This window comes from Gordonia sp. UCD-TK1, assembly GCF_001691435.1.
Classification (GTDB): domain Bacteria; phylum Actinomycetota; class Actinomycetes; order Mycobacteriales; family Mycobacteriaceae; genus Gordonia; species Gordonia hongkongensis.
On record NZ_LZMP01000033.1, the window covers coordinates 1 to 40471 of the forward strand.

Consider the following 40471-nt stretch of genomic DNA (forward strand, 5'->3'; position numbering starts at 1 on the left):
CCAGCGGGGGGGTGGGCGGCTCGCCCAGCGGCTCGGTGCCGGCTCAACCAGCGGGGGGTGGGCGGCTCGCCCAGCGGCTCGGTGCCGGCTCAACCGGCGGGGGGGTGGGCGGCTCGCCCAGCGGCTCGGTGCCGGCTCAACCAGCGGGGGGTGGGCGGCTCGTTGCCGGCTCAACCAGCTGGGAGTGGGCGGCTCGCCCAGCGGCTCGTTGCCGGCTCAACCAGCTGGGGTGGCGGCTCGTTGCCGGTTCAACCAGCGGCCGGCTGCTAGTTCGACCAGCGCGGGGTCGAGGGGGTGATTGCTCGGCCCCGCGCTGGACTTGTCGGCGGCTCCGCCGAGAGGCGAGGAGCCGGCGCGACCGCCAAGTGGCTCGGTAGGGACGTTGGATACGTTGTCGTCGGTCGGCTTTCAGCTGTCAGGCTGCCGCACCGGACTCGGCGTCGCTCGAATCAGACGAGGTGTCACTATCGGTGTCTGACACGTCTGAGGTGTACTCGGCCGGAGTCGATGTGTCGGCATCGGAGCTTGTGTCAGACGGCTCCGAGTCCTCCGACTCGGGCTCTGCGGAGTGCCGTCCGCTGCCGGTGAGGCGGTGCCGCCCGCCCTCAGACGGGGTCGATTCCGGAGTTGTGTCCGAGTCTGCGTTCTCGTTCTCGGGTGCGCGATGGCGTCCTCCGGACGGGGTCACCTCGGCGGGGGCGTCAGAGCTCTCGATCTCGGCTGGCGCGGGCGACTCGGTCAGCGGTTCGCCCAGGTCCGCCGGTTCCGCGAGACGCGCGGTGACCGCGTCCTCGTCGTCGGTCGACGAAGACTCCACCGGCACCGCGGCGTTCGACTCGGTCGGCGTCACCAGCGGGTAGAAAGCGTTGTTGACCGCGTCCCACCGCTCGAGATCGGCAGCGCTCGGTTCGATGCCCACCGCGTCGTTGAGGATCATCGCGACCAACGTGAGCGGGTGGTGTTTCGGCTGATAGACGACGTACGTCGTATTGCCGTCGCGGCTTTTCATCGTCGTCGGCGCTGTGGTGTAGTCGATGAGATTGCCGTAGTTCTCTTCGCCCAGGCCCGAATGGATCGCGATGAAGCCGGCCGCGTTGACGAGCAGGGAACTCACCGGCCTGAGCGTTCGCCACTGGAAGTTGGCAACCGGATCGCCGACCACGATGACGGAAACCACGGGGAGATCGTCGCCGGTGGCGCCGGGATCGCGGGCTCCGTTGCTCTCGGCGCCGAACAGTTCGAACACTGAACCGACGACGTTGTTGTCGGCCCACGCCTTCAGGCCCCACGGGCTCCGCGGATCGGAGATGAGCAGGATCGTCGAGTTGTCGACGTCGATCCCGTTCGGCTGACCGACCGCGATCTCCGCAGCATTGCCCAGGGCTTCGGCGCCTTGCGAGTAGCCGGTGTAGACGACGTACGGCTGCCCCTCGGTCTGCTGTGCGAACGCCCGCATGACTTTGAGGTTGTTGTCGACGGCGACATCCCGAGAGGCGTCGTAACTCGGGGCGAAGAGCGGCAGAACTGCGCCGGACCGGCCCGAGACAATGGGGCCTAGTGCTTCGGGGTACTCGATGACCAAGACCTGACGACCGGCACGGAGTCCCCTGATGCGCGGGAACAGGGTGCCGTCGTCGGTTCCGGGGGTCACTACCACGATTGTGTCCCCGTTGACATGAGGGAACGTCGTCGACAGCCAGTCCGGACCGAGCCCGTCGTCGGGTTCCGCGGGTCGGAACACGCCGTCGTCGTTCAGTCCCTCGATGGTGGCCAGGGTCTCGGCCGAAATCACCGGCGCGGCCGACGCGGTTGTGGGCAGTGCAGTCGGTACGACCATGCCGAGGCACAGCGCGCAACCCACCGTGGACGCGCGCAGCGTCCGTCGAAATCCGTTCATGTCTTCCCGCCCTTGCCCCCGCCGCCGACCTGATCACCGGCCATTGGCATGTTTGATTCGGTCTCCACGATCGTGAAACCACGTCAAATGTTCGCAGCCGCAAGGAAGAAGGACAAGTTACCGGCTAGTTTTCACCCGATCAGGGGAACGCTCGTGTTTGTCAGAACGGGGGTGGGTCCAACCGGTCGAGTTCTTCGCGGGCTCGCTTGTTTCGGGCGCGTTCTTGTCGCCGGCGGGCCAGTTTGGCGTCCAGTCGGCTGTGCGTGCGCTCCGGGTTGACGGCGGTGATCACCCGTGGGGTGGGTGGGGCTTGGGCGGCTTGTTCGAACCGGATACGCCGCAGGTTGGGGAAGGTGTCTTCCAGGGTTTCGGCGTCGCCGGGCAGGGTGACCCCTTCGGGGGTCTCGTATTCGGTGACCAGGCGTCCGTCGTCGTCGCGGTATTGCACATCGACCCAGTCCCCGTGGGTTTTGAACAGGTGACCGGGACGGCATTTTGCGTTGAGGTTCTCACTCGACGTCGCCCCACCCCGGGCGGGGTCGGTGTGGTCGTACTCGGTGACGTGATCGAGATCGCACGCGAACGCTGAACGGGTGCAGCCGGGTTCGGTGCAATATCCGTCCCGCACCCGCACGAAATCAGCACACGACGCGGTGGGCCGATACCCGTTGCCGGGGTGCGTAGCCGGATACACCACCGCGACACTCGCGGTGGTCTCGACGGGTCGATCGGGTTCGGCTGCGTCCGTTTTATTTCCGCCGCGGGTGCCGGTCGTGGCGGCGTCTGCTCGGGTGTCCTCGGCTGGTGCCGGGCGCTGGGCGGTCCGCCGCTGGTCGGCGTCGTTGTTGCTGGGGGCCACGTAGGTGGGTTGGGTGCGGGCGGGGGTGACCGGGGACAGCGTGGCGTCGGGGCGGGCGGCGAGGTCACGGACATGCTCGTCGCTGATGATGCCGTGTTCGTCGAGAAACCCGACCCCGGGTGCCCCGGCCAAGGTCGCGGCATCGGTGACCACATGGATCACGACCTCGGCGCGGACCGCGTCGAGGACGCTCTGCGGGTCCGGGATGTCGGCGGTGCACGGCTGTTCATCGTCGCACTGGCAGTCGAAGCTGGTGCGGGTCAGCAGGGCGAACATCGCATCGGATCGTCGTATCCCCTGGGTGCGGCCATCCCGCTTGCAGACCGAGTCGGCGAGGATGGCGACGGCTTTGGCCGAGATCCGCACATTCTCCGCCGACATCACCGCGGTGAGTTCGGCAGTGCCGTCGGGCAGTTCGTGGGTCCACACCCCACGTTGATCCATCGCGTCTTTGCGGCGTTGCCGTACCGCGTCGGGGTCGTGGCGGAAGACCAGGCGGTCGACCATGTCGCGCAGGCGCGCTCGGTCCCACACACCTGTGCGGCGGCGCACGGTGTCGGCGATCTCGGCATCCAACGCGGGGGTGATGGGGTCATCGGTGGGGATCAGTTCGGTGCGGGAGATGACCAACCGGATCTGCCACTGCGACAGGACCCCGTCACGCAGCGTGTCCGCTACCTCGGGTAGCCGATCGCGCAGTGCGATGGCCTCGTCGATCAGGGTTTCGGCGTGCCGGCGCGACACCCCGGCTTGGCGGGCGATGCGGGCGACGCAGTCGGCGTGGCCGTCCATCACGAACCCGGACGCGCTGGTGGTGATCAGGCGGTCGGTCATCGCCGCGATCGTCTGATAGCGGTGCCAGGCGAGGTAGGACTCGCCGCGTCGTGTGGCGTCGAGGCCGGCCATCAACATGACCATGTCGGTCTCGGCGGCGTGGGCAGGATCGACCCCGGCGGTGTACTCGCTCGGTAGATCGGTCCACGCCTTCACTACGCCCCCCGACGCCTGTTCGACTCACCCCTTTTCGGGGTGTGTTCTGTTACCAACCAATCTAAACCCGATCACCGACAATTCCGGATGAGTCTCCACAGGAGTGACATCGTTGTCGACGAAATGTGCTCTGGGCGTTGCGGTATGGTGCCGTCCGGGTTGGCGGCGGCTGAGATCGTCGGGTCGCCAGGTGGTTTCGACACGGCGACTCGCCTRGCGGCTCGTTGCCGGCTCAACCAGCGGGGGTGGGCGACTCGCCTAGCGGCTCGTTGCCGGCTCAACCAGCGGGGGTGGGCGACTCGCCTAGCGGCTCGKTGCCGGCTCAACCAGCGGGGGTGGGCGCCTCGCTCCGCTCGGGGCCGGCTCAACCAGCGGAGGGTGCCAGCTCGACCAGCGGCAACGGCGCAATCGTGCCGCTTCCGTTCGTCGGACCGGCCATACTCATTCGATGAGAACTCGCACGACCAGGGTGGTCGTCCGCAGCGTGTACGGCACCGCCGCCGTCGAATGGTTCTTGATCCTCGCGATCGCGACGATCATCGTCACGCGTCTGTATCTGCATCTCACCGGGTATCCGCAGGTCGGCAGCGGAACACTGCACATCGCGCACGCGCTGTGGGGTGGCGCGCTGATGATGCTGGCGCTCATCACCGGATGGCTGTTCCTCGGGGCGACGGCGCGGATCATCGCGATCGTGCTGGGCGGTATAGGTTTCGGGTTGTTTCTCGACGAGGTCGGCAAGTTCGTCACCCGCTCCAACGATTATTTCTACGGGCCGTCGGCGGAGATCATGTACGTGCTCGTCGTGATGATCCTGTTGATCAGCCGCGTCGTCCGGGATGTCAAGCGGCCCACCGGCGCCGAGGCGCTCGCCAATGCGGCGGTCATCGCGGCCGACGGTGTCGCGCACGGGCTTCCGGAACGTCGTCGACGCCAGGCCGAAGAGTTTCTCGTGGTGGCCGAGGGCAAGGGGCTCGACGCCGAGACGATCGGTCACATCCGAGCGCTCCTCGAATCCAGCGAGGGTACGCCGGACCGGTTGATGCGACTCCGCGACCGGGCGGTCGCCCTGATCCCGGACTTCTTCCGCAGTCCCCGATGGATTCCGGTCGTCGGGTGGGGGTTGGTCATCGCGGCCGCACTCACCGTCATCGTCGGCGTGCTGAGCTTCTACTTCTCCGGAGACCGCAGCGAAGAACTCGACATCTACATCGAACTCACCGGCAGCACGCCCGCCACCTGGATTCTGTTGATCAGCGGGATCGCGACACTCGCCCTGGCGCTTCCGGCGATGGTCGCGCGCCGGCGCGGTGTGGAGCCGGCCGGGCCGCTACGAGGGCTGCGTATCGCCGCCCTGGTGTTCATGCTGTCGAACGCTCTCGTCGACTTCGCGCTCGAGGGCTTCGGTGCCCTGTTCAACCTCGCCCTGGGCTTGTTCGCCCTCAGCATCGTGAGTTTCCACCTCGCGCAGGCGTCCGTCGCGTCGGACGGCAGTCGTGATCAACTGAGGGTGTGACTCATCTCGATCGGACTGTGGCTGCCGCGCGTGTCGAGGGCTTCGACCGGCGGACCGCGGACGTCCCCGGCGCACGGGCCGCCTCGGTCGTCCTCGCGGTAGCGGAGAAGGACGGCCGTCAGGGGATCTGGCTGTGCAAGCGTCCCACGACGATGCGACGCCACGCCGCCCAATTCGCACTTCCCGGTGGCCGGCTCGACCCCGGCGAGGACCACGTCACGGCCGGCCTGCGCGAACTCGACGAAGAACTCGGCATCCAGCTGCCGCCGAGCTCGGTGCTCGGGGCGCTCGACGACTATCCGACGCGCTCGGGTTTCGTGATCACCCCGATCGTCTGCTGGGCCGAGGAATACCAGGAGCCGACGCCCAATCCCGACGAGGTGGCGCTGCTGTTCTTCGTCACCTTCGAGGAACTGCTCGTCGAACCGCGGTTCCTCACGATCCCGCAGTCGGATCTCCCGGTCATCCAGCTGCCCATCGTCGGGTCCCTCGTCCACGCGCCGACCGCCGCGGTGATCTACCAGTTCGCCGAGGTGGTCCTGCGGAACCGGCAGACACGGGTCGACGGCTTCGAGCAGCCGGTTTTCGCCTGGAAATAGCCGCTCAGCCGGCGACGAGTCGCTGCTCGGCCCGACGCACGTAGGGCCGGGCTCCCGTGTCGCGGGCCACCCGGACGGCATCCTGCAGGTCGGCGGTTCCATCCAGCCCGACGACCTCGCGCGCGGTTCCGCGGTACAGCGTCGCGGGTCCCAGACACACGAGTCCGGGCCATTGCACCACCAGGCCCGACGACCAGTCGGCGGTGAACGGCTCGATGCGGCGGCAGATCTCACCAGCGGCGTCGCGGTGACGGGAATCGCGAGACACCGCGTAGAGCGTCTCGATGAGCAGTGGAACGCGCGCCACCACGCGCGAACCGGCCCACTGGTCGGCGTCCGCGGTCAGCTCCGTCGCGAGTTCGAGGGCACGGTCGAGGTCGCCGCTCTCGGCGGCGCCCAGTGCGATCACCAGGGTGAAATCCTCGTCCACCTCTTCCGCGAGCGCATCGAACGGCGGCAACGCCGAGGCGAGCTCGCCGCGGTGCCACGCGGCGATCGACGCGCTGGTCGCCATCGACGACTCGGCGAGAAGTCGTGCACGGTCGGACAGCCCGCCGACCGTCGCAGCGAACCTCTGGGTCAGTGCCGTGCTGGTGTCGTAGTCGCCGTGCAACAGCGCGATCATCACCTGCCACCACACCTGCATCGTCTCGACATCGGTGCCGCCGATACGTCCGGCGAGCCGGGTGAACTCGGTGGACAGGCGTCGCGCCAGACGCAGATCAGCCGCCTCCAACGCGCAGACGCGTTGCAGATGCAGCGCGGTGGCGCGTTTGTGGAGGTCGCCGGCCGACAGTTCGTACAGCTCCCGGGCGATCTTGCGTCGATCCGCCAGACGGTCGGGAACCCACCGGACGAGGAACTCGGCGAGGGCGATCTCGAAATCCACGGCACCGCTGTGGTGGACGACCCGTGCGGCACCGAGATGGTCGTCGGCGCCCGGCAAGCCGAGGACGGTCAACCGGGCTGCCTCCGATGCGTGAAGGCGCGCAACCACTTCGGGGTCCAGGGCCTCGCCGTGTGTCAGTGCCTCGCGGGCGAGCGCGGCGTGATCGGCCTGGACGACGCCGTAACCCGACCAGTAGCCCGCGACCCCGTTCGGTGCCGAGAGCAGTGCGGTCTCGGCGAGGGCGGGCCAATCCCGCGTCAGCCGACTCACCGTCGCCGCCGATTCGAAAGAGTCCGCAGCCGAATCGAACTCCCCGATGCGCAGCGCGGCGGCGCCGGCGATCCGGCGCAATTCGACGGTCGAGTGGGAGTCGAGTCCGGGCAGACCGAGACCACGTCGTGCCAGGTCGAGCGCACGATGATCGGCCGTTGCCGAGAGTGCGCGGTGAGCCGCCCCGATGCATGTGCGAGCGGCGACGGCGGTCGAGTCCTCGTCGACGGCGCACTCGACGCGGTGCACGGCCAGTGACTCGAGATCGTCGGGACGCACCGCTTCGAACGCAGCGGCGAGCCGCGCGTGCGCCTCGATCCGTTGCTCGCGCGAGAAGATGTCGGCGAGACCCTTCGTGACGCTCGCAAGCTCGCTCCTCAGGGGGCTGGTGAGCCCGCTGCGGACTGCCTCGTCGGCCACGCCCTCACCGAGGGTGCGGGCCACCTCGGTGAACACATCGTCGGGGAGATCGCCGCCTGCGATCGTCACGGCCGTGACGAGCGAACGAGCGGCAGGGGAGAGATCGTCGAACCGCGTCGAGTACATCGATCGGGCGGGATGGTCCCGGTCCGGCGGCGCCCCGGTCCAGGCGATGGCGCACAGTTGTTGCACCACAGCAGGATTGCCGAATGACTGCGCGACCAGCGCGTCAGCGTCGACCCGGCCCGTGTCACCGAGCTGCTCGAGACGCCGAACGATCAACGCGCGCACGTCGTCGGAGCCGAGTTCGGTCAGACGCACCTCGGCGACCGGCCCGTGCCGGTTCAGTGTCGACCGGAGGATCTCGACGGTCTCGGCGTCGGGGTCGCGGCAGGTGACCAGGACCGTCATCGGTGCCTGTCCGATACCTGCAAGCACGCGTCCCAGCACAAGAGCCGAGTCGGCGTCGAGCCACTGGGCGTCGTCGACAAGTAACACCGACCGCCCGTGCTCGGCGACGTCGGACCAGATGCGGGCGGTGAGGTCGGCGACGATTCGCGCCGTCGGTACGGAGACCGGGGACTCGCCGAAGAGTTCCTCGAGGCCGCCGAACGTCGGTCCGGGCGGGCCGGGTCGGCCGATGAAACGGCGGGCCGCGGCACTGTGCCGTGCGATGAGGTGCTCGACCAGCGCGGTCTTCCCGATGCCCGACGGGCCGATGAGGACCACACCCGCGGGACGGTCCGCGCCGGTTTGCCAGACCTGTTCGAGCACTGCGTGTTCGGCGACTCGGCCGATGAGTTCGCGTACCGGCTGCGGCGTGGCGGAGGTGGCGGAGAGCGGCGAGACCGCGGGAGACGGGTCGAGCAGGTCGTCTTCCAGCGCGACCGTGTCGGGATGCGGATCGAGACCCAGGTCGTCACGGAGGGCCTGCCGGAGTCGGCGCAGTACGCCGAGGGCGTCGACCGTGCGTCCGTCGTCGTGCAGCGCACGGGCGAGGGTCCGCGCGGCGCCCTCGCGGTAGGGGTGCCGTTGACACAGCGGCGTCAGCAACGCGACCGAGCGACGGTACTCGCCGACCGTGCGCAGCGCGTCGGCTGCGGTCTCGGTGAACTCGGCACGTATCTCCGCGAGCCGGACGAGTTCGGGTGCGATGTCGGCGATGTCGGCGATCTCCGGAAGCGGTTCGCCCCGCCATAGTTCGAGCGCTCGGCACAACACCTCGGCGCCGGCCCGGGGGTCGGACCGGATGAGCTGCAATCCCTCCTGGCCGAACTGGTCCAGCAGATCGAGGTCGGTGACTGCGCCGTCGCAGTGCAGTAGGTATCCCGCGGGGACGGTGTCGATGCGGACGACGCCGGTCGGGGCGAGCGAGCGTCGAAGCCGGGACACATACCCGTGCAGCGTGCTCGCCGCCGACGCCGGTGGACGACCACGCCACAGGAGCTCGGTCACCCGCTCAGGCGAGCACGCGGTCCGTTCCGCGGCGAGGATGGCAAGCAACTCGGCGTGCTTGCGGGCTGTCATCGGGATCGGCGACCCGTCGGCAGCCGTGACCGACAGTGGACCCAGGACCCGGATCGCCAGATGTGGTTCAGAAGCCAACTCACGCGCCGTTCGTCGGGTCGCACCAGTCGCGCACAAGGCTAACACCAGCGCGGGTTGTCAGCGTTGCCGTCATGACAACCACTGCACACACCCAGAACCAGAACCACGACGCGTCGGATGGCGACACACCCGGCCCGTTCCGCAGCCCGAGCTGGCCGGTCCTACGCCATCTCAGCGGCGGGGCCCTGACCCTCGGCGGAGTCGCCTGCATCGCCGGCGGGACGTTGCATCCCATCGTCGACGGCGAGGCCCACTCCGTGGAGGCGCTGCAAGCGGTGGGCTCACCGTGGGCGCAGATCCTGCTCGCCGTCGGCACGACGCTGCTACTGCTCGGCCTGCCCGGGATGTACGCGTGGCTGGCACCCCGGATCGGGATCGCCGGGCTGATCGGCCTCGTCGCCTACGCGGTCGGCAATCTCGTCACCGCGACCGGGCACCTCATCGTCGAGCTGTTCGTCGCGTACCCGTTCGCGAATGACCCGGACAAGGCCGCGCTCATCGCCGCCGACGACTCGATGCTGGGCACCACCGCGTTCGAGCTACTCAACACGGTCGGCGGGCTCGTGATGCTGGTCGGTATGGGGATGTTCGGCGCCAGCCTCATCCGCAACCGGGCGGTCCCGCTCTGGATCGGCATCCTCACCGTCGTCGGCATGGTCGGTTTCATGCTGCCGATTCCCGCGGTCGCCGGAATCTCGGGATTCATCTACGAGGCGCCGCGTGGAATCGCCATCGCCGCGATCGGAGCACTGATGGTTCGCCGGTGATGTAGATCACAACGCCGGTGGGGATGAAATCGGACCGCGGTCCGGTTAGTGTCTGGTGATGGGTCGCGAAGGCCCACCAGCCATCGATCGAGACCCGAACCGAAAATTTCTGGAAGGACCACGACATGACCTCCGCCACCACCGTCAAGGCACCCATCCCCGCCGGCACCTGGACCATCGACACCGTGCACTCCGCGGTGAACTTCTCCGTGAAGCACCTCATGGTCAGCAAGGTCCGCGGCAGCTTCGACACCTTCTCCGGCACCATCACCGTCGACGAGAACGGCACCCCCGCCGTCCAGGCCGAGATCGACGTCACCTCGATCAACACCCGCAACGAGCAGCGCGACGGCCACATCAAGTCCGCTGACTTCTTCGACGCCGAGAAGTACCCGAAGGCCACCTTCGTCTCCACCGGCGTCCGCCAGAACGGCGACGACTACCTCCTCGACGGCGACTTCACCCTCAAGGGCGTCACCAAGCCCGTCACGCTCGAGCTCGAGTTCGAGGGCACCAACCCCGGCATGGGCCAGGGCGCCGTCGCCGGCTTCGAGGCGAAGGTCGTCATCAACCGCAAGGACTTCGGCATCGACATCGAGATGCCGCTCGAGGGCGGTGGCGTCGTCGTCGGCGACAAGATCACCATCACGCTCGAGATCGAGGCCCTGCAGGCCTGATCCGCACGATCCCCGATGGACCGGCACCGTGAGGTGCCGGTCCATTTGTGGTTTCGACACGCCGCGTGGCCGCTTCGCGTCCGCGTGGCGGCTCAACCAGCGGGGGATGGCCGCGTGGCCGCTTTGCGTCCGCGTGGCGGCTCAACCAGCGGGGGATGGCCGTGTGGCCGCTTTGCGTCCGCGTGGCGGCTCAACCAGCGGGGGATGGCCGTGTGGCCGCTTCGCGTCCGCGTGGCGGCTCAACCAGCGGGATGGTCGGCTCTCCCTTGGGTAGGCTTCGGGGAACGCCGTCAGGCAGGAGAAGCCGATGGGACGACCACGCCGGACCCGTCGTGGTGTGCCGTGGACACGTCTGCGCCGACGCACCGCGGGTTTCTTGTGGGGCACCTCGACGGTTCCGAGCCCCCGGGGATGGGCCCGGATCGGCCCGCCCATGCGCAGCAAGATCGCCCTGCACGCCACCGTCACCGCGATGACCGCCGTGATCGCCAGCAATACGGTGATCGGCGTCGAGACCTTCTTGCTCGTCCAACTCGCCTTCAACGGCGGCCAACTCACCTTCGACGAGACGCTGGGCGCGCCGAATTTTCCCGTGGTCGTGGGTGCGATCATCGTCGGCATCCTGACGAATCTGCTGCTGGGGATGCTGGCCGTCCGGCCCCAGCTGCGCTGGTTCATCAGCTGCCAACCCGCCGACCATGCCCGTCGACGCGCCGTACAGCGGATACCGATCGTGCAGCTCGGAGTCACGGTCGTCTCGTGGAGCGCGGCGGCGCTGTTCTACGTGTTCATCGCCGAAGAGCTCACGACCGCGACCGTCGCCGGCGTCGCGGTCGCATTCGCGCTGGCCGGTATGTCGAGTGCCTGTCTCACCTATCTGTTCGCCGAACGCGCCGCCCGCCCCCTGGCCGTCGTCGTCCTCGAGGACTTCCCCACGAACCACGTCATGAACGGTGTGCGCGTGCGGATGCTGGCCGTGTGGGCGGTGAGCTCGGCGGTGCCGATGGTCGGTTTGTTGACGGTCAACGCGGGGCGCTGGACCGGTCTGCTGCCCGATGTCTACGGCGCGGTCGACTGGACGACCGTGATCCTCTGCCTGGTGGGCCTCGCATCCGGAGCCCGTGTCATCGCGCTTGTGGGGCAGGCGATCACCGATCCGCTGACGGAGATGCGCCGGGCGGTGCACCGCGTGGACCACGGTGACTACAAGGCTCGCGTGCCCGTGTACGACTCCTCGGAACTCGGTGTGCTGCAACACGGTTTCAACAGGATGGTCGAGGGTCTCGCCGAACGGGACCGCATGCGTGAGATATTCGCGCGACACGTCGGCGACACCGTGGCCGAGCTCGCGATCTCCGACGGTGTCGGCATGCACGGCACCAACACTCGCGTCGGTGTCTTGTTCGTCGACATCGTCGGCTCGACGGGGCTGGCGCAGCAGCGTAGTCCCGACGACACCGCCGCCCTGCTCAATGCCTTCTTCAGCATCGTCGCCGACGTCGTCGATCAACATTCGGGCTTCGTCAACAAATTCGAGGGCGACGCCGCGCTCGCCGTCTTCGGCGCGCCCGTCGAGATCGACGACCCCGCGGGCGCCGCGCTCGGCGCCGCCCGCGACCTCGCCGACCGGCTCGCCAGCAGCCTCGACATCCGTTGGGGGATCGGCGTTTCCTACGGGGAGGCGTTCGCCGGCAACATCGGCGCCGAACGACGCTACGAGTACACCGTCATCGGCGACCCGGTCAACGAGTGCGCACGGCTGTCCGACATGGCCAAGACCGGACGCATCCCGGCTCTGGCCAGCGGCGCGGCGATCGACGCCGCCGGCGAGGAAGCGCAGGAGTGGAAGCTGCTCGGCACGCGGATCATGCGCGGCCGCTCCGAGCCCACCGCCTTCCATGCGCCGATCGAACTCGTCGAGCGGTTGGGGACGTCGACCAACCTCATCGCGGAATTGCTACGGCCCGCACGTCGCATCGTCGGCGCCAACCCGTTGCGGCTGACCACATTCTTCGGCGGGTGACTCGTTGACGCCTTCCGGGTGTGTCAATAGCGTGGGTCGCACGAGCCCGGCGTCGGTGCCGGGCGAGACAACGCATCCCAGGGGGTCGCGATGAGTGGTTGGACGACAGCGGACGTGACGGACCAGACGGGCCGGACGTTCGTGGTGACCGGCGCCAACAGCGGTCTCGGGTATCAGACCGCGAAGGTGCTCGTCCGCGCCGGTGCCGAGGTGGTGCTGGCGTGCCGGAACACCGCCAAGGCCGATGCCGTGGCGTCGGAGCTGGGGCCGAAGGCGACCGTCGCCAAACTGGACCTCGCCGACCTCGAATCCGTGCGAGCCTTCGCCGCCGGGGTGACCGGCGCCGACGTGCTGATCAACAACGCGGGACTGATGGCGGTCCCGTTTCGACGCACCACCGACGGTTTCGAGATGCAGATCGGCACCAATCATCTCGGGCATTTCGCTCTCACGGCGCTGCTGCTGCCGAAGATCACCGAACGGGTGGTCACCGTGTCGTCGACGATGCACCAGATCGGCGACATCCAACTCGACGACCTGAACTGGGAACAGCGCCGCTACCGGCGCTGGCGGGCCTACGGCGACTCCAAGATGGCCAACCTGATGTTCGGCAAGGAGCTCGCCGCACGGCTGGCGGCGGCCGGGTCGTCGAAGAAGTCGTTGATCGCCCATCCGGGTTACGCCTCAACGGAATTGCAGGGCAGAAGCGAGAACTTCTTCGACTTCTTCGCGAAGCTGGGCAACAAGCTGCCGATCGCCCAGCCGGCGGCCGACGGGGCGCTGCCCCAGCTGTACGCGGCGACCCTGCCGGATGCGAAATCCGGGACGTTCTACGGGCCGACGCAGTTCTTCGGGGTGCGCGGCGCCCCCGGACGCAGCGGTTACAAGAAGGCCGCCGACGACGTCGAGTTCCGGACCGCGCTCTGGGAGGAATCGGAGCGGCTCACGGGGGAGAAGTTCGACGTCGGGGCCGTCGGCTGAGAGCCGAGTCACCGCCTCGTCCGTTCCCATGATCGGACGAATGATGTTCGAGATAGAGAACTTCGGACGCTTGCGTGCCTTAGATTTCTCGGCATGACTCTCTCGAAACGTTCCTTGCGCATCGTCCTGGCCGGAGCGTCATGCGTTGCCGGCGCGACCTTCTCCACCGTCGCGGCCCCGTCGGCATCGGCCGAACCCACCGGTTGCGTCGCCGGGGCGGCCGTCGTCGTCGCCGCGTCCTACTGCAGTGGTGGTACGGGGGAGCATCGGGTGCAGGCTGCATGTCTGGACTCGACCATGGTCGCGACACTCACCAACGCAAACGGCCCCTGGCGCGCACCGGGGCAGCTGTCGGTCGTGACCATCGGCGCTCAGACGAACGTCGGGAAGTGCATACTCCCCGTCATCGCGATCACGGGCGTGCGGTGATCCTGGCGCGCACCCTGGTTGCCGGCGCCCTGTGCGTCGGCAGTGCTGCGCTGTCGGCGGTGTCCGCGTCCTCGGCATCGGCCGAACCCACCGGTTGCGTGGCGGGGTCGGCGATCGTCGTCTCGGCGTCGTGCTGCAGTGGTGGCACCGGTGAGCACCGGGTGGAGGCGGGCTGCATCGTTCCGGCGCTCTACGCCACGACCTTCGAAGCGTATGGGCCCTGGAGAAGCCCGGGGCAACTGTCGGTCGTGACCACCGGAGCGCCGACGAGAGCGGGGGAGTGCATTCTCCCCATCCAGGTCTTCGTCGGGGTGCGCTGAACCGGTTGAAAAAGGCCCGACTACTGGACGCTGAACGCGATGCTGTTCGACGCGCCCGAGATGGTGTCGGTGACGCGGATCGTGAAATCGCCTGCGCCCTTGAAGAAGTAGGACTTCACCGCGGTGCAGTCCTGGGTCTTGAACAGCGAGGCCTGCTTGGGGACCTTCGGTCCGGACAGGCGGACCTCCATGCGGCACTCGTTGCCGTCGACGATCGGCCCGGCGTCGATGATCGAGTTCCAGCGCACGCCCAGACGCGAGTTCTTCGGATAGGTGTTGGGCACGACGGCCGCGGTGTTGTTCGGTGTGTACACCCAGACGTTGATCGACTTGATGCCGTTCGGTGCGCCGGGGCGGCCGAGCTTGCCGTAGTGCGTGACCTTGTCGCCGCCGGACGAGCCGAGCGCGGCGCTGCCGGAGTCGAGGCTGCCGCTCGCGCTTCCGAAGAGTGTGTCGAGCGGGTTGGCGGTCGCCGGTGCGACGGGCAGTGCCAGTGCGGCGGTGGCGAGCAGGGCGGCGGCGATACGGGTGCGCTTCATCGACTTCTCTCGGTCCTCACGTTTATAACGAAATGATTAAAGCACGAGGATCGGCGTGTGCGTAGACAACTGCCCCCGCTGCTTGAGCCGGCACCGAGCGGAGCCCTGGACAGAGCAAGCGACGAAGGAGCGCGTCGAGGTCGAGGCGCCGTGTCGAAGCCACCCCCGCTGGTTGAGCCGGCCCCGAGCGGAGCGAGGCGCCGTGTCGAAGCCACTTGGTGACCGCCCCTGCTGGTTGAACCGGCTCCGAGCGGAGCGAGGCGCCGTGTCGAAGCCACTTGGTGACCGCCCCTGCTGGTTGAACCGGCTCCGAGCGGAGCGAGGCGAAGTGTCGAAGCCACTTGGTGACCGCCCCTGCTGGTTGAGCCGGCTCCGAGCGGAGCGAGGCGCCGTGTCGAAGCCACTTGGTGACCGATCCGCGAAACCTGCCAACGACCCTGTGGACAGACTCGCCACGATCCGCTGGCTGTGGAGGCATCGACCGATTTGTCGCAGCAATCCTCGACAGTCACACCATGAGTGGCTTTCTCTACATCCTCGAATGCTCCGACGGCACGCTGTACGTCGGGAGTACTCGGAACGTCGAGCATCGAGTCGACCAGCACCAGACCGGAAACGGCTCGCGCTACACGCGTCCTCGTCGGCCCGTCCGGCTCGTATTCCAGCAGGAGTTTCCCAACATAGGCGAGGCTTACGCGGCCGAGCGCCGTGTCCACGGCTGGTCTCGCGCGAAACGGTCCGCCCTCGTCGCAGGACGGTTCGACCTGCTTCCGGAACTGTCGCGCACGAATCCTGGGTAAAGCACTCGAACACACGTGCGACCTGGGTGTAGCCTGAAGTCATGTCTCTCGGCACCCAGGGCTCTTTGTTCTCCGAGCAATCAGCGGAGCCGACGCTCGGCGACCTGTCGACATCGATCTCGCGCCGTCCGCTGACCGAGGGTGCGTGGGTCGACCTGTGTCCCGGTTGGATCAGTGGTGCCGACGAGCTCTTCGACCGCCTCCGCGAATGCGTCCCCTGGCGGGCCGAGCGTCGTCGAATGTACGAGCGGGTGGTCGAGGTTCCGCGACTCGTCTCGATCTACCAGGCCGATCACCGATGGCCGGATCCGATCATCACCGATGCACGCGCTGCACTGACCAAGTACTACCGCGATGAACTGCCCGAGGGGTTCGCGACTGCCGGGATCAGCCTCTACCGCGACGGCAATGACTCGGTTGCGTGGCACGGCGACCGCATCGGCCGGGCATCCACACACGACACGATGGTCGCCATCATCTCGCTCGGTTCACCTCGGCCACTCATGCTCAGACCCCGCGGTGGCGGTCGGTCTCTGAAGTTCACCCTGTCGTCGGGCGACCTACTCGTCATGGGTGGCAGTTGTCAGCGCACCTGGGAGCACGCCGTGCCCAAGGTGCGCGGCGTCGGTGCCCGTATCAGCATTCAACTGAGGCCGCCCGGAGTGTGGTGATCTCGCCGATCAACACCGACCGGGCGCGGCGCGGACGCCGCGTGCGTCGAGGTCACCTCGCATTATCGGTCGCCAAGTGGCTTCGACTCGGCGCCTCGCTTCGCTCGGTGCCGGCTCAACCAGCGGGGGTTGGCCGAGCGTCGCGGGGAGGTCGCGTGCGTTGAGGTCACCTCGCATTATCGGTCGCCAAGTGGCTTCGACTCGGCGCCTCGCTTCGCTCGGTGCCGGCTCAACCAGCGGGGGTTGGCCGAGCGTCGCGGGGAGGTCGCGTGCGTTGAGGTCACTTCGCATTATCGGTCGCCAAGTGGCTTCGACTCGGCGCCTCGACCTCGACGCGCTCCTTCGTCGCTTGCTCGGCCCGGCGGCTTCGCTCGGTGCCGGCTCAACCAGCGGGGGTGGGCTCTGCTCGCCAAGTGGCTTCGACTCGGCGCCTCGACCTCGACGCGCTCCTTTGTCGCTTGCTCGGCCCGGCGGCTTCGCTCGGTGCCGGCTCAACCCGCGGGGGTCGGGTCAGCCGGCGCGTGTGGCGTCGGAGACCGGCGTGATCGGGAGGCGCAGCGCGCCGGGCGCGTGGGCGGGGACCGTCGGGCGGTGGGGCTCCACCGGCTCGACGGGCCGGTACGACGCACCGAGCTCGGGACGCGGGTCGGCCTCGCCGGCATTGGGCCACATCGCCAGGGCGCGTTCGGCCTGCGCGGTGATGGTCAGCGACGGGTTGACGCCGAGGTTGGCCGAGACGGTCGCACCGTCGACCACGTGCAGCCCCGGGTGGTTGAACACCCGGTGGTACGGGTCCACCACACCGTCGGCCGCCGACCGTCCGATCGAGCAACCGCCCAGGAAATGGGCCGTCATCGGGATGTTCAGTAGGTCGACGATGGAACCACCGGCGTCGCCGTCGATCTCGCGTGCGACGGCGCGCACCGCCTCGTGTCCCTCCGGGATCCACGTCGGCGGGGGATCGCCCTCGCCCTGCCGGCTGCGTAGCATCGGGCCGAAACGACCTCGGCGGGAGAACAACTCGAGCGAGTTGTCGGCGGTCTGCATGACGAGTGCGATGATGGTGCGCTCCGACCAGCGTCGTACCGAGAGGCCGCGCAGCGCGATCACCGGGTGGCGGACCATCTCGATCAGCGCCTGCAGCAGTCGCGGCAGCGGACCACCCCCGTCGACGAGGATGGCCTGCAGCATGCCGATCAGGTTGCTGCCCTTGCCATATCGCACGGGTTCGATGTGCGTGTGGTCATTGGGATGGAACGACGACGTGATTGCGACACCCTCGGTGTAGTCGATGTCGAGGTCGCGTGCGGTGGCGGCCAGGACCGCCTCGGAATTGGTGCGGACCACCTTGCCCAGGCGAGACGACAGCCCGGGCAGGTGGCCGCCCTGCTGCATGTCCAGCAGCAGCTTGTTGGTGCCGTAGGTGCCGGCGGCGAACACCACGTGATCAGCGGTGAATGTGCGGCGCCCACGGCGCGACCAGCGTCGGCCCGACCGGTGCGACTCCACGACGTACCCGTCGCCGGAACGCGGCCGGACGGTGTCCACGGTCGTCATCGGGATGATCTCGGCACCGGCCTGTTCGGCCAGGTAGAGGTAGTTCTTGACGAGCGTGTTCTTCGCTCCCACCGGACATCCCGTCATGCAGGCGCCGCAGTCGGTGCACCCGGTGCGTGCCGGGCCGGCGCCGCCGAAGAACGGGTCGTCGACCGTCTTGCCCGCCTCGCCGAAGAACACGCCGACCGGGGTGTGGACGAAGGTGTCGCCGACTCCCATCTCCTCGGCGACCTTGCGGATCACGCGGTCGGCGGGCGTCACTTTCGGATACGTGGTCACGCCGAGCATGCGTGAGGCCTGGTCGTAGTACGGGTCGAGCTCGGATGCCCAGTCGGTGATCGATCCCCAATGCGGGTCGTCGAAGAACGCCGGCAGCGGACGGTACAGGGTGTTCGCGTAGTTCAGCGATCCACCGCCGACGCCCGCACCGGCCATCACGAGCACGTCGCGCAGCAGGTGCATGCGCTGCACCCCGAACAGTCCGAGCGCGGGTGCCCAGACGTAGTCCTTGAGGCGCCAGCTCGTCTTGGGCAGCTCGCCGTCGGAGAAACGCCGACCGGACTCGATGACCGCGACGCGGTAGCCCTTCTCGGTGAGTCGCAGGGCCGCAACCGATCCGCCGAAACCGGAGCCGATGACGATGGCGTCGTAATGGTCAGGGGTGGAACTCACGGTGCGACGGTCCTCTCGGTGTCTGGTTCGGTGGCGTCGGATGCAGTGTCTGATCCGGTGGTGACGGCCTGGTCGACGGGTGCGGCGGGGATCGCGGCGTCGAAGCGGTGGTCGGTGGGTTCGAAGGACGACATCATCCGGCGGAAGTCGCTCGTGAACTTCGGCCACATCACCGAGTTGCGACCGGTGGAGTCGAGATACCAGCTCGAGCATCCACCCGAATTCCACACGGTGCGTTCGAGTTCGGGATCGAGCTCGGAGTTGTAGCGGTCCTGCGCGTCTTCGGTGACCTCGAAGGTCGACCGGCCGCTACGCGAGAGTTCGGCGAGGGCCTTGCTCATGTAGTACGCCTGCGGCTCCAGCATCAGCACGATCGAGCTGTGACCGAGATTGGTGTTGGGGCCGTACAGGAAGAACAGATTCGGGAAGCCGTGGACCTCGACCCCGCGGTAGGCGCGCGGCGAACCCTTCCACGCCTGGGCCAGGGTGCGGCCGTCGCGCCCGGTGATCGCCGACGCGATGGGCGGCTCGGTGGGGGTGAACCCGGTCGCGAAGACGACCGTGTCGACCTCGTGCTCGCGACCCTGGTCGTCGACGGCGCCGCGTGCGGTGAGGCGGGTGATCGCGCCGGTGACGGTCGCGTTGTCCTGCTGGAGGGCGGGGAACCACTTGTTGGTCAACAACATCCGCTTGCAGCCGATGGTGTAGTCGGGGGTGAGCCGACGACGCAACGCGCGGTCGCGGACCTGGACACGCAGCTGGGCCAGCGCGATGGTCTTCGCGATCGGCAGCAGCTTGGGGTTGCGGGCCATCATGAGGACGTAGGCCTCGCGATAGGTCCACACCATCCGCCGGACCAGTCGGTGGATACCGGGAACCCGACGATAGAGCGCGCGTTCGAGGGTGCCGATGTTGCGGTCCAGACGCGGGACGACCCAGGCGGGGGTGCGCTGGAAGACCGTGAGATGCCCGACCTCGTCCACGATCTCGGGCACGATCTGGATCGCCGACGCGCCGGTGCCGACGATCGCGACGCGTCGACCGTGCAGGTCGTGGGAATGGTCCCAGTCGGCGGAGTGGAACATCGTGCCGGTGAACTCGTCGGCGCCGGGGACGGTCGGCAGGCCGGGTTCGGACAGCGCACCGGGCGCCGCGACCAGGTAGCGGCACCGGATCTCACCGTCGGTCGTGTCGACGACCCACTCCTGCGTGCCACCGTCCCAGCGCGCCGACGTCAGCGCGCAGTTGTATCGGATCTGATCGGCGAAATCGACTGCGACCGAGCGTAGATACCGATGGATCTCGTCGCGACGCCCGTAGGTGTGCGACCACTCCGGGTTCGGCGCGAACGACAACGAGTACAAGGACGTCGGGACGTCGCAGGCCGCGCCCGGGTAGTCGTTCTCGCGCCAGACACCACCCGCGCCGTCGCCGCGCTCGATCGCCAGGGTCTGCAGCTGCGGATGGTCCTTTCGCAGACGATGCAGGGCGGCGAGGCCGCCGAATCCGACACCGACGACGAGGACGTCGACGCGCCGGGGCAGCGTGTCCTGCTGCGCGAGGGTCGGACTGGGTTCAGTCATGAGACAGGAGTTCCTTCCATACGGGCAGGAGTCGGTCGAGCAGCGCGCGGTCGGCGTCGGGCGAGCGCAGGATGCGCGACACCGCGAGTCCGCGTGCGAGTTCGATGGAGAGTTCGAGTTCCGCGGCGGTGTACCGGTCGCCGAACAACTCGGCACAACCGACGGCGAGGGCGTCGGAGACCTGTTGTTCGAGCGGGATGATCGCGGTTCGTAGCCCGACGTCGCAGCGGGCGGCGACCCACAACTCGAGAGCGGCGTCGAACAGCGGACCGCTGAACGCCTCGACGAGGATCTCGAGTCCCTCGTCGCCCGTGCGGGGCCGCGACAGGATCTCTGCCAGCCGGCGTTCGACGAGGTGCCCGACCGCGGCGACCACCAGCGATTCCCGGGTGGGGAAGTGATGCAGCAGGGCGCCGCGCGAGATCCCCGCGCGGCGGTTCACCTCCTGCGTGGTGGTGGCTGCGTAGCCGACGTCGACGAGGGCGTCGATGGCCGCGTCGAGGATGAGCGCACGGGTGGCCGCGGTGCGCTCGGCCTGCGTTCGACGACGCGGGGCTCGGGTGGGCTCGGTCACATCAGCGACGATATCACAAACAGTCCGGACTGCTTGTAAGTGTTGTGACCGAGGGCCGAAGACTGCCGATGGGATGTGCTGGAAAGTCCTCGTATTCGTGAGGATGACTGTCGGACAGATCCCGCGCTGACCGATCCCGCATAAGTTGGACCGCATGCGATTCGGACTCTTCATTCCCCAGGGCTGGCGTCTCGATCTCGTGGGTGTGGAACCTGCGGACCAGTGGGGGGTGATGTCGTCGGTCGCCGACCGCGCCGAGTCGGGCGGCTGGGACTCGATCTGGGTGTACGACCACTTCCACACCGTCCCGCTGCCCACCGACGAGGCCACGCATGAGGCGTGGACTCTCGTGGCCGCCCTGGCCGCCACCACGAGTCGGGTCGAGATCGGCCAGATGTGCACCGCGATGGGTTATCGCAACCCGATGTACCTCGCGAAGGTCGCCGCCACCGCGGACCTGATCTCCGGCGGTCGCGTGCAGATGGGCATCGGTGGCGGCTGGTACGAACACGAATGGCGTGCATACGGTTACGGATTCCCGTCGGCGGGTGAGCGGCTGGCGCGGCTCGACGAGGGAGTGCAGATCATGAAGCAGGCCTGGGAGACCGGACGGGCGACGCTCGACGGCAAGCACTACACCGTCGACGACGCCATCTGCGCCCCGCAGCCCACGGCTGGGCGGCTGCCACTATGGATCGCCGGCGGCGGGGAGAAGAAGACGTTGCGGATCGCGGCGAAGTACGCCGACTACACCAACTTCGACGGCACGCCGGACGGGTTCGCGCACAAATCGTCGGTCCTGCAACAACATTGTGCCGACCTCGCACGCGACTTCGAGTCGATCACCCGCTCGGCCAATTACAACGTGATGCTCGGCGAGACCGAGGCCGACGTGGAGCGCAAGCTCACCGACCTCGAGGCGCGGTTGAGCAATATCGTCGGACCCGACGCGGCGTCCGGCAGCATGGGCGCGTTCCGGGGGATGCCTGCGGTCGGGACGCCTGAACAGGTCGCCGAGAACCTTCGCGGGCTCGCCGACGCCGGGATGTCCTACGGGATCTGCTACTTCCCGAACATCGCCGTCGACCGCGAGGACCTCGAGATGTTCGAGCAGCGGGTGATCCCGGCGTTGCGCTGAGCCGCACTGCCCCGCCCGCTGGCCGAGCCTCCTTCCGCTGGCCGAGCTTGTCGAGGTCACCAAGTGGCTTCGACTCGGCGCCTCGCTGCGCTCGGGGCCGGCTCAACCAGCGGGGATGGTCGCCAAGTGGCTTCGACTCGGCGCCTCGCTCCGCTCGGGGCCGGCTCAACCAGCGGGTGTCGGGGCCGGCTCAACCAAGGGGGGCCGGCTCAACCAGCGGGAATCAGAGCCGGCGCAACCGCTCGGCGGCCTCGGCGATCACCTCGTCGCGTTTGGCGAAGGCGAACCGGAGCATGTGGTGCCAGGGTTCGCGGTCGTCGGTGAACACACTGACCGGCACCGCGGCCACGCCGATGCGTTCGGGCAGCGATCGGCAGAACTCGATGCCGTCGTCGACGCCGAGGGGGCGAGGGTCGGCGCAGACGAAATAGGTTGCCTCGCTGCGGTGTACGACGAAGCCGGCGTCGGACAGCGCGGTCGAGATCAGGTCGCGTTTGGCCTGCAGCCCCCGCGCCGACTCGCGGACCCAGTCCAACTCGTGCTCCAGCGCGTGCGCCACCGCGGGTTGGAACGGCCCGGAGCCGACATAGGACATGTACTGCTTCGCCGTCCGCGCCGCGGCGACGAGTTCGGGCGGACCGCTCACCCAGCCGACCTTCCAGCCGGTGCAGTTGAAGGTCTTGCCGGAGCTGGAGATCCGCAGGGTGCGTGCCCGCATACCCGGCAGCGCCGCGAGCGGGGTGTGCGTCCGTCCGTCGAAGACGAGGTATTCGTAGACCTCGTCGGTGACGGCGATGACGTCGTGCTCGACGCACAGCCGTGCGATCTCGGCGAGGTCGTCGGTCGACAGCACGGTCCCCGTCGGATTGTGTGGGCTGTTCACCACCACCATCGACGTCTTCGGTCCGAAGGCCGTGGCGAGACGGTCGCGATCCAAGCGGAAGCCGTCGCCGTCGGGGACCAGCGGCACGACGCGCCGCACACCCCCGGCCATCGCGACAGCGGCGGCGTAGGCGTCGTAGTAGGGCTCGATCATGATGACCTCGTCACCCGGCTCCACCAGACCGACGACGGCACCGGCGATCGCCTCGGTCGCGCCGACCGTGATCAACACCTCGCGGTCGGGGTCATAGTCCAGGCCATACCGGTCACGCTGCTGCCGCGCGACCGCGTGCCGCAACTCCGGCACACCGATACCCGGCGGGTACTGATTGCGACCGTCGCTGATGGCCTCGCGCGCGGCATCGAGCATCGATGCCGGCCCGTCGGTGTCGGGAAAGCCCTGTCCGAGGTTCACGGCGTTGTGCTCGACGGCCAGCGCCGACATCTCGGCGAAGATCGTCGTGGTGAACGGACGCAGGCGGTCGACTGTCCGGTTCGCGGATGACATGTTCCCACAGTGGCACAGGTCCTCTCTTCAACGGTCGCGGTGGGCGCTGCGGGGGTGACAGACTGACCCCAGTCGCCGACACGGGTGAGGAGGAGCGATGCCGCGCAATCCCGGCGAGCACTTCGCCGGCTACACCATCATCCGACTCGTCGGCCGGGGTGGCATGGGCGAGATCTACCTTGCGCGGCACCCGCACCTGCCACGGAACGAGGCGCTGAAGGTACTGCCCGCCGATCTCAGTCGCGACCCGATGTACCGGCAGCGGTTCGTCAAAGAGGCCGAGCACGCCTCGAGCGTCGTCCACCCGTCGATCGTGACGATCTTCAATTCCGGTGAGTACGACGGCCACCTGTGGATCGCGATGGAGTACATCGACGGCATCGACGCGCTGAAGCTGCTTCGGCAGAACCCGCGGGGACTCGACACCGCGACGGTGATCGCGATCGTGCGCGCGGTGGGCGCCGCGCTCGACCGGGCCCACGCGACCGGGCTGCTCCATCGCGACGTCAAGCCGGCCAACATCCTGCTGCAGGGCGCGGGTGGTCCGGAGCCGCGAGTGTTGCTCGCGGACTTCGGGATCGCCAAGTCGGAGCAGGACGTCAGTCATCTCACCTCGACCAACGTCTTCCTCGGCACCGTCGCGTATGCCTCACCCGAACAGTTGCTCGGCGATCCGGTCGACGGCCGCGCCGACCAGTACGCGCTCGCGGCCACCGTCTTCGAACTGCTCACCGGGCGGCCGCCGTTCCAGGGTGCCGGCACCGCGTCGATCATCGCCGGCCACCTGCAGGCGATGCCGCCGCGACCGTCCACCCTGCGTCCGGGTATCTCGGGCGATGTCGACGCGGTGTTCGGTCGCGCCCTCGCGAAAGAGCCGGACCGCCGGTACGGGTCGTGCCGCGACTTCGCCGTCGACCTCGAACGCGCGCTCACCGTTCCTCAGCTGTCCAAGGAGCCGACGGTGCGCGCACCGTCGCCCGTGCCGCCGGTTCCGGTGGCCCCGCCCGTTCCGGTGAACCCCGTGGCCTATCCGCAAGGGCCGCAGCAGTATTCGCCTTACCAGTCGCAACCGGGGGCCTACCTCGGCGGGTTCCCCTCGCAGGGTGGCTACGCGCCACCACCACCGAAGAAGCGGTCCGGGCTGCTGATCGCACTGGGGTCACTCGCGGCCGTCCTCGTTCTCGCGATCGCGGCAGGGGTCGTCTACGTCGCGACGCAGGTGTCGAGCGCCCCGACCGCGAGCGACACCTCGACGTCGCGCTCCATTACGGCCGCTGGACCGCAGACCCCGACCTCCGGCGCCGGCACGTCTGCTCCCCGCACCACCGACTCCTCCACGTCGCCGGTCAACGGACCGGGTGACGTGCAGGTCGGCGAGTGCATCGGCATCGCGACCGACGCCGCGTCGGCGACGAGCGTGAACGCGTCGAAAGTCGACTGCGACTCGGCCGGTCTCAACTTCTACACCGCCTCGAAGATCGCCGCGTCGTCGTCGTGCGCGAGCCCGCAGAACTCGACGCTCACCTTTCCGGGTAGCTCCGACAAGGTCTGTCTCACACCGAATTTCTACGAGGATCTGTGTTACCTGGTGCCGCTGTCGGGCGGCTCCCTCGCCGACTACCGGGAAGCCCCCTGTACGAGCGCCGCAACGGCGCAGACCGTCCTCGCCCGTGTCACGACGCGGTCGGATGCGTCGGTGACTTGCTCGGGCGAGGAGACGAAGTGGGCCTTCTACGAGCCGGAGTCGATCGGGTACTGCCTCGTAGAGATCTGACCCTTCGAGGCTCGTCGCTATCGCTCCTCGCACCTCAGGGAGCGGAAAGTGAGGCTCCTCCGCAAGCTCCGGGCGCTCCTCGGGGAGCACGGGGTCAAGTAGCACTTCAGGTGCTACCCTGCAGGAATGAGGACGATCGGTATCCGCGAGCTCAGGCAGCACGCCTCGCAGTATCTGGCGCAAGTCGAGGCCGGGGAAGAGTTGGCCATCACCAACCGCGGCCGCACGGTTGCGCGGTTGGTCCCGGTGTCTGCGGGGGAAAGAAGTAGAGACGCGCTCATCGAGGCCGGGATACTCGTGCCGGCCCGCAGTGCGGGCGGCATAACCGGGCTGCACCCCGAGACGTTGCCGACGCGCGCGCTCACCGAAGTCCTCGACCAGGTTCGCGAGGATCGTTGATCTATCTCGACACCTCAGCGATGGTGAAACTCGTGGTGCGCGAGGCCGAGACCGCACCGCTGATCGAGTGGTTCGCGCTGCATCCAGGGGTCCCGACCGTGACGAGTGCGCTCGGACGAGTCGAATTGATGCGCACCGCGTTGCGTGATGGCAGCCCGGGCCTTCATGAGCGAGCGCGTGATCTCCTCGATGCTCTGGACGTGATCCCGCTGAGCGCCGCCGTCATCGACATCGCCGAATCGATCGGCCCGTCCTCGCTGCGCTCGCTCGACGCCTTGCACTTGGCCTCGGCAACCGTGATCCGCGCCGAGATGACCGCGTTCGTCGCCTACGACCAACGACTCACGGGGGGTGCGTCTGCGCTCGGTTATCCGGTGGTCGCTCCAGGCGCCGAGTTGTGACTCAGCCGGCTGAACCCTCACCGATCGTCGGGCCGAGGAGGTCGTCGGCGTCGGTGATGCGGTAGGCGTATCCCTGCTCGGCGAGGAACCGTTGGCGGTGCGCGGCGTAGTCGGCGTCGAGGGTGTCGCGCGACACCACCGAGTAGAAATGCGCCTGTCCGCCATCGCGTTTCGGGCGCAACAGCCGGCCGAGCCGCTGGGCCTCCTCCTGGCGCGACCCGAACGTCCCCGACACCTGCACCGCGACCGACGCCTCAGGCAGGTCGATGGAGAAGTTCGCCACCTTGGACACGACAAGGGTCTGCAACTCGCCGGAGCGGAACCGGTCGAACAGGACCTCGCGTTCCTTGTTCTTCGTCGATCCCTGGATCACCGGGGCGTCGAGTTCGCGGCCCAGTTCCTCGAGCTGGTCGATGTAGGCGCCGATGATCAGGGTCTGCTGACCCCGGTGCTTGTCGAGGATCGCCTTGACCACGTTGACCTTGGTGTGGGCCGTCGAGCAGAGCTTGTACTTCTCCTCGGGCTCGGCGACCGCGTACTGCAGACGCTCCTCGTCGGTCAGCGTCACCCGGACCTCGACGCAGTCGGCCGGCGCGATCCACCCCTGCGCCTCGATGTCCTTCCACGGGGCGTCGTAGCGCTTGGGTCCGATCAGGCTGAAGACGTCGCCCTCGCGGCCGTCCTCGCGGACCAGGGTCGCGGTGAGGCCGAGTCGACGACGCGATTGCAGGTCGGCGGTCATCCGGAAGACGGGTGCGGGGAGGAGATGGACCTCGTCGTAGATGATCAGACCCCAGTCGCGGGAGTCGAACAGGTCGAGATTCTTGTACTCGCCCTTCGACTTCCGCGTCATCACCTGGTACGTGGCGATGGTGACGGGACGGATCTCCTTGCGCTCGCCCGAGTACTCGCCGATTTCCTCCTCGGTGAGCGTCGTGCGCGCGATGAGTTCACGTTTCCACTGGCGGCCCGCCACCGTGTTGGTCACCAGGATCAGCGTCGTCGCGCCGGCCTTGGCCATCGCCGCCGCGCCGACCATCGTCTTGCCGGCACCACAGGGGAGCACCACCACGCCCGAGCCGCCGGCCCAGAACGAGTCGGCTGCCATCTCCTGGTAGTCACGCAGCTGCCAGTCGTCCTGGGCGAGGTCGATGGCGTGTGCCTCGCCGTCGACGTACCCGGCGAGGTCCTCGGCCGGCCAGCCGACCTTCAGCAGCACCTGCTTGAGGCGACCGCGCTCGGACGGGTGCACGATCACCGTGTCGTCGTCGATGCGCGCACCCAGCATCGGGGCGACCTTCTTGTTGCGCATCACCTCGATGAGGACCGCCTGGTCGAGGCTGACGAGGGTCAACCCGTGCGCCGGATGCTTGACCAGTTGCAGGCGACCGAACCGGCCCATGGTGTCCACGACGTCCATCAGCAGCGGCTGGGGCACCGCGTACCGCGAGTACGTCACGAGTGCATCGACGACCTGTTCGGCGTCGTGACCTGCGGCGCGGGCGTTCCACAGCGCGAGCGGGGTGACCCGGTAGGTGTGGACGTGCTCGGGGGCGCGTTCGAGTTCGGCGAAGGGTGCGATCGCCGCGCGCGCCGCCGCGGCGTCGGGGTGATCCACCTCGAGCAGCAGCGTCTTGTCGGATTGCACGATCAGGGGTCCATCGGTCACCCGCTCCATTGTCCAGATCGCACCGACGATTGTCAGCGTCGGGCCTGCGCTGTGACGCGAGAGACCCCGGCGAAGTCAGAAGACCGGGATGCCGAGCTTGCGACGGACCCGCAGGTCGATGATGTTGAGCCGGAAGATCCCGCGCAGAACGGGTGCCACCAGTGGGTCGACGCGGCGGAAGCCGGCAAGCGCCCGCTGATAGCGGCGTTCGTCGCGTTCGGTCCACCGCCACCGCATCATCGTGCGGAACTCCGGCGGCAACCCGGCCTTGATCGCGTAGGCGAGCGACGGCCCGATCGTGGCGTGGAGCAGCGTGCCGAGCTTTCCGACCCGGTACTCCAGGAAAGACAGGTCGGCGAGGCTGCGGAGCTCGTCGCGCACCGGGTCGTCGATGCGCAGTGAGGACAATTCGGCGTTCCAGTAGACGAGCAGTTCGTCGTAGGTCGCCGGCCACTTGTCCCGGGGAACGTTGAGTGCGGTGCCCAGCGGGTGCGCCTCGTCGAGCACCATCTGCTTCTCCTCGGCGCTCAGCGGACCGTAGAGCAGTTCGTACTGGTCGATGAAGTACTTGAGCAGACACACCGCGACCCACAGCTGCAGACGCGAGTCGTTCCCGCTGTAGCGAACGGGACTCGACTGGGTGGAGTACACCTCGTCGTGGATGCGGCCGACGGCCTCGTGGACGTAGGCCTTGTCGTCGTCGGAGCCCATCAGTGCGACGGCGAGGAACGTGCCGGTGGTGCGCCCCCGTTTGATGGGCCGCTTGATCGCATTGCCCGACGGCACGCGGCTCTCGTGGACGCCGTACCCGACCTTCGGATTGGCGAGCTGCATGATCACGTTGGTGCCGGCGAGAGAAGGCCCGATGGCGGTGACCAGATCGACCGGCCGCTTCACCCGGCGACGCTTCGGCGCGGGTTTCATCCGCGCGACGAGGTCGTGCTGGTAGGTGTCGGCGACGAGGCCGAGATGTTCGCGAGCGGGGAGTTTCGGTGCCGCGGTCATACCCGAGGCTACCAAGGATGAGACGTCTTTCACAGGATGTCTCTACCCGCTGGACTCAGGCGTCGAGCAGTTCGACGCTGGTGAGGCGGTGCAGCGAGAACCGCTGCTCGTCATCGCTGCCCTCCTCGACGGCGACGAGTTGGCCGGCGCCGAGGATCTTCGGGGTCACCACATGCCGGCTCGCCGATCCCTGTGCGTCGACGTATCCCACGCGCAGCCTGCGGTTGGCGCGCAGTGCGAGCTGGATGAGCGCGGTGGCGGATTCGCCTCCGCCGCTCGCCCGCACCGGGGTCGTCGTGACGGCGCCGCGCACCGGGGTCGCCGCCGCCGCCCGGTCGGTCGAGCGGATGCGGGTCACCACCGACCGCAGCTGTGCCTCCGACGGCGCGTTCCGGCGTGGCTGGGCCTGCCGACGTGCCCGCGACACCGAAACCCGGCTGCCGCGTTCGCGGAGGTCGACCAGGGCTCCGGACGAATCTTCGCCCGCCGGAGCGAATCCCGCCGCCCGTAGCTGATCGATGACGTCGCGGACCTCCGACGGTGACACCGCGACCGTGGGGGCCAGTGCGCGAAGCGCGAGCGGTTCGGCGGCCGCACTGCGCAGCACGGCGGCGAGCACCGTCGGGTCCTCGCAGCGGATGAACGCCGACGCGACGCCCACGCGCAACTGGCCGTGGCGTCGTGCGACGTCGTCGATGAGATACGTGAGCGATTGTGGCACCGGGGTTCTCGAGTGTTTCGTGAACATCGAGAGCAGTTCGTTGCTGCTGCGGCCCGCGTCGAGCGCACGGCGCACGCTCTCCGGCGAGACCCGATAGACCGACGCCGCACCACCGGACTCCAGATCGGCGACGAGCTCCACCTGTTCGGCGAGTTCGGGTGTCATCGGGCCGGGGACGGTCAACGTCAGATCGGCCTGGGTCAGGAAGTGGTCCACCGGCTCGGGCAGGGCTTTGCGCATCGCGGCGAGCACCGCCGCGTCGACGTCGGCGGGGTCGGAGTCCGGTGACTCCTCCACTGTGTACGCGCGACCGACGGTGGTCAGGGCGTCGTGTGCGACCAGGCCCAATTCCCGTGCCTCACGCAGGGTCTCGGCGACGACGCGGCGGCTGAAGCGCCGGATCTGACGGGGACGGTGCCAGTGCAGGTTCGCGAGGAGGGTGTCGGCGGGGACGCCCACCGCGGGGTCGGCCTGGGCGAGGGCGGACAGGATGAGCTGACGCTGCACCGGGGCGTAGGCGTCGTGGAGGTCGGAGCCGAGCGTCGGCAGCGCGTTGCCGTCTCGATCGGGTTCGCCGACCTGCCAGGCGCGGCGCGGCATGTGCATCCAGGCGTCGGCCAGCGCGAGCCACTGGCGCTCGCGCGGTTGGTGCAGCCAGGTGTCGGCGGTGGAGGTGGGTGCGAAGGACTGTTCGCCGGAATCGTTGGGCGGCGGGGGATCCGGGAAGCCCGCGTCGATGAGCCGGAGATAGGCGGCGAGTTCGACGAGGAACGCCACCCGCTGTGTCTCGAGACCGGTCAGCTTCGCCAGACGACGGAGCTCGCGGACGCCGAGCGCGCCGGAGCGGAGCACCGCCGCCGGCGTCGCGCCGAGGACCGCGATCAGCTGGGTGAGGTGACGGATGAGTTCGAGTGCCTCGCCGCCGGCAGCGGCGTCGACCGCCTTGGCCCCGAAACGTGGCTTCGCGCCGGGTTCGTGGAGCGGTGGCGGCTCCAACACGTCTGTGCGCCAAGCAGGTTCCTCGCGGAGCACGGCGCCCACCATCGGCGGTAGCTCGACGGTCTGATCGTCGATGCGCGCGAGGAGGCCGGACGAGATCAGTCGGGCGACGGGGGAGGACGGGTCGGCGTCGTGTGCCGCATCTCGACTGCGGCCCAGGGCCGGACCGCGCGCGAGGGTGTGCAGCAGACCGAGGGGCCGTTCGTCGAGATCGGCGATCATCGCCGCGATCTCCTCGCCCGACCGCCCGACGAGCGGACCACTGAGGTGCTTGGCCTTCCACGGCATCGCGGAGTCGACGTGTTCACCGGCGCCGAGGGAGGAGTCCTCGCCCCAGAGGATCGCGCGGCGTCGGAGGAGATCGATCCGGGCGCGGACGGCGGCCGCATCGGCGCGGCCGGACAGGGCCTTGACGATCGTGCTGACCGACGGACGCCGCGACTTCTTCGGGCTGCGGCTGTGGCGGGCGGCGACCTCTTCCAGAACCGCGACGGCGAGGACGTCGAGATCCTCGCCGGCCAGGGCCAACGACGCCGCCGACAGCGCCCGTTGCGCCAGTACCCGGGTCCCCGACGGCGTCGGTGAGGCGAGGTCGGGGCGTTCGAGGAGGAGCTCGGTCAGCGCGTCGTCGGAACGCGCGGCCAACTCATCGGCCAGGCCGGTGTGCTGGTCATCCGAACTCATTCGGCCCAGCTTACCGGGGGAGTCAGACGTCGCCGCGGCGGAGCATGCGACCGCGGGCGGTCTCGAAGTCGACCTTCTGCCCGCGCACCCAGGTCCCCTTGACCACACCGGCGAGTGCCCGGCCGTCGTACGGGCTGACCGGGTTCTTGTGGTGGAGGCGATTGACGTCGACGATCTGCGCGGATTCCGGCTCGAAGACGGCGAAGTCGGCGTCGCAGCCGAGGGCGATGCGACCCTTGGTCGGCAGGCCGGCGAGGTCGGCGGGTTTCGACGCCATCCACTCGATGACCTGCGGCAGGTCGATGCCGCGCTTCTTTGCCTCGGACCAGATGAGCGACAGCCCGAGCTGAAGCGAGGCGACCCCACCCCATGCGACGCCGAAGTCGCCGTTCTCGGGGTCCTTGAGGTCGACGGTCGAGGGCGAGTGGTCGGAGACGATGCAGTCGATGGTGCCGGCCAGCAGCCCCTCCCACAGCAGTTCACGGTTGCCGGCCTCGCGGATGGGCGGGCAGCACTTGAAGGCCGTCGCGCCGTTGGGTACCTCTTCGGCCAGCAGGGTGAGGTAATGCGGGCAGGTCTCGACAGTGATCTTCACACCGTCGCGCTTCGCGCTGGCCAGCATCGGCAGCGCGTCCGACGACGACAGGTGGAGGACATGGGCGCGGACGCCGGTCCAGCGCGCCCGCTCGATGACCTCCGCGATCGCCAGGTTCTCGGCGCCGCGCGGACGGGACGCGAGGAAGCGGGTGTACTCATCGCCCTCGGGGGAGGGGGCCTTGTCGATGGCGCGGGAGTCCTCGGCGTGGACGATCATCAGCGAGTCGAACTCGGCGAGTTTGGCCATGTCGGCTTCCATCTCGTCGGCCGTCAGGTGCGGGAACTCGTCCACTCCCGAGTGCAGCAGAAAGCACTTGAAGCCGAACACACCCGCGTCGTGCAGGCCGCGCAGATCGTCCTCGTTGCCCGGGATGGCGCCGCCCCAGAATCCGACGTCGATGTGCGTCTTACCTTGTGCCGCAGCACGTTTCTCGGCCAACGCGTCGACGTTCACGGTCGGCGGGATCGAGTTGAGCGGCATGTCGATGAGCGTGGTGACACCACCCGCGGCCGCAGCCCGGGTGGCCGAGTCGAAACCCTCCCACTCGGTGCGCCCGGGCTCGTTGACGTGTACGTGGGTGTCCACGAGTCCGGGGATCATGACCTGATCGTCGGCGAGCTCGATGACCTCGGCCCCGGTCAGCCCGCTGCCGAGGGGCTCGATCGCGACGATCCGGCCGTCGCGGATACCGATCTCGCGCGCCACGATCCCGGCCGTGGTGAGAGTCTGTTCACCCCGCACGACCAGGTCGAACGGTGCGTCGGAAGTAGCGGCCGGGGCATCGGGTGCTGCGGTCATGGGGCGGGACTCCTTGCTGGTGCCGTGTCCGGTGTCGTTCCAGAGACTAACCCAGGTGATTCCTCATCATGGAATGAAGCTGCGTCATTTCGGAACTCAACTCGCGAGTAGGCCGGTGTCGTGCTATTGACAACGGCCTCAATCGTCAGGCTAACTGTCACGAACGCGGAAACTTCATTCCACATCACGGAACTCCGCGAGTGTAGGAGCGCGGTCATCGATGACCGTCCGACCGAAAGTGCAGACATGAGCACTGAGCAGCACACAGCCCCCGTCGACGGACCGGTTTCGGAGGTCACCGGCACCGTCCCGGCCGGGCTGAGTCCGAAGCTGTACAACGACGACCTGGCACCGACCAGCCGCGTCGGACGACGCTGGAACACCTACAACATCTTCACGTTGTGGGCCAACGACGTACACAGTCTCGGCAACTACGCCTTCGCCATCGGTCTGTTCGCGCTCGGGCTCGGCGGGTGGCAGATCCTGACCGCCCTGGTGCTGGGTGGGGTGTTCCTCTTCCTGCTGCTGAATCTCTCCGGCTTCATGGGGGAGAAGACGGGCGTGCCGTTCCCGGTCATGAGCCGCATCTCGTTCGGGTTCCGCGGCGCGCAGATCCCCGCCCTCATCCGCGGTGGGGTGGCGATCGCGTGGTTCGGCATCCAGACCTACCTCGCGTCGGTCGTCCTGCGAATCATGCTGGTGGCGCTGTTCCCCGGCGCCGCCGACCTGGACACCAATCGTTTCCTCGGGCTCTCCACCCTGGGCTGGATCTCGTTCGTCTCGCTGTGGGTGATCCAGGTGGTCATCGTCAGTTACGGCATGGAGATGATCCGTCGCTACGAGGCCTTCGCCGGTCCGGTCATCCTGGTCACCATGGTCGCCCTGGCCGTCTGGATGCTGAGCAACGCCGACTGGACCATCGCGTGGTCGACGCCCGATTCGCTGACCGGCGTGGACATGTGGCTCCAGATCATCGGCGGCGCGAGCCTGTGGGTGGCGATCTACGGGACCTTCGTCCTCAACTTCTGCGACTTCACCCGCAACGCAGAATCGCGAAAAGCGATCGTGCGCGGGAACTTCTGGGGCATCCCGCTGAACATGCTGCTCTTCGGCGCCATCGTGATCACCCTCGCCGGAGCGCAGTTCCGCATCAACGGCACCGTCATCGAGTCGCCGTCGGACATCGTCCAGACCGTTCCCAACACGTTCCTGCTGGTGCTGGCCTGCCTCGCGCTGCTGATCCTCACTGTCGCCGTGAACCTCATGGCCAACTTCGTCGCGCCGATCTACGCGCTGTCCAACCTGTTCCCGCGCCACCTCGACTTCCGGCGCGCGGCGCTCGTCGCCGCGATCATCGGCTTGGTCATCCTGCCGTGGAACCTCTACAACTCGCCGGCGGTGATCAACTACTTCCTCGGCGGACTCGGTGCCCTTCTCGGCCCGCTGTTCGGTATCGTCATGGCCGATTACTGGCTCGTCCGCCGTTCGCGAATCGACGTGCCCGCGTTGTTCACCGAGGCGCCGGGCGCCGCCTACCACTACCGGAACGGGGTCAACATGCGGGCGATCCTCGCGCTCGTCCCGACTGCGGCCATCGCCCTGGTGATGGCCTTCGTCCCGGCCTTCGAGGTGATCTCGGAGTTCTCCTGGTTCATCGGCGCCGGTCTCGGTGCGATCGTGTACCTGGCGGTCGCCGACCGTCGCGGTCCGTTCGCCGAGGTGTCGGGCGAGTCGATCTCCGTCGCCAGCACTCACTGACCCACAAAGGACATCACCGTGCGCATCCTGGTCGCCAACGTCAACACCACCGTGTCGATGACCGAGGCCATCGCCGACTCGGCCCGCTCGGTCGCCTCCCCGGGGACCGAGATCGTGGGGATCACACCGCGTTTCGGCGCCGACTCGTGTGAGGGGAACTTCGAGTCCTACCTCGCCGCGATCGCCGTGATGGACGCGATCCTCGCCTACCCCGAACCGTATGACGCGGTCATCCAGGCCGGTTACGGCGAACACGGCCGAGAGGGACTCCAGGAGCTCCTCGAGGTGCCGGTCGTCGACATCACCGAGGCCGCGGCGTCGACGGCGATGTATCTGGGACACCGCTTCTCGGTGGTGACGACCCTGGACCGGACGGTCCCGCTCATCGAGGACCGGCTCAAGCTCGCCGGCCTCGACCAGCGGTGCGCATCGGTGCGGGCGTCGGGACTCGGTGTGCTGGAACTCGAGTCGGACCCGGAGCGGGCCGTGAAGGCGATCGTGGAACAGTCCACGCGTGCGGTCACCGACGACCACGCCGAGGTGATCTGCCTCGGGTGCGGCGGGATGGCCGAACTCGAGGAGCAGGTCCGCGAGGCGACCGGGGTACCGATCGTCGACGGCGTGCGGGCGGCGGTCACGATCGCCGAAGGTCTTGTCCGAATGGGTCTCTCGACGTCGAAGGTCCGGACCTACGCCCCGCCGCGGGAGAAGAAGATCACCGGCTGGCCGTTCAACCGCTAGTCCGCCTTCGCCGCGTGCGGCCACCGGGGATCCCGTCCGGTCAGGCCGGCGAGGCGGTCGACGAGGGGTGCGTCGTCGGGTACCTCGACCACCGGCCCGAACATGCCGTCGCGCTCTTCCTGCGGTTGGGGTGGGTGGTGGAGGTCGAAGACGACCTGGAGGATGTCGTCGGAGATGTCGAACGGGATGCCCATGGCACGTGCGATGTCCCAGCCGTGCAGCACGAGTTCCGACAGCGCTACGAGTCCCATGATCTCGGCCGGCAGTTCGACACCGCCCGCCCGGGTCATGCCGTCCCAGGCGGCGGGGTCATCCCAGGAGTCGGCGAGGTCGTGGACGTGGCGACGCAGGTCGTCACGCCACTGCGTCGAGAGCTGACTCTGCGCCGGGTCCGGCGGCGTCGAGGTCAGCGGTCCGAAGTCCTTCCGCGCCGCGGCCGCGAAGGCCTGGGACAGGCCGTCGACGTGAGCGACCAGCGCGGCGAGATCCATGTCGCCGCAGGGGGTCGGACGGTCCAGGTCGGCGTCGGCGACCCTGTCGGTCAGAGCGAGCATGTGATCGGCGGCCGCCGATATCGATGGTGCTCGGGTGGTGTCGGTGGGCATGGGACTCCCTCTCGTCGTGTGCACTCGACAGGGCTGACCCGCTCGACGCCGGTTTCTCATCGGCGGCACCGATGCCCCCCGTACGGTGGTCACGTGACCTCTCCCATCCGCGAGTACACGACCATCAGTCATCCGACGCCGAATACCCGTGTCTGGCATGAGATCCAGGGCGACGGGCAACCGCTCGTGCTGCTCCACGGCGCCTTCTCGGGTGCGTCGTCGTGGGGCGGGCAGGTGCCGGCCCTGGTGGACGCGGGGTGGAAGGTGTTCTGTCCGGAACGTCACGGTCACGGACACAGCCCGGACGTGACCGACGAGTTCCACTACGCGGACATGGCCGAGGAGACGATCGCGTACCTCGACGAAGTGGTCGGTGGTCCCGCCGAGATCGTCGGGTGGAGCGATGGCGCGGTGGTGGGCGTGCTGGTCGCGTTGCGGCGGCCCGACCTGGTCCGGCATCTGGTCCTGATCGGCCAGTACTACAACAGTTCGGGCCGGGCGGTCGGCGGCATCCTCGACGCGCTCGATTCCGCCGACGACGAGCTGATGGAGTTTTTCGCTGCCGACTACGCGTCGGAATCCCCGGACGGGGCAGAGCATTTCCAGGTCGTCTTCGACAAGACGATGGCGATGATCAACTCCGAACCCGAGATCGATCTCGGTGATCTGGCCGCGATCACTGCACCGACGCTGGTCATGCAGGGTGACCGCGACGAGGTGACCCTCGAGCACAGCGGCGACGTCGTCGGCGTCATTCCGGGTGCCCGGCTGGCCGTGATCCCCGGGACGCACCTCATCCCGATCGAGGCGCCGCAGGCGGTGAACGCGGTTCTCGTCCAGTTTCTCGGCGCGGAGTGAGCCGGCGCCCTCAGTCCGGGACCATCGCCGAGAACGCGTCGGCCAGGGTGGCGTAGAGGTCGAGAGTGTCATCCAGGCCCGTCAGCCGCAGGGGCCGAGTGATGGCGGGATGCCCGCCGACGACGCCGAACCGGCCGCCGGCCGGGGTGACGGCCGCGTGTGCGGCGAGGAGCGCGGCGATGCCGGACGACGCGAGGAAGTCGGTGGCGGTGAGATCGACGATCAGCCCCCGGGGTCGCTCGCTCACTGCTTCCAGCACGGCCGCACCCAACTGCGGGACGGTGAGCAGGYCGATGCTGCCGTGCACGGTCAGGACGATGAGTTGATCGCGCTGCGTCGAGACCACCGCCATCGCGCGACCTGCCCGGGACGCGTCCTGGTCATCGTCGACGACCACCGGTCCGAAGCTGTCTGCCCTCATGTAGCCCTGCCTCCCTGTTCGCTCGAAGTCACCCGTCCGTGAGATGGCAGCGCCTCGAGGTCCGCCTGGTGGCGTCGGCAGTTGGCTTCACCGGTGCCTTGGTGTGTCCTCGATATGACGTTCGGCGCCGTCGAAGACGCGGATGGCTGCGTGCCCCTCCCCGAGCACCGCGACATACCCGGCGACAGCTACTGCGCTGATGAGGAGCAGGTACCAGCCGGCAGCGTGATCGAAGGCCAGCAGGTAGAGCGCGGTCAGTGTCGCGGCGCAGATCGCCGCGGGCGGCAGTGCCGGAAGCCATCGTCTGTCTCGCAGGACGAGTATCGCCGCCTGACACTGCACGGCGATCTGCATCAGGGCCAGGAGCGCCCCGGCGCCGGCCATCCCGAGCAACCCCGGCAGTGTTCCGGTGTCGGAGAGGGCCGCAGTCGCGACGGTCGCGAGAATCGCGACCGAGCCGAGGGTTGCTCCGACCGTCGGGGAGGTGAAGCGCGCGAAGTCCTGGTCTACAGAGTTCTCGGGGTTGTCGACGGAAAGGTGCATGACTTCTGTCTAACGCCTGATGCACTTCGGCGTTAGTATGCACAATATTGTCCATATGGACGAGGATGTCCACGCCGACGGCAGGGGTCTGACGATGGAGAACGAGGGCGAGTCCGTTCTGCGCGACCCGGTTCGACGTGCCTACGAGGTGTGCCCCGTCGAGGTGAGCGTCGCCGTGCTCGGCGGTTCATGGAAGATGACCATCGTCAAGAACCTTCTCGAGGGGCCGATGCGATACGGCGCCCTCGGGCGGGCAGTCGGTCCGGTCACGCCACGAGTGCTCACCCGCCAGCTACGTGAACTCGAATGCGACGGCATCGTGCAGCGCACGGCCTATCCCGAAGTCCCACCGAGAGTTGAGTACTCGCTCACCGAACAGGGACGGGCGCTGCGCCCCTTCGTCACCGCCCTCAACGAGTGGGGTAAGACCTACGCGACCGAGGTGATCGAACCCAAGGTCGCGCAGCGGGAGAGTGCGGCGAGCTGAGTCGAGGTCGGAGTTGGTCCGAGGAGGCGTCAACACAGCGGACCTCCCGGCGACTGCGGCAGCCGCCGCGCCGGCGACCTCCGAGCCATCGAGTCATTGAGCCCTTCGCTCCACGTCACCGTACGAAGCGTCGGGGCTCAGAAGGAATGACCGCTGGGACGAAAGCCGAATCCGGGCTACAACCGGCCGATCTGGAGGACGACGATCTCGAGGTCGAGGCGGTTCAAGAGTTGGCCGTTGCGCGCAACCTCGTCGAAACCTGCGGCGTTCGACCCGGTCTCGGCACCGAGATGGCGACGCGCCTCTCGCTCACCAACTTCGGTTTGCTCGGATTCGCAATGCTCAGCAGTGCGAATGCGCGGGAGGCGCTTTGGGTCGCCCCGCAGGCGCTGCAGATAGGCAACCGGTTCGTCGACATCAGCGTCGACATGGGTCAGTCGGTCGGACATATCGAGTTGCTTTGACGAGACACCCTGCCCGTCTGAACATGGGCCGCCGAACACTGCACCGACGCCTCGAACAGGAGGGGACAACCTTTCGGGTCCTGACCGAGGAGGTTCGTCATGAGGTCGCGGTCGGCGTCCTCGGCGTCCTCGGCGTCACCGTTCAGGAGGCCGCCTCGCGTCTGGGCTACTCGATTGCCGCGGCCTCCAGCCGATCCTTCACCCGGTGGACGGGCAACCCTCCCAGTACTTATAGAAGGTGATCCCGAAGTGTTCCGCGGAACACTCTCGACCTCGGGTTGAGGCCCCGTGGGATTGTCGGTGCCGCGCGTTACCTTGTTTGTGTACTTCTCGTCCGGTTCAGGGGGTTGGCATGGGGGTCAGTGCTTTTCGTTGCGGTGGGGATGTGTCGTCGATGTTCGACGATGCGGATCCGGTCTCATTGACGGATGAGGTGCTCGAGGCGCGGGTGCTGGGATATGCGGCTCAGATCACGGCGCTGACAGCGGAATTCCTTGAACTGGTGGCAGAACTGGATGAGCGGGAGTCGTGGCGGGGGCCGGGGATTCATTCGCTGGCGCACTGGTTGTCGTGGAAGGCCGGCATTGCACCGCGAACGGCGCATGAGCAGTTGAGGGTCGCCAAGGCGATACGAGAATTGCCGGCGATCCGCACGGCGTTTCGCGAGGGTCGGCTGACGTATTCGAAGGTCCGCGCCCTGACACGGGTGGCTACGCCGGAGCGGGAGGCGGAGTTGGTGAATCTGGCGTTGTCGTGCACGGCGAGTCAGTTGGATCGGGCGGTACGGGCGATGGGCCAGGTCGACCGCAACTGTGGCGTCGAAGAGGAAAGCCGGCCGCCGGTGGAGTCGACGGGCCGGTGGAAGTGGAACGATGACGGGTCGTTGTCGGTGTCGCTGCGGTTGAGTCCGTTGGATGGGGCGCGGTTTTTGGCCGGGACGGTGCGTGCGGAGTATGAACGCACCCGGACCTGCGATGATCCGGATCTACCGTCGGCTGAGAGTGTTCCGCGGAACACTGACGCCGGTTCGGCACCTGAGGATTCGGAGGTGGTTCCGTCTCGGCGTCGGGATCTGTGGCGGCAGGTGCCGTCGAATGTTGCGCCGGCGGTGGTGGCGATGGCCGACATGGTGCATGACGGGATCGCGATGCCCGATCTTGCGCCGGGTGCGGAGATCCTGATTCATGCCGGTGACGGGGTGGAGTCGGCTCATCTCGATGACGGTCCGGCGTTGTCGGAGGCCGAGGTGGACGAAGCCCGGTGCGGGGCGTCGACTCGGGATGTGGTGAGTCGCCGGGTTCCCGGGCAGCCCGGCAAGCTGGCGTTGTTGGGGGTGGGGCGTCGGAAGCGGGTGCCGAACAAAGCCCTGATCAGGGCGTTGTTCGTGCGGGATCGGTGTTGTCAGGTGCCGGGGTGTGGTCGGACGCGTCATCTGCATGCCCATCATGTGCAGTTGTGGTCGGCGGGTGGGCGGACGGATCCGGACAATCTGATCTTGTTGTGTGGGTCGTGTCATCGGGCGTTGCATCGGGGGGAGTTCGCGATCACCGCACACGGTGAACAGCGGTTCAGCTTTCATCGCCCGGACGGCACCGAGATCGACGTGGCGCCAAAGACTTCGAAGCCGCCGGAGTGGCAGCCGAACCCTCGAATCGATACAGAGGCGACGGTCCCGATCGGCGGTGGTCGGATGGATCTGGGTTACACCACCGAAGTGCTGTACGCGGTGTGGGAATGGAAGCAGCACAACGAAACTCGCTCGACACCATGGGGTCGAGCGGCTGCGTAGCGACCCCGGGACACCAGCTACTCGTCGCGCAATTCGTCGATGTCGGCTCGCGCGATCTCGGTGAGCCGGTCGAGGATTCGTGTGTAGGCGGGGGACTGACGATGGACGAGTGAGGTGTGCGTTTCGCCGTCGAACAGGTGTAGATCAGTCGAGCCACCAGCAGCGTCGAGGGCGCGCGTGTACCGGCGGGAGTTGTCCGGATCGACATCGGTGTCGGCCAGTCCGTGGAACAGGGTGACCGGAAGCGCGGGGTCGAGGTTGCGGATGGGATCCACCGAGTCATAGCGGTCTGAATCGCCCCGGGTTTGCTGGGGGCTCGTTTACTTGGTTCCAGCGACTGCCGGGACCGGGTTCTCACGGTAGCTGGTGACTGTGTGGGTCGACCAGTAGGTGGTCTCGTACTCGACGGGTGGGACGTGCCCGATCTCGCCGTGCAGGCGGCGGTGGTTGAACCAGTCGATGTACTCGGCGACGGCGATCTCGACCTCGCCGACACCGCCCCAGCCACCGCGAGGGCGCATGACTGGGTTACGGATACACTCGGCCTTGAACAACGAGTTGAACGCCTCGGCCATCGCATTGTCGTAC

At 67.9% G+C, this 40471-nt stretch carries 37 protein-coding genes and 1 pseudogene; 21 read left to right on the top strand and 17 right to left on the bottom strand.

The window, feature by feature from the left end; all coding sequences use genetic code 11:
* Positions 1-415 precede the first annotated feature (415 nt).
* Both A9310_RS17445 and A9310_RS17450 read right to left on the bottom strand, forming a co-directional pair.
* Entirely contained in the window at positions 416-1897 is a 1482-nt protein-coding gene (locus A9310_RS17445) for a PE-PPE domain-containing protein (RefSeq protein ID WP_065631732.1), read from the bottom strand.
* A 160-nt stretch (positions 1898-2057) separates the two neighbouring features.
* Positions 2058-3746 (bottom strand): HNH endonuclease signature motif containing protein, encoded by a 1689-nt coding sequence (locus A9310_RS17450; protein WP_065631733.1) that lies wholly within the window; start codon positions 3744-3746, stop codon positions 2058-2060.
* 469 nt (positions 3747-4215) lie between these two features.
* On the opposite strand from A9310_RS17450, the gene A9310_RS17455 reads away from it, so the two are divergent.
* Together A9310_RS17455 and A9310_RS17460 are read left to right on the top strand one after the other, a co-directional pair.
* A complete protein-coding gene (locus tag A9310_RS17455; RefSeq protein ID WP_065631734.1) occupies positions 4216-5262 on the top strand; it encodes a hypothetical protein in 1047 nt (348 codons plus the stop codon).
* A complete protein-coding gene (locus A9310_RS17460) occupies positions 5259-5861 on the top strand; it encodes a CoA pyrophosphatase (protein ID WP_065631735.1) in 603 nt (200 codons plus the stop codon). Before A9310_RS17455 ends, A9310_RS17460 begins: the two co-directional genes overlap by 4 nt.
* 4 nt (positions 5862-5865) lie before the next feature.
* On the opposite strand, the gene A9310_RS17465 is transcribed toward A9310_RS17460, so the two are convergent.
* Positions 5866-9045 (bottom strand): BTAD domain-containing putative transcriptional regulator, encoded by a 3180-nt coding sequence (locus A9310_RS17465; RefSeq protein WP_065631736.1) that lies wholly within the window; start codon positions 9043-9045, stop codon positions 5866-5868.
* A 74-nt stretch (positions 9046-9119) separates the two neighbouring features.
* On the opposite strand from A9310_RS17465, the gene A9310_RS17470 reads away from it, so the two are divergent.
* The 6 genes from A9310_RS17470 (at position 9120) to A9310_RS17495 (ending at position 14245) form a co-directional block, all read left to right on the top strand.
* Positions 9120-9815, top strand: a complete 696-nt coding sequence (locus tag A9310_RS17470; protein ID WP_065631737.1) for a hypothetical protein — start codon at positions 9120-9122, stop codon at positions 9813-9815.
* 125 nt (positions 9816-9940) lie between these two features.
* Positions 9941-10492: a YceI family protein gene (locus A9310_RS17475; protein ID WP_065631738.1), complete on the top strand. Its 552-nt coding sequence runs from the start codon at positions 9941-9943 to the stop codon at positions 10490-10492.
* A 307-nt stretch (positions 10493-10799) separates the two neighbouring features.
* The gene (locus tag A9310_RS17480; RefSeq protein ID WP_058253918.1) at positions 10800-12515 is read left to right on the top strand and encodes an adenylate/guanylate cyclase domain-containing protein; all 1716 of its coding nucleotides are present in this window, start codon (positions 10800-10802) and stop codon (positions 12513-12515) included.
* Between the two features lie 90 nt (positions 12516-12605).
* Entirely contained in the window at positions 12606-13496 is an 891-nt protein-coding gene (locus tag A9310_RS17485) for an oxidoreductase (RefSeq protein WP_065631739.1), read from the top strand.
* Positions 13497-13589: 93 nt separating this feature from the next.
* Positions 13590-13925: a hypothetical protein gene (locus tag A9310_RS17490; protein WP_065631740.1), complete on the top strand. Its 336-nt coding sequence runs from the start codon at positions 13590-13592 to the stop codon at positions 13923-13925.
* Positions 13886-14245 (top strand): hypothetical protein, encoded by a 360-nt coding sequence (locus A9310_RS17495; protein ID WP_254661290.1) that lies wholly within the window; start codon positions 13886-13888, stop codon positions 14243-14245. Before A9310_RS17490 ends, A9310_RS17495 begins: the two co-directional genes overlap by 40 nt.
* Positions 14246-14265: 20 nt before the next feature.
* Here the strand turns inward: A9310_RS17495 and A9310_RS17500 are convergent, their stop codons facing one another.
* On the bottom strand, positions 14266-14784 hold the full coding sequence (locus A9310_RS17500; RefSeq protein ID WP_058253916.1) for a hypothetical protein: 519 nt from the start codon (positions 14782-14784) through the stop codon (positions 14266-14268).
* Positions 14785-15299: 515 nt separating this feature from the next.
* Here A9310_RS17500 and A9310_RS17505 point away from each other — a divergent pair.
* A complete protein-coding gene (locus A9310_RS17505; RefSeq protein WP_065631742.1) occupies positions 15300-15584 on the top strand; it encodes a GIY-YIG nuclease family protein in 285 nt (94 codons plus the stop codon).
* A gap of 41 nt (positions 15585-15625) precedes the next feature.
* Positions 15626-16255 carry an alpha-ketoglutarate-dependent dioxygenase AlkB gene (locus tag A9310_RS17510; protein WP_065631743.1) on the top strand — a complete coding sequence of 210 codons (630 nt, stop codon included), beginning with the start codon at positions 15626-15628 and terminating at the stop codon, positions 16253-16255.
* A 510-nt stretch (positions 16256-16765) separates the two neighbouring features.
* On the opposite strand, the gene A9310_RS17515 is transcribed toward A9310_RS17510, so the two are convergent.
* From A9310_RS17515 to A9310_RS17525, 3 genes are read right to left on the bottom strand one after another with little or no spacing between them, the layout of a single operon-like run.
* Positions 16766-18484, bottom strand: a complete 1719-nt coding sequence (locus tag A9310_RS17515) for a GMC oxidoreductase (RefSeq protein WP_065631744.1) — start codon at positions 18482-18484, stop codon at positions 16766-16768.
* Positions 18481-20067, bottom strand: a complete 1587-nt coding sequence (locus A9310_RS17520; protein WP_065631745.1) for an NAD(P)/FAD-dependent oxidoreductase — start codon at positions 20065-20067, stop codon at positions 18481-18483. The genes A9310_RS17515 and A9310_RS17520 overlap by 4 nt, the downstream gene beginning before the upstream one ends.
* Positions 20060-20641 carry a TetR/AcrR family transcriptional regulator gene (locus A9310_RS17525; RefSeq protein ID WP_065631746.1) on the bottom strand — a complete coding sequence of 194 codons (582 nt, stop codon included), beginning with the start codon at positions 20639-20641 and terminating at the stop codon, positions 20060-20062. The genes A9310_RS17520 and A9310_RS17525 overlap by 8 nt, the downstream gene beginning before the upstream one ends.
* Before the next feature lie 154 nt (positions 20642-20795).
* On the opposite strand from A9310_RS17525, the gene A9310_RS17530 reads away from it, so the two are divergent.
* Positions 20796-21779, top strand: coding sequence for an LLM class F420-dependent oxidoreductase (locus tag A9310_RS17530; protein WP_065631747.1), 984 nt, complete (start codon positions 20796-20798; stop codon positions 21777-21779).
* A 223-nt stretch (positions 21780-22002) separates the two neighbouring features.
* Here A9310_RS17530 and A9310_RS17535 read toward each other — a convergent pair whose 3' ends face one another.
* Positions 22003-23169, bottom strand: a complete 1167-nt coding sequence (locus A9310_RS17535) for a pyridoxal phosphate-dependent aminotransferase (protein ID WP_065631748.1) — start codon at positions 23167-23169, stop codon at positions 22003-22005.
* Positions 23170-23266: 97 nt separating this feature from the next.
* Here A9310_RS17535 and A9310_RS17540 point away from each other — a divergent pair, with 97 nt between their 5' ends.
* The 3 genes from A9310_RS17540 (at position 23267) to A9310_RS17550 (ending at position 25743) form a co-directional block, all read left to right on the top strand.
* Positions 23267-24943 carry a serine/threonine-protein kinase gene (locus A9310_RS17540; RefSeq protein WP_065631749.1) on the top strand — a complete coding sequence of 559 codons (1677 nt, stop codon included), beginning with the start codon at positions 23267-23269 and terminating at the stop codon, positions 24941-24943.
* A 126-nt stretch (positions 24944-25069) separates the two neighbouring features.
* Positions 25070-25342, top strand: a complete 273-nt coding sequence (locus A9310_RS17545; RefSeq protein ID WP_065631750.1) for a type II toxin-antitoxin system Phd/YefM family antitoxin — start codon at positions 25070-25072, stop codon at positions 25340-25342.
* Complete coding sequence (locus A9310_RS17550) at positions 25339-25743, top strand: type II toxin-antitoxin system VapC family toxin (RefSeq protein ID WP_065631751.1); 405 nt, start codon at positions 25339-25341, stop codon at positions 25741-25743. The genes A9310_RS17545 and A9310_RS17550 overlap by 4 nt, the downstream gene beginning before the upstream one ends.
* A gap of 1 nt (position 25744) precedes the next feature.
* On the opposite strand, the gene A9310_RS17555 is transcribed toward A9310_RS17550, so the two are convergent.
* The 4 genes from A9310_RS17555 to allB all read right to left on the bottom strand — a co-directional run bounded on the left by A9310_RS17555 (position 25745) and on the right by allB (position 32217).
* Positions 25745-27412: a DNA repair helicase XPB gene (locus A9310_RS17555; RefSeq protein WP_321179980.1), complete on the bottom strand. Its 1668-nt coding sequence runs from the start codon at positions 27410-27412 to the stop codon at positions 25745-25747.
* Positions 27413-27487: 75 nt separating this feature from the next.
* Complete coding sequence (locus A9310_RS17560; protein ID WP_065631753.1) at positions 27488-28417, bottom strand: oxygenase MpaB family protein; 930 nt, start codon at positions 28415-28417, stop codon at positions 27488-27490.
* A 55-nt stretch (positions 28418-28472) separates the two neighbouring features.
* Positions 28473-30821 (bottom strand): helicase-associated domain-containing protein, encoded by a 2349-nt coding sequence (locus A9310_RS17565; RefSeq protein ID WP_065631754.1) that lies wholly within the window; start codon positions 30819-30821, stop codon positions 28473-28475.
* A gap of 22 nt (positions 30822-30843) precedes the next feature.
* Positions 30844-32217 carry an allantoinase AllB gene (allB, locus tag A9310_RS17570; protein ID WP_065631755.1) on the bottom strand — a complete coding sequence of 458 codons (1374 nt, stop codon included), beginning with the start codon at positions 32215-32217 and terminating at the stop codon, positions 30844-30846.
* Positions 32218-32463: 246 nt separating this feature from the next.
* Here allB and A9310_RS17575 point away from each other — a divergent pair, with 246 nt between their 5' ends.
* On the top strand, positions 32464-33975 hold the full coding sequence (locus tag A9310_RS17575; RefSeq protein WP_065631756.1) for an NCS1 family nucleobase:cation symporter-1: 1512 nt from the start codon (positions 32464-32466) through the stop codon (positions 33973-33975).
* Positions 33976-33993: 18 nt separating this feature from the next.
* The gene (locus A9310_RS17580; protein ID WP_065631757.1) at positions 33994-34716 is read left to right on the top strand and encodes an aspartate/glutamate racemase family protein; all 723 of its coding nucleotides are present in this window, start codon (positions 33994-33996) and stop codon (positions 34714-34716) included.
* Here the strand turns inward: A9310_RS17580 and A9310_RS17585 are convergent.
* On the bottom strand, positions 34713-35321 hold the full coding sequence (locus A9310_RS17585) for a TIGR03086 family metal-binding protein (RefSeq protein ID WP_065631758.1): 609 nt from the start codon (positions 35319-35321) through the stop codon (positions 34713-34715). The genes A9310_RS17580 and A9310_RS17585 overlap by 4 nt on opposite strands.
* Before the next feature lie 93 nt (positions 35322-35414).
* Between A9310_RS17585 and A9310_RS17590 the strand changes: the two genes are divergently transcribed.
* Positions 35415-36179 carry an alpha/beta fold hydrolase gene (locus A9310_RS17590; RefSeq protein WP_065631759.1) on the top strand — a complete coding sequence of 255 codons (765 nt, stop codon included), beginning with the start codon at positions 35415-35417 and terminating at the stop codon, positions 36177-36179.
* 10 nt (positions 36180-36189) lie between these two features.
* Here the strand turns inward: A9310_RS17590 and A9310_RS17595 are convergent, their stop codons facing one another.
* Together A9310_RS17595 and A9310_RS17600 are read right to left on the bottom strand one after the other, a co-directional pair.
* Positions 36190-36600 carry an STAS domain-containing protein gene (locus A9310_RS17595; RefSeq protein ID WP_065631760.1) on the bottom strand — a complete coding sequence of 137 codons (411 nt, stop codon included), beginning with the start codon at positions 36598-36600 and terminating at the stop codon, positions 36190-36192.
* An 87-nt stretch (positions 36601-36687) separates the two neighbouring features.
* Positions 36688-37143 carry a hypothetical protein gene (locus A9310_RS17600; protein ID WP_254661291.1) on the bottom strand — a complete coding sequence of 152 codons (456 nt, stop codon included), beginning with the start codon at positions 37141-37143 and terminating at the stop codon, positions 36688-36690.
* A 94-nt stretch (positions 37144-37237) separates the two neighbouring features.
* Here A9310_RS17600 and A9310_RS17605 point away from each other — a divergent pair, with 94 nt between their 5' ends.
* The 4 genes from A9310_RS17605 (at position 37238) to A9310_RS17620 (ending at position 39883) form a co-directional block, all read left to right on the top strand.
* Positions 37238-37630: a helix-turn-helix domain-containing protein gene (locus tag A9310_RS17605; RefSeq protein ID WP_065631765.1), complete on the top strand. Its 393-nt coding sequence runs from the start codon at positions 37238-37240 to the stop codon at positions 37628-37630.
* Positions 37631-37776: 146 nt separating this feature from the next.
* Positions 37777-38094, top strand: coding sequence for an AraC family transcriptional regulator ligand-binding domain-containing protein (locus A9310_RS17610; RefSeq protein WP_065631761.1), 318 nt, complete (start codon positions 37777-37779; stop codon positions 38092-38094).
* Between the two features lie 23 nt (positions 38095-38117).
* A complete protein-coding gene (locus tag A9310_RS26640) occupies positions 38118-38336 on the top strand; it encodes a helix-turn-helix domain-containing protein (RefSeq protein ID WP_065631762.1) in 219 nt (72 codons plus the stop codon).
* Positions 38337-38488: 152 nt separating this feature from the next.
* Positions 38489-39883: an HNH endonuclease signature motif containing protein gene (locus tag A9310_RS17620; protein ID WP_065631766.1), complete on the top strand. Its 1395-nt coding sequence runs from the start codon at positions 38489-38491 to the stop codon at positions 39881-39883.
* A 17-nt stretch (positions 39884-39900) separates the two neighbouring features.
* Here A9310_RS17620 and A9310_RS17625 read toward each other — a convergent pair.
* A pseudogene (locus A9310_RS17625) lies at positions 39901-40161 on the bottom strand (alpha/beta hydrolase family protein); the annotation flags it as partial.
* Between the two features lie 42 nt (positions 40162-40203).
* On the bottom strand, positions 40204-40471 hold a 268-nt coding region (locus A9310_RS17630), incomplete at its 5' end, for an IS3 family transposase (protein ID WP_254661292.1).

What these genes read in the sequence shown, in the direction of transcription:
- A9310_RS17545 (WP_065631750.1), top strand. Translation starts at nt 25,070, where the DNA reads ATGAGGACGATCGGTATCCGCGAGCTCAGGCAGCACGCCTCGCAGTAT.
- A9310_RS17585 (WP_065631758.1), bottom strand. Translation starts at nt 35,321, where the DNA reads ATGCCCACCGACACCACCCGAGCACCATCGATATCGGCGGCCGCCGAT.
- A9310_RS17535 (WP_065631748.1), bottom strand. Translation starts at nt 23,169, where the DNA reads ATGTCATCCGCGAACCGGACAGTCGACCGCCTGCGTCCGTTCACCACG.
- A9310_RS17500 (WP_058253916.1), bottom strand. Translation starts at nt 14,784, where the DNA reads ATGAAGCGCACCCGTATCGCCGCCGCCCTGCTCGCCACCGCCGCACTG.
- A9310_RS17620 (WP_065631766.1), top strand. Translation starts at nt 38,489, where the DNA reads ATGTTCGACGATGCGGATCCGGTCTCATTGACGGATGAGGTGCTCGAG.
- A9310_RS17575 (WP_065631756.1), top strand. Translation starts at nt 32,464, where the DNA reads ATGAGCACTGAGCAGCACACAGCCCCCGTCGACGGACCGGTTTCGGAG.
- A9310_RS17565 (WP_065631754.1), bottom strand. Translation starts at nt 30,821, where the DNA reads ATGAGTTCGGATGACCAGCACACCGGCCTGGCCGATGAGTTGGCCGCG.
- A9310_RS17470 (WP_065631737.1), top strand. Translation starts at nt 9,120, where the DNA reads ATGACAACCACTGCACACACCCAGAACCAGAACCACGACGCGTCGGAT.
- A9310_RS17485 (WP_065631739.1), top strand. Translation starts at nt 12,606, where the DNA reads ATGAGTGGTTGGACGACAGCGGACGTGACGGACCAGACGGGCCGGACG.
- A9310_RS17520 (WP_065631745.1), bottom strand. Translation starts at nt 20,067, where the DNA reads ATGACTGAACCCAGTCCGACCCTCGCGCAGCAGGACACGCTGCCCCGG.
- A9310_RS17600 (WP_254661291.1), bottom strand. Translation starts at nt 37,143, where the DNA reads ATGCACCTTTCCGTCGACAACCCCGAGAACTCTGTAGACCAGGACTTC.
- A9310_RS17490 (WP_065631740.1), top strand. Translation starts at nt 13,590, where the DNA reads ATGACTCTCTCGAAACGTTCCTTGCGCATCGTCCTGGCCGGAGCGTCA.
- A9310_RS17530 (WP_065631747.1), top strand. Translation starts at nt 20,796, where the DNA reads ATGCGATTCGGACTCTTCATTCCCCAGGGCTGGCGTCTCGATCTCGTG.
- A9310_RS17510 (WP_065631743.1), top strand. Translation starts at nt 15,626, where the DNA reads ATGTCTCTCGGCACCCAGGGCTCTTTGTTCTCCGAGCAATCAGCGGAG.
- A9310_RS26640 (WP_065631762.1), top strand. Translation starts at nt 38,118, where the DNA reads ATGGGCCGCCGAACACTGCACCGACGCCTCGAACAGGAGGGGACAACC.
- A9310_RS17445 (WP_065631732.1), bottom strand. Translation starts at nt 1,897, where the DNA reads ATGAACGGATTTCGACGGACGCTGCGCGCGTCCACGGTGGGTTGCGCG.
- A9310_RS17560 (WP_065631753.1), bottom strand. Translation starts at nt 28,417, where the DNA reads ATGACCGCGGCACCGAAACTCCCCGCTCGCGAACATCTCGGCCTCGTC.
- A9310_RS17505 (WP_065631742.1), top strand. Translation starts at nt 15,300, where the DNA reads ATGAGTGGCTTTCTCTACATCCTCGAATGCTCCGACGGCACGCTGTAC.
- A9310_RS17480 (WP_058253918.1), top strand. Translation starts at nt 10,800, where the DNA reads ATGGGACGACCACGCCGGACCCGTCGTGGTGTGCCGTGGACACGTCTG.
- allB (WP_065631755.1), bottom strand. Translation starts at nt 32,217, where the DNA reads ATGACCGCAGCACCCGATGCCCCGGCCGCTACTTCCGACGCACCGTTC.
- A9310_RS17540 (WP_065631749.1), top strand. Translation starts at nt 23,267, where the DNA reads ATGCCGCGCAATCCCGGCGAGCACTTCGCCGGCTACACCATCATCCGA.
- A9310_RS17605 (WP_065631765.1), top strand. Translation starts at nt 37,238, where the DNA reads ATGGAGAACGAGGGCGAGTCCGTTCTGCGCGACCCGGTTCGACGTGCC.
- A9310_RS17610 (WP_065631761.1), top strand. Translation starts at nt 37,777, where the DNA reads ATGACCGCTGGGACGAAAGCCGAATCCGGGCTACAACCGGCCGATCTG.
- A9310_RS17475 (WP_065631738.1), top strand. Translation starts at nt 9,941, where the DNA reads ATGACCTCCGCCACCACCGTCAAGGCACCCATCCCCGCCGGCACCTGG.